Annotated in this window: 42 protein-coding genes and 1 rRNA gene (1 of these 43 running past the window's edge); 24 read left to right on the plus strand and 19 right to left on the minus strand. The window is 39.0% G+C overall.

Annotated features, from left to right (window positions below; translation table 11 throughout):
* Positions 1-279 precede the first annotated feature (279 nt).
* The 4 genes from rrf to B0169_RS16190 all read left to right on the plus strand — a co-directional run bounded on the left by rrf (position 280) and on the right by B0169_RS16190 (position 5188).
* Positions 280-394 (plus strand): 5S ribosomal RNA (gene rrf, locus B0169_RS16175).
* Positions 395-880: 486 nt separating this feature from the next.
* Positions 881-2692 (plus strand): assimilatory sulfite reductase (NADPH) flavoprotein subunit, encoded by a 1812-nt coding sequence (locus B0169_RS16180; protein WP_077287718.1) that lies wholly within the window; start codon positions 881-883, stop codon positions 2690-2692.
* Positions 2692-4434 carry an assimilatory sulfite reductase (NADPH) hemoprotein subunit gene (cysI, locus tag B0169_RS16185; RefSeq protein ID WP_077287721.1) on the plus strand — a complete coding sequence of 581 codons (1743 nt, stop codon included), beginning with the start codon at positions 2692-2694 and terminating at the stop codon, positions 4432-4434. Before B0169_RS16180 ends, cysI begins: the two co-directional genes overlap by 1 nt.
* Positions 4427-5188 carry a phosphoadenylyl-sulfate reductase gene (locus B0169_RS16190; RefSeq protein WP_077287723.1) on the plus strand — a complete coding sequence of 254 codons (762 nt, stop codon included), beginning with the start codon at positions 4427-4429 and terminating at the stop codon, positions 5186-5188. The genes cysI and B0169_RS16190 overlap by 8 nt, the downstream gene beginning before the upstream one ends.
* 47 nt (positions 5189-5235) lie before the next feature.
* Here B0169_RS16190 and B0169_RS16195 read toward each other — a convergent pair whose 3' ends face one another.
* Positions 5236-6147, minus strand: coding sequence for a TIGR03899 family protein (locus B0169_RS16195; protein ID WP_077287725.1), 912 nt, complete (start codon positions 6145-6147; stop codon positions 5236-5238).
* A 349-nt stretch (positions 6148-6496) separates the two neighbouring features.
* Here B0169_RS16195 and B0169_RS16200 point away from each other — a divergent pair, with 349 nt between their 5' ends.
* Complete coding sequence (locus B0169_RS16200) at positions 6497-8722, plus strand: bifunctional diguanylate cyclase/phosphodiesterase (RefSeq protein WP_077287727.1); 2226 nt, start codon at positions 6497-6499, stop codon at positions 8720-8722.
* 57 nt (positions 8723-8779) lie between these two features.
* On the opposite strand, the gene B0169_RS16205 is transcribed toward B0169_RS16200, so the two are convergent.
* The gene (locus B0169_RS16205; protein ID WP_077287729.1) at positions 8780-9967 is read right to left on the minus strand and encodes an MFS transporter; all 1188 of its coding nucleotides are present in this window, start codon (positions 9965-9967) and stop codon (positions 8780-8782) included.
* A gap of 97 nt (positions 9968-10064) precedes the next feature.
* Between B0169_RS16205 and B0169_RS16210 the strand changes: the two genes are divergently transcribed.
* The 3 genes from B0169_RS16210 (at position 10065) to fadA (ending at position 13978) form a co-directional block, all read left to right on the plus strand.
* Positions 10065-10349 (plus strand): MazG nucleotide pyrophosphohydrolase domain-containing protein, encoded by a 285-nt coding sequence (locus tag B0169_RS16210; protein WP_077287730.1) that lies wholly within the window; start codon positions 10065-10067, stop codon positions 10347-10349.
* 288 nt (positions 10350-10637) lie between these two features.
* Positions 10638-12800, plus strand: coding sequence for a fatty acid oxidation complex subunit alpha FadB (gene fadB / locus B0169_RS16215; protein WP_077287732.1), 2163 nt, complete (start codon positions 10638-10640; stop codon positions 12798-12800).
* Positions 12801-12814: 14 nt separating this feature from the next.
* Positions 12815-13978, plus strand: a complete 1164-nt coding sequence (gene fadA / locus B0169_RS16220; protein WP_077287734.1) for an acetyl-CoA C-acyltransferase FadA — start codon at positions 12815-12817, stop codon at positions 13976-13978.
* Positions 13979-14545: 567 nt separating this feature from the next.
* Here fadA and B0169_RS16225 read toward each other — a convergent pair.
* Positions 14546-15115, minus strand: a complete 570-nt coding sequence (locus tag B0169_RS16225) for a GNAT family N-acetyltransferase (RefSeq protein WP_077287736.1) — start codon at positions 15113-15115, stop codon at positions 14546-14548.
* A 148-nt stretch (positions 15116-15263) separates the two neighbouring features.
* Between B0169_RS16225 and B0169_RS16230 the strand changes: the two genes are divergently transcribed.
* From B0169_RS16230 to B0169_RS16245, 4 genes are all read left to right on the plus strand, one after another.
* The gene (locus tag B0169_RS16230) at positions 15264-17438 is read left to right on the plus strand and encodes a prolyl oligopeptidase family serine peptidase (protein WP_077287738.1); all 2175 of its coding nucleotides are present in this window, start codon (positions 15264-15266) and stop codon (positions 17436-17438) included.
* Positions 17439-17639: 201 nt separating this feature from the next.
* Positions 17640-18692, plus strand: a complete 1053-nt coding sequence (locus B0169_RS16235) for a hypothetical protein (protein ID WP_077287740.1) — start codon at positions 17640-17642, stop codon at positions 18690-18692.
* Positions 18693-18795: 103 nt separating this feature from the next.
* Positions 18796-19536: a response regulator gene (locus tag B0169_RS16240; RefSeq protein ID WP_077287742.1), complete on the plus strand. Its 741-nt coding sequence runs from the start codon at positions 18796-18798 to the stop codon at positions 19534-19536.
* An 81-nt stretch (positions 19537-19617) separates the two neighbouring features.
* Positions 19618-20892, plus strand: coding sequence for an ATP-binding protein (locus B0169_RS16245; protein ID WP_077287744.1), 1275 nt, complete (start codon positions 19618-19620; stop codon positions 20890-20892).
* A gap of 118 nt (positions 20893-21010) precedes the next feature.
* On the opposite strand, the gene B0169_RS16250 is transcribed toward B0169_RS16245, so the two are convergent.
* Entirely contained in the window at positions 21011-21934 is a 924-nt protein-coding gene (locus B0169_RS16250) for a manganese-dependent inorganic pyrophosphatase (protein WP_077287745.1), read from the minus strand.
* A 320-nt stretch (positions 21935-22254) separates the two neighbouring features.
* Here B0169_RS16250 and B0169_RS16255 point away from each other — a divergent pair, with 320 nt between their 5' ends.
* Positions 22255-24297, plus strand: a complete 2043-nt coding sequence (locus tag B0169_RS16255) for an alpha/beta hydrolase family protein (RefSeq protein ID WP_412842148.1) — start codon at positions 22255-22257, stop codon at positions 24295-24297.
* Positions 24298-24401: 104 nt separating this feature from the next.
* Here the strand turns inward: B0169_RS16255 and B0169_RS16260 are convergent, their stop codons facing one another.
* The 5 genes from B0169_RS16260 to B0169_RS16280 all read right to left on the minus strand — a co-directional run bounded on the left by B0169_RS16260 (position 24402) and on the right by B0169_RS16280 (position 30550).
* Entirely contained in the window at positions 24402-25403 is a 1002-nt protein-coding gene (locus B0169_RS16260) for a cytochrome d ubiquinol oxidase subunit II (protein ID WP_077287749.1), read from the minus strand.
* Positions 25400-26770 carry a cytochrome ubiquinol oxidase subunit I gene (locus tag B0169_RS16265; protein WP_077287845.1) on the minus strand — a complete coding sequence of 457 codons (1371 nt, stop codon included), beginning with the start codon at positions 26768-26770 and terminating at the stop codon, positions 25400-25402. The genes B0169_RS16260 and B0169_RS16265 overlap by 4 nt, the downstream gene beginning before the upstream one ends.
* Before the next feature lie 139 nt (positions 26771-26909).
* Entirely contained in the window at positions 26910-27452 is a 543-nt protein-coding gene (locus tag B0169_RS16270) for a GbsR/MarR family transcriptional regulator (RefSeq protein ID WP_077287751.1), read from the minus strand.
* Between the two features lie 382 nt (positions 27453-27834).
* Positions 27835-29373 (minus strand): methyl-accepting chemotaxis protein, encoded by a 1539-nt coding sequence (locus B0169_RS16275; RefSeq protein ID WP_077287753.1) that lies wholly within the window; start codon positions 29371-29373, stop codon positions 27835-27837.
* Between the two features lie 208 nt (positions 29374-29581).
* The gene (locus tag B0169_RS16280) at positions 29582-30550 is read right to left on the minus strand and encodes a class 1 fructose-bisphosphatase (protein ID WP_077287755.1); all 969 of its coding nucleotides are present in this window, start codon (positions 30548-30550) and stop codon (positions 29582-29584) included.
* Between the two features lie 229 nt (positions 30551-30779).
* On the opposite strand from B0169_RS16280, the gene B0169_RS16285 reads away from it, so the two are divergent.
* Entirely contained in the window at positions 30780-33215 is a 2436-nt protein-coding gene (locus B0169_RS16285; protein ID WP_077287757.1) for a zinc-dependent metalloprotease, read from the plus strand.
* Positions 33216-33442: 227 nt separating this feature from the next.
* On the opposite strand, the gene B0169_RS16290 is transcribed toward B0169_RS16285, so the two are convergent.
* Positions 33443-34372 carry a DMT family transporter gene (locus B0169_RS16290; protein ID WP_077287847.1) on the minus strand — a complete coding sequence of 310 codons (930 nt, stop codon included), beginning with the start codon at positions 34370-34372 and terminating at the stop codon, positions 33443-33445.
* Positions 34373-34559: 187 nt separating this feature from the next.
* Here B0169_RS16290 and B0169_RS16295 point away from each other — a divergent pair, with 187 nt between their 5' ends.
* The 3 genes from B0169_RS16295 to elbB are packed head-to-tail and all read left to right on the plus strand — an operon-like array spanning position 34560 to position 37884.
* Positions 34560-36035 (plus strand): aminotransferase-like domain-containing protein, encoded by a 1476-nt coding sequence (locus B0169_RS16295; RefSeq protein ID WP_077287759.1) that lies wholly within the window; start codon positions 34560-34562, stop codon positions 36033-36035.
* On the plus strand, positions 36035-37231 hold the full coding sequence (locus B0169_RS16300) for a multidrug effflux MFS transporter (protein ID WP_235838607.1): 1197 nt from the start codon (positions 36035-36037) through the stop codon (positions 37229-37231). Before B0169_RS16295 ends, B0169_RS16300 begins: the two co-directional genes overlap by 1 nt.
* Complete coding sequence (elbB, locus tag B0169_RS16305) at positions 37228-37884, plus strand: isoprenoid biosynthesis glyoxalase ElbB (protein WP_077287761.1); 657 nt, start codon at positions 37228-37230, stop codon at positions 37882-37884. The genes B0169_RS16300 and elbB overlap by 4 nt, the downstream gene beginning before the upstream one ends.
* Here elbB and B0169_RS16310 read toward each other — a convergent pair.
* The 4 genes from B0169_RS16310 to aroQ all read right to left on the minus strand — a co-directional run bounded on the left by B0169_RS16310 (position 37881) and on the right by aroQ (position 40522).
* The gene (locus B0169_RS16310) at positions 37881-38054 is read right to left on the minus strand and encodes an oxidoreductase-like domain-containing protein (protein WP_077287763.1); all 174 of its coding nucleotides are present in this window, start codon (positions 38052-38054) and stop codon (positions 37881-37883) included. The genes elbB and B0169_RS16310 overlap by 4 nt on opposite strands.
* 125 nt (positions 38055-38179) lie before the next feature.
* Positions 38180-39526 (minus strand): acetyl-CoA carboxylase biotin carboxylase subunit, encoded by a 1347-nt coding sequence (gene accC / locus B0169_RS16315; RefSeq protein WP_077287765.1) that lies wholly within the window; start codon positions 39524-39526, stop codon positions 38180-38182.
* 23 nt (positions 39527-39549) lie between these two features.
* On the minus strand, positions 39550-39996 hold the full coding sequence (gene accB / locus B0169_RS16320) for an acetyl-CoA carboxylase biotin carboxyl carrier protein (protein ID WP_077287767.1): 447 nt from the start codon (positions 39994-39996) through the stop codon (positions 39550-39552).
* Between the two features lie 73 nt (positions 39997-40069).
* Complete coding sequence (gene aroQ / locus B0169_RS16325; protein ID WP_077287769.1) at positions 40070-40522, minus strand: type II 3-dehydroquinate dehydratase; 453 nt, start codon at positions 40520-40522, stop codon at positions 40070-40072.
* 285 nt (positions 40523-40807) lie between these two features.
* On the opposite strand from aroQ, the gene B0169_RS16330 reads away from it, so the two are divergent.
* Genes B0169_RS16330 through B0169_RS16340 form a run of 3 tightly spaced genes read left to right on the plus strand, consistent with a single transcriptional unit; the run spans position 40808 to position 44893 of the window.
* Entirely contained in the window at positions 40808-41257 is a 450-nt protein-coding gene (locus B0169_RS16330; RefSeq protein ID WP_143323576.1) for a substrate-binding domain-containing protein, read from the plus strand.
* Positions 41229-42458, plus strand: coding sequence for a hypothetical protein (locus B0169_RS16335; protein WP_077287773.1), 1230 nt, complete (start codon positions 41229-41231; stop codon positions 42456-42458). Before B0169_RS16330 ends, B0169_RS16335 begins: the two co-directional genes overlap by 29 nt.
* Positions 42459-42460: 2 nt before the next feature.
* A complete protein-coding gene (locus B0169_RS16340; RefSeq protein WP_143323577.1) occupies positions 42461-44893 on the plus strand; it encodes a bifunctional diguanylate cyclase/phosphodiesterase in 2433 nt (810 codons plus the stop codon).
* Between the two features lie 213 nt (positions 44894-45106).
* Here B0169_RS16340 and B0169_RS16345 read toward each other — a convergent pair whose 3' ends face one another.
* Positions 45107-46951 (minus strand): protein-disulfide reductase DsbD, encoded by a 1845-nt coding sequence (locus B0169_RS16345; RefSeq protein ID WP_077287777.1) that lies wholly within the window; start codon positions 46949-46951, stop codon positions 45107-45109.
* A gap of 511 nt (positions 46952-47462) precedes the next feature.
* Here B0169_RS16345 and B0169_RS16350 point away from each other — a divergent pair.
* The 3 genes from B0169_RS16350 (at position 47463) to groL (ending at position 50099) form a co-directional block, all read left to right on the plus strand.
* Positions 47463-47972: an FxsA family protein gene (locus tag B0169_RS16350; protein WP_077287779.1), complete on the plus strand. Its 510-nt coding sequence runs from the start codon at positions 47463-47465 to the stop codon at positions 47970-47972.
* Between the two features lie 106 nt (positions 47973-48078).
* Positions 48079-48369: a co-chaperone GroES gene (locus tag B0169_RS16355; RefSeq protein WP_077287781.1), complete on the plus strand. Its 291-nt coding sequence runs from the start codon at positions 48079-48081 to the stop codon at positions 48367-48369.
* Positions 48370-48443: 74 nt separating this feature from the next.
* Positions 48444-50099 (plus strand): chaperonin GroEL, encoded by a 1656-nt coding sequence (gene groL, locus B0169_RS16360; RefSeq protein ID WP_077287783.1) that lies wholly within the window; start codon positions 48444-48446, stop codon positions 50097-50099.
* 249 nt (positions 50100-50348) lie between these two features.
* Here the strand turns inward: groL and B0169_RS16365 are convergent, their stop codons facing one another.
* Together B0169_RS16365 and B0169_RS16370 are read right to left on the minus strand one after the other, a co-directional pair.
* Positions 50349-52865 carry an EAL domain-containing protein gene (locus B0169_RS16365; RefSeq protein WP_077287784.1) on the minus strand — a complete coding sequence of 839 codons (2517 nt, stop codon included), beginning with the start codon at positions 52863-52865 and terminating at the stop codon, positions 50349-50351.
* 238 nt (positions 52866-53103) lie between these two features.
* Positions 53104-54006 (minus strand): LysR family transcriptional regulator, encoded by a 903-nt coding sequence (locus tag B0169_RS16370; RefSeq protein ID WP_077287786.1) that lies wholly within the window; start codon positions 54004-54006, stop codon positions 53104-53106.
* Between the two features lie 107 nt (positions 54007-54113).
* On the opposite strand from B0169_RS16370, the gene B0169_RS16375 reads away from it, so the two are divergent.
* The gene (locus B0169_RS16375) at positions 54114-55112 is read left to right on the plus strand and encodes a TDT family transporter (RefSeq protein ID WP_143323578.1); all 999 of its coding nucleotides are present in this window, start codon (positions 54114-54116) and stop codon (positions 55110-55112) included.
* 382 nt (positions 55113-55494) lie between these two features.
* On the opposite strand, the gene B0169_RS16380 is transcribed toward B0169_RS16375, so the two are convergent.
* Both B0169_RS16380 and B0169_RS16385 read right to left on the minus strand, forming a co-directional pair.
* On the minus strand, positions 55495-55995 hold the full coding sequence (locus tag B0169_RS16380; RefSeq protein WP_235838608.1) for a DUF6702 family protein: 501 nt from the start codon (positions 55993-55995) through the stop codon (positions 55495-55497).
* Positions 55985-57671, minus strand: partial view of a M1 family metallopeptidase gene (locus tag B0169_RS16385; protein WP_077287790.1) — the 3' portion only. It continues 773 nt past the right edge of the window; the window shows 1687 of its 2460 coding nt (coding positions 774-2460); the start codon falls outside the window, past its right edge; it ends in the stop codon at positions 55985-55987. The genes B0169_RS16380 and B0169_RS16385 overlap by 11 nt, the downstream gene beginning before the upstream one ends.

The following is a 57671-nucleotide window of genomic DNA, read 5'->3' on the forward strand; positions in this document are numbered from 1 at the left end:
TTGGGTGTGGAAGTGCTGCGAGGCATTGAGCTAACCAATACTAATTACCCGTGAGGCTTAACCATACAACACCCAAGTGGTTTTAAAGATTGTAGGTAAGTTTGACTAAACACTCGCAAGAGTGACACGTACATAAAGCATTGAATAAGAGTTCGAAACACGTATTTATATAAAGTAGAGCCTAGGTTTTACTGTAGCGTCGATAAAAACGTTCATCCATGAACATTATCGACGTTAGTGCATCCATGCACGTCGGCTTTCAAGATTGTACCTTTTTTGTCTAGCGACAATAGCGACATGGCCCCACCTGATCCCATTCCGAACTCAGAAGTGAAACGTGTTAGCGCCGATGGTAGTGTGGGAGTTCCCATGTGAGAGTAGGACATTGCTAGGCTTCTATTAAGAGAAACCCGTAGCTAACGCTACGGGTTTTTTGCTTTCTGGCGTGTAAATAATAAATTGCGCCGTAGCCCCCTTGAACACTCTGCAACTGCTCCTGCGTTGAACTGATTTCCTTCATCTTTGTCGGAAATTGACCATATACACAGATGCAGAAGTGACCGCTCTAGTGCATTCGTGCATCCAAGGCATGAGTATTCCTGTACGCCAAGCGTGTTAGCGCCGGTAGTAAAGAGGGGGGGCTTTCTGATCTTTAGCAGTAAACACTAAACTCCAACTATTCTGATGATGCAATTTGGTAATAAAAATTTTTCTTGAGGCTGTGATGAGCACACTATTTATCTCAATAAACCTCAATCTATATGTAATGGTGTTCCCTCTATATTCTATTTTAGAATAAAAAAGCCCTTTCTATTCTTTTTCTTTCGACAGAAAAGAGACTACTCTTGCATCATTAATTAGTAATGGGCGTATATTCGACATGTTGCCGGAAAAGCAAAACTTAAATCAAACTATGCTTGATACCAATCAGCTAGCATCTTTTAAACAAAGTATTAACGATCTATCTCCTTTGCAGCTAGCATGGGCTAGTGGTTACTTAGCCGCAAAAGCAGAGGGCGGTGTTAATGATGTAATCGCTTCAGAAACGGCACCTGCTGAGCAAGCCACGTTAACTATTTTATATGGTTCTCAAACAGGTAATGCCAAAGGTGTAGCAAAGAGCTTAGCGGCTAAAGCAACTGCTGAAGGCTTAACTGTTGAACTGAAAAGTATGGGTGAGATAAAGCCCAAAGCGATTAAAAATATTACACATTTATTGATCGTGACAAGTACTAATGGTGAAGGCGAAGCACCAGATGATGCTATTGCACTACATGAATTTCTTGCCTCGAAAAAGGCACCTAACCTTGAGCATATGCACTATAGCGTGCTAGCTCTCGGTGATACCAGCTATGAGTTTTTCTGCCAAACAGGTAAAGACTTTGATTTGTATTTAGAAAAATTAGGTGCAAAAAGGTTAGCTCCTCGTGTCGATTGTGATGTTGATTATGATGTTGATGCAACAACTTGGTCGACAGAGGTAATTGCAGAAGCTAAAGCAATGCTTGCAAGTGAAACAGCTTCAAGCAATGTTGTTTCATTATCTAATGTTGTCAGTACGGAATCACAATATACAAAACAAAGCCCATATGCAGCTGAGTTGCTAGTAAGTCAGAAAATTACCGGACGGGATTCAGCTAAAGATGTCAGACATATTGAAATAGACTTGGGTGAGTCGGGTTTAACCTATCAACCAGGTGATGCATTAGGTGTTTGGTTTGATAACTCAGCTTTGCTTGTTGAAGAGCTTATACTAGCGCTTAAGTTGAATTCAGCAGATAAAGTTGTCGTCGCAGACGAGAGTCTAACCTTAGCTGAAGCACTAACGACAAAGTTTGAAATAACGCAAACTTCAATAAACTTTATCGAGTACTGGGCAAATAAGTCACAATCATCAGATCTGCTTGCGCTATTGAATGATAAAGCCGCTGTACGTGAATATGCTGGTAATCATCAGGTTGTAGACGTTGTTAAATCAGCGCCATTGGCTGCTACGGCTCAATTAACGGCTCAAGAATTTGTTGATGCTTTGCGAAAAATCACCCCAAGACTTTATTCGATAGCTTCTTCACAAAGTGAAGTAGAGGAAGAAGTACACTTAACTGTTGGTCTGGTTCAATATCAGGCAGGTGACGCTCACCGTCAAGGTGGCGCCTCAGGATTTCTAGCAAATGGATTAGATGAGGGCGGTGAAGTTAAAGTGTTTATTGAACACAATGATAACTTTAGATTACCTGCAGATAGTAATACACCAGTGATTATGATCGGACCTGGTACAGGTGTCGCACCTTTTAGAGCCTTCATGCAAGAGCGAGAAGCAACAGAAGCTTCAGGTGAAAACTGGTTATTTTTTGGTGACCAAACATTTACGCAAGATTTTTTATACCAAATTGAGTGGCAGAGCTACCTTAAGTCAGGCCTATTAACTAAAATTGATTTAGCTTTCTCTCGTGATCAAGCCGATAAAATCTATGTACAAGACAGGTTACGCGAAAATGCGGCTGAAGTATTTTCATGGTTAGAGCGTGGTGCACATATCTATGTTTGTGGTGATATGAGCCGAATGGCAAAAGATGTAGAAGCAACATTGCTTGATATTATAGCAACACAAGGCAAATTGTCTGAAGAGCAAGCAACGGCTTACTTAAAAGATTTACGTAACGCGAAGCGTTATCAGAAGGATGTATACTAATGACTGATTTAACTGAACAAAATCAAGCTAATGGACCGTTAATTGTTGAAGGTAAACATGCTGATAATGAACGTTTAAAGGCAGAAAGTAACTTCTTACGCGGTACAATAGCCGAAGACTTAAAAGATAACGTTACTGGTGGTTTTACTGCCGACAACTTTCAGTTGATCAGAACGCATGGTATGTATCAACAAGATGATCGTGATATTAGAAATGAGCGTACTAAGCAAAAGTTAGAGCCGCTACATAATGTTATGCTACGTGCTCGTATGCCTGGCGGTATTATCACGCCAACACAATGGCTAGCAATTGATAAATTTGCTCAAGAAAAAACTAGCTATGGCAGTATTCGGATTACAACACGCCAAACTTTTCAATTTCACGGTGTATTGAAGCCAAATATCAAATTGATGCATCAAACCTTGAATGAATATGGCATTGATTCTATTGCAACTGCGGGTGATGTTAATCGTAATGTACTGTGTACGACTAACCCTGTTGAATCTGAACTTCATCAAGAAGCTTATGAATGGGCTAAAAAAATTAGTGAACATTTATTACCAAAAACACGTGCTTATGCAGAGATTTGGTTAGATGGGGAAAAAATTGAAGAAGGCGCAAATGGTGAAGTTGTCGAGCCTATTTTAGGCTCAAATTATTTACCTCGTAAGTTTAAAACAACAGTGGTTATTCCCCCGCAAAATGATGTTGACGTACATGCTAACGACTTAAATTTTATTGCTATAGCCGAAAACGGTAAGTTAATCGGCTTTAACGTTTTAGTTGGTGGTGGCTTAGCCATGACCCACGGTGATAAATCAACCTATCCACGTAAAGCTGATGATTTTGGTTTTGTTGAATTAGCTAAAACCTTAGATGTGGCTGCCGCTGTTGTGACGACTCAACGTGATTGGGGTAACCGTGTTAATCGTAAAAATGCTAAAACCAAGTACACGCTTGACCGAGTTGGTGTTGATACTTTTAAAGCCGAAGTAGAGCAGCGTGCAGGTATCACTTTTGCTGAAAGTCGTCCATATGAGTTTACTGGCCGTGGCGACCGAATCGGTTGGACTGAAGGTTTTGACGGTAAACATCACTTAGCGTTATTTATTGAAAATGGGCGTTTGCTTGATAAGCCTAATTTACCTTTAAAAACGGGTGTAGCAGAAATTGCTAAAATCCATAAAGGTGATTTTAGAATGACAGCCAACCAGAATTTAATTATTGCTGGTGTTGCAAGTGAAGATAAGGCTGAAATAGAGCGTATAGCTCGAGCTCATGGCTTAATTTCTGATGGTACATCAGTGCAACGTAAAAATTCAATGGCTTGTGTTGCTTTTCCAACTTGTCCTTTAGCAATGGCTGAAGCAGAAAGGTACTTACCAAGTTTAGTTACTGATGTTGAAGCAATACTTGCTAAGCATAACGTTGCTGATGAGAGCATTATCTTACGCGTAACTGGATGTCCTAATGGCTGTGGCCGAGCTATGCTTGCTGAAATAGGTTTAGTTGGTAAAGGACCTAGCAAATATAACATGCACTTAGGTGGTAACGTTGCTGGTACGCGCGTGCCTAAAATGTATAAAGAAAACCTTAATGAAGAAGATATTTTGCAAGAAATAGACACTTTAGTTGAACGCTGGGTTGCAGAACGAAACACGGCAGAAGCTTTTGGCGACTTTGTTATTCGTGTTGGTATTATCAAAGAAGTCAAAGTAAGTAAGCGAGATTTTCATGACTAATATCATTGAAGCTAGTACACCTCCGGTGATTAATAATCGATTTCCAGCATCGCTACCTGAGCCTTGGCTAAAACAGTGGAATGAATTGTTAGAAAAGCAGTCAGCGACACAGCGAGTAGAGTGGGCAATGGAAAATTTGCCATCGCAATTTGTTTTGTCGTCTAGCTTTGGTATTCAGTCAGCTGTTATGTTGCATATGTTGACACAAATAGATCCAAATATACCTGTATTAATAACCGATACTGGTCACTTGTTTCCTGAAACTTATCAATTTATTGAGCAAATGACTGACCGCTTAAAGCTAAACTTACAAGTGTACAGCGCCAAAGAAAGTGCAGCATGGCAACAAGCTAAATATGGTCAAGAGTGGGCTACAGATGAAACTGCTTTAAAAGCTTATAATCGACGTAACAAAGTTGAACCATTAGAGCGTGGCTTAAGTGAACTACAGGCAGGTACTTGGTTTTCAGGTGTTCGTCGACAACAATCTAGTCACCGTGAAGGCTTATCTGTTGTCAGTATTTTACGTGGCCGCTTTAAGGTGCATCCCATAATTGATTGGACAAATAAAGATGTGCATCAATATTTAACATCGAATAATTTACCTTATCACCCATTATGGGAAGAAGGTTATGTGTCTGTTGGCGATGTGCATAGTACAAAGCCATTAACAGCTGGAATGGATGAAAGTGATACCCGTTTTTCCGGCATGCAGCGAGAATGTGGCTTACATACAGACGGTGACGGTATTTAATAAATAGCGATAAAAAAGAATGTATTTATTACATTCTTTTTTCTTTGTTAGCCTTCAATAATAAAGTTTTCAGCTAACTGTGTTTTCATTGTTGTTAGGTAGTTATCATCTATACTATCACTAACTAGATGCGCGAGTTCAGTACCAATAGGAGTGAATTTATAGAAGGTTAAAATAGCGTCGTTTTTTTTAGCTGTAAAGCTGAGCGGTTTGCCATTGTAGTTAAACTGTATTTTCTCTCCCTTAGCAAGCGCATGGCTCTCTGCCTCTTGTTCAAATACTAAGTGATTATCTGCCAAGGTCAAAATATCAGCGTAGCTTAACCCTGCTTGATTGAGATCTAGCCGCTGTTGTCGTTGACGATTAAAAAAGTTGAAGAACTTTGGAATTTGATAGCCGCCACTGATCACTCTAATGTTTTTCTTTCGGCAATCACTAACAGCTAAGCTACAAGCTTTTGCCAACAATTTTGCTTCGGTGATACTCATGGTTCTAAACATCTGTAAAGTTTTTAAAGAATAAGACCCTGGGTGAGATATTTCACCAGCTAAAATTTTTGCCCATAAATTCTGCATAGTTTTATTACTGATACCCTCAGCAAGTCTGACAAAGTGACTAAACCAGTCTTGGTCAGCTCGGTCAGTAATCGTGGCGTCAGAACAATACTGAGCAGCACGTAACATAATTTCTTCCATATTTTTTTGTTGGCGTAACTCATCTAACTTTTTTCGACGATAAGCTCGATCTTCTAATGGTGCTTGTTTGCTTTCGGGTAAGAACTGGGCATCAAGGGAAAACTTTTTTGCAAAGCCTAACAGTTGTTGTTGTGAAGAAGCATTAGCGCTTGAGTTTGAATTACTTTTTTCAACATTTTGGGCTTGTTCATGCTCGACGATATGTGTATCCTGTTCCACAGAATGTGCAGTTATTGTATCTTCTTTAATCGAATTTGATGCCACTGTATATCCCTTAACCTATAAAGTGCTGGAAAATCCAACATAACACCGAGTGGAAACTAATTATAGCGTAAACTTAGACTTTACTCATTCTGATATATATTTATCGTGTTTTTTAAAGGGATATATATTATTCTTGTTTTACAAATGTTTATAATTTTATCTTGTGCTGTTATTTGTACAAAAATATAATTTCCCATGAAATGTAAGCTATAGGGTAAATAATATTAAAACGAAATGTTGAATAATAGTAATTCGACTTTTATTATGTATTATATAATAAGACAATTTTTAACTAAATTGATGTTCAAAAATTCTACTAGTTGAAGTTTACTAGTGCATTGAGGATGATATGCAAGTTTCAGAAAATACGAACGATGATTTTTTGTTTATCGATGATAGCGAAGAAGATGAAATACTAGATTCCGCTATAAGGGATACTTGGAAAGTTCTAATTGTCGACGACGATCCTGAGATTCACTCAGTGACTCAACTTGCTTTATCTGACCTGGTAGTTTTAGGACGTCATTTAGAGTACCTACATGCTTATTCAGGCCAAGACGCTTGTAAATTAATTGTAGAGCATGACGATATTGTTCTCGTGTTACTTGATGTTGTGATGGAAAGTGATGATGCAGGTCTTACGGTTGTTAAATATATACGCGAAGAATTAAAACGTGATGACATTCGTATTGTTTTGCGCACGGGGCAACCGGGTTATGCACCTGAAGAAAGTGTCATTAAAGATTACGATATCAACGATTACAAAACAAAAACAGAGCTAACGCGTCGTAAGTTAGTAACAACGGTTTATGCTGCGATTCGTTCATATCAACAAATTGATTCTGTTACTAAAAACAGAAAAGGTTTAGAAAAAATAATTTGTGCTGCTGCTAATCTATTAGAGCAACATACTGTTCATGATTATGCACAAGGTGTATTGACAGAATTTAAAAAGTTAGTTGATAGCACCACGAGTATTTTCTGTGCTCGCGGTCAAGGCATTGTTGAAGGTGCTGATGATTTGAGCTTATACATCCTTGGTCAAGAAGGATTAGCAGAATCTAAATTGAACCAAAAGCTTATTGCACTCGATAATCGCGATACTGCTAGTCAAATAACCAGTTGTTTTCAACAAAAGCAACATTTCTTTAATGCAAGCTCTACCTCGTTTTATTTTGCCAGTGGCGGTTTTAGAGCTGTAATTCATTTAGAGTTAGAACAAGCCTTAACAACAATTGAAATGCAGCTTATCGAAGTTTTTCTAACCAATATCGCTACGGGTTATGAAAATGTGCATTTATTTCAAAAGCTACGAAATGCCGCTTATAAAGATTGGTTAACTGAATTACCAAACAGATTAGATTTTGTTAATTTATTAGATGGTTTTTGTCAAAGCGACGATGACAACTTAGTCACTGCATTAGTTGATATTAATCACTTCAGTGACATTAACGATGGTCTAGGACAAGATATTGGTAACCAATTACTGATGGCTGTTTCTGCACGTATACGAGCATTAAGCGAAAAGAACCATTTAGCTCGAATTGGCGCTGATGTTTTTGGTATTATTGGACCAAAGGAAAGTGTTAACCCTGAAACCTTAATGGCATTATTTAACCAGCCATTTGCGGCAGGGGAGCAAAATTTACCTATTAGTGCTAGTTTTGGCTTTTGTTCAAAAAAGTCGGCTGGAACGCGTGGAGTAAAAGTTTTAAATCAAATCAATATAGCGCTTAACCTCGCCAAAAAATCCCTGCAAGAGCCGTTTGTTTATTACCATCAAGAAATGGAAGATAAAACACTTTGGCGTTTAGGTATGATAAGACAATTACGTACCGATTTCGCTGATAACCGTTTAGAGCTCTGGTATCAACCACAGCTGAGTTTAACTACCGGGAAAATAATTGGTGCAGAAGCCTTATTGCGCTGGAAAACAGCTGAAGGTAAGTTTATTTCTCCTGCAGTATTTATTCCCTTAGCGGAGTACTCTGGCTTAATTATTGAAATAGGTAACTGGGTTGTTGATCAAGCTTGCCAACAACTACAACGACTTGCTGAAAGTAAATTTGAAGATGTTAGTATTTCAGTTAATGTGTCTATCCCTCAATTTAAACGTGGTAACTTTGTTGATAAAGTTATTGAAATAACACAGCTAAATAAGGTTGATCCGAGTAAGTTGGAGTTAGAAATTACTGAAAATGTTTTAATGGATGAGCCACAAGTTATTATTGATGCTTTAGTGCAGTTAAAGGCACAAGGCATTAGTATTGCGCTTGATGATTTTGGTACCGGCTTTTCATCGTTAAGTTATCTACAGAAACTTCCTTTGGATCGATTAAAAGTAGATCGTTCTTTTGTTAATGACATTGCTGAACCTGGCGGTTCAATTATAGCTGACACTATTATTAACTTAGGCAAACAAATGAACTTAAAAGTTATTGCTGAGGGGATAGAGAGCATCGAGCAAGAAGTTGAATTAAAAGCTTTAGGTTGTGATGAGGTACAGGGCTTTTATTATGCTAAGCCTATGCCAGCAGATGAGTTCTTTATTTGTTTAGAAAAAAGAAATAGATAACCCAATATAACTTATCGACTTGAGTAAAAATGTATATCATTGCAACCTATAAGGCACTTATTTTATAAGTGCCTTTTCTTTTGTGCGAAATTCAACATTCAATTGCGGTGAGTAAGGCATGAACAAGGTTAATATTAATGAGCAACAAGCAAACCCAGCACCAATATAAAACACCCATGAAGCATTCACTATCCACACCATACCGAGTAAAGCCGGTATAACTACGGCAGCGATATGGTTAATAGAAAAGCTAATACCGGCACTGGCAGCAATATCTTCTGGCTGTGCAATTTTTTGAAAATAGGTTTTTATTGCGATGGCTAAGGCGAAAAATAAGTGGTCAACAACATAAAGCACAGCAGCGATATTGGCATTTTCGACTAAGCCGTAAAGAATAAAAAGGATGGTTAAGCCAATATATTCAAAACGTAGCACATTACGTTCACTGACCCGACCAATAAATTGGCCAATTTTAGCGGCAAATAACCAATTAAATACATAGTTAATGAGGAATAATGCGCTAACATCTGCAACGCTATAGTGGAATTTTTCTACCATTAAAAAACCGGCAAATACGACAAAAATCTGTCTACGAGCACCACTGAAAAATGTTAACGCGTAAAATAGTAAATAACGTTTACGTAAGATTAACTTGCGAGATTGTTCGGTTGGCTGTGGGAAGTGAGGAAACAATAAAGCTAGAGCAATGGTAAACACTAATGCAATACCACCGAATAACACGTAAGTTGATTTATAGCTCCACGAAAACTGTTCCATTAACAGCCAAATACTGGAAAATGCCATTAATGAGGCAATAGATTTTACCGACAAAGCACGGCCTAGAAAGTGAGCGGTTTTAGTTTTATCAACCCATTGTAAGGTCAGAGACTGATTAACAGTCTCAAAGTAATGGAAACCTACAGACATAATAATCGTCGTAAGATAAAGGCCAATCGCCGAGGGGAAAAAGCCAGTTGCCGCAACGCCTAAACTTGTTAAGCCTAAAGCAACTAACGCTAATTTTTGCTCTTTAATAAATAACAAAACGTAAATAACAGTAAAAGCAAGAAAACCAGGAACTTCTCTTAAACTTTGTAATATACCTATTTCAACACCGGTAAAATTGGCTTGTTCAACTACGAAATTATTCAATAAAGCCATCCAAACTGAAAAAACTAACGGCATAATAAACGCCATGGCAAGTAGTAAGTTTTCTGGGGTACGCAATTTAGCGGGTAATGACATTATAAATCCAGCAGTGTTGTGTTGACAGCGACACACCATTGTAAGTTAATTGTCTGTAAAATACACGACGAACGAAATCACTACTTTTGAGGTATTTATGAATATTAATCAACTAGCCAAGCAAAATTATGACTGGGTTGAGCGAATGGGCTGGCATAACAAAACTACCTTAGAGGCGCTTGCTTTAGTCGCCTCGGAAGTTGGAGAAGCGATTAACGAATGTCGCGGTGAAAGCCCAACAGATAATTTTGCAGAAGAGTTAGCAGATATTGTTTTAAGGGTTTTGGATATTGCCCACTGGCAGGGGATAGATATTGAGCAGGAATTGTTGAATAAAATGAAAAAAAATGAACAAAGAGGTACTCGTGGTCGTCTTAAGTAAGTTTGATGTAAGTGTTGCTAAGGCTTGCTTTTAAAGACCTGCGGACTAATGATTCAATGGCGGGTATTTGTTGTATGACAACTTTAATACAGTTAATTAAAACACCTGTTTAAAAAAATTTGCTTTCCCTTTCCTTTCAAGGCAAACTCATTGGCACTTTATTTCTTTTACTTATTTCTTGTATTTGATGAGTAAACTAAATATTCACACGCTTGGTAGTAATCTATGATTACGTATTTACCAGTCAATCGATCTAGATAAGATCCATTAAAAGTCAGGAGAGTAGGCATGTTATTTCAAGGCAAAAGCCTTTCTGCCCAGTTGTTAGATGACGGCATTGTCGAATTTAAATTCGATGCGCAAGGCTCAGTTAACAAGTTTGATCAGGCAACGTTTAAAGAGTATATCGCTGTAGTTGATGCGATTAATAATTGCAGTGAAGCAAAAGGGGTACTGGTTACTTCAGGTAAGTCTTCTTTCATCGTTGGTGCTGATATCACCGAATTTTTAGAGATATTTAAAAAGCCAGAAGCTGAATTAATACCTTGGATCAAAGAAGGATCAGATGTTTTTGATTCGTTTGAAGATATTAAGCTACCAACTGTAGTTGCCATTAATGGCTTTGCGTTAGGCGGCGGTTGTGAAATGAGTTTAGCTTGTGACTACCGTATTGCTGATACAACATGTTCAATTGGTTTACCTGAGGTTAAATTAGGCTTAATACCAGGTTTTGGTGGCACCGTGCGTTTACCACGTGTTATTGGTGCTGATAACGCTGTTGAGTGGATGTCAACAGGTAAAGCGTTTAAAGCTGAGCAAGCAATGGCTGTAGGTTTACTTGATGCCGTAGTTGCGCCTGAGCATTTACGTGAAGCGGCTTTAAAAATGCTGAATCAAGCAATTGCGGGCAAACTAGACTGGCGTGCTAAACGTCAACCTAAGCTAGAAGCGTTAAAGCTTTCTCCAGTAGAAACTATTATGACCTTCAATACCTGTAAAGGTATGATCGCTGCTAAAGCTGGTAAACATTACCCAGCGCCAATGGCGATGGTTAAAACCATTGAAGCAGCTGCAGGCTTAGACCGTGCTGGCGCAATGGCATTAGAAAACGCAGGTTTTGCAAAATTAGCAAAAACTGATTCAGCTACGGCGCAAATTGGCCTATTTATGGCTGATCAAGTAGTTAAAAGTAAAGCTAAAAAAGCGGGTAAGCAAGCAACTAAAGCCGTTAATAAAGCGGCCGTATTGGGTGCGGGTATTATGGGCGGCGGTATTGCATACCAGTCTGCTTATAAAGGCACGCCAATCATCATGAAAGATATTAACGACCAAGCGCTTGACCTAGGTTTAACAACAGCTGCCGGTATTTTAAGTAAGCAAGTTGAACGTGGCCGTATGAATGCCAAGAAAATGGCTGGTGTGTTAAATAACATCACACCATCATTAAGCTACGACAGCGTTAAAGATGTAGATATTGTTGTTGAAGCTGTAGTAGAAAATCCAAAAGTTAAAGCCATGGTTTTAGCTGAAGTTGAAAGCTACGTTAGCGATGATGCTATTGTTACTTCAAATACTTCAACTATTTCTATTGATTTACTGGCAGAAAGCGTAAAACGTAAAGACAAATTTTGTGGCATGCATTTCTTCAACCCGGTAAACAAAATGCCACTAGTTGAAGTTATTCGTGGTAAAGAAACCTCAGATGAAACCGTTGCTGCTGTTGTAGCCTACGCGGCGAAAATGGGTAAATCACCTATCGTTGTTAACGACTGTCCTGGTTTTTATATCAACCGTGTTTTATTCCCATACTTTGCCGGCTTTAGCCAATTAGTGTTAGAAGGTGCTGATTTCGTTGCTGTTGATAAAGTCATGGAAAAACAATTTGGCTGGCCTATGGGCCCAGCATACTTACTTGATGTTGTCGGTATTGATACGGCAGATCACTGTACGGGTGTTATGTCTGCTGGTTTCCCAACACGTATGACTAAAATTGATAATGACCCAGTAAGCGCTTTATATAACGAAAAACGTTTAGGCCAGAAAAATGGTAAAGGCTTCTACGATTACGGTAAAGATAAGCGCGGTCGCCCAACAAAAGTTGCAGCACAAGCAGCTTATGACTTATTTACTGGCGTAGATAAAAAAGACTTCACTCAAGACGAAACTATTGCTCGCTTGATGATTCCTATGGTAAATGAAGTGGTTCGTTGTTTAGAAGAAGGTGTAGTTGATACTGCAGCTGAAGCTGACATGGGCTTAATTTACGGTTTAGGTTTCCCGCCATTTAGAGGGGGTCCAATTCGTTATTTAGAAACCTTAGGTTTAGATAACTTTATTGCAATGGCAGATAAATACGCGCACTTAGGCGAAATTTATCAAGTTACTGACGGCATGCGCGCAATGGCAAAATCTGGTCAGTCATATTTTACAACCGACGTTAAAACAGCTTAGGCGAGGAGAAAATCATGAAAGAAGTCGTTATTGTCGATTGCATCCGTACCCCGATGGGGCGCTCAAAAGCTGGTGTTTTTCGTAATGTTCGTGCTGAAACTTTATCAGCACACTTAATGCAACAATTATTGGTTAGAAACCCTAATCTTGATCCAGCATTAATTGAAGATATTATCTGGGGTAACGTTAAGCAAACTAAAGAGCAAGGTTTCAATATTGCTCGTAATGCGCAGCTATTAACTGATATTCCAAAGTCTACCGGTGCTGTTACTGTGAACCGCTTATGTGGCTCATCAATGCAAGCATTACATGACGCCACTACTAATATCATGGCCGGTCAAGGTGATGTGTTTATGGTTGGTGGTGTTGAGCACATGGGTCATGTACCTATGATGTATGATGTAGATTTTGATCCTGCATTGAGCAAACATATCTCGCGTGCTGCTGGTAACATGGGCTTAACCGCTGAGTTATTAGGTATGCAACATGGTATTACTCGTGCTGAACAAGATGCTTTTGGTGCTCGTTCTCATCAACGTGCTCATCAAGCCACGCTTGAAGGCCGTTGGGCTAACGAAATCGTACCAACATTAGGTCATGATGCGATGGGCGCTTTAACGCTGATTGAGCATGATGAAGTTATTCGTCCTGAAACTACCGTTGAAAGCTTAGCGGGCTTACGTCCGGTATTCGATCCGGTAAATGGTACGGTAACAGCGGGTACTTCTTCAGCACTTTCTGATGGCGCTTCAGCAATGTTAGTGATGTCAGCTGAACGTGCTAAAGCGATGGGCTTAACACCGCGTGTTAAAATTCGTGGTATGGCTATCGCAGGTTGCGATCCATCAACAATGGGCTTTGGCCCAGTGCCAGCAACGAAGAAAGCGCTACAACGTGCAGGTTTAACGTTAGCTGATATCGAATTAGCTGAATTTAACGAAGCATTTGCTGCCCAAGCGTTGTCATGTGTACGTTCATTAGGTTTAGAAGACAAAATGGATGACATGATCAACTTGAACGGTGGCGCTATTGCATTAGGCCACCCTCTAGGCTGTTCAGGCACACGTATTTCAGGTACTTTGATAAACTTAATGGAAGCACAAGATGTTAACATTGGTTTAGCGACTATGTGTATTGGTTTAGGCCAAGGTATCGCGACTGTATTTGAAAAAGTGTAGTTGTACTTCCCACTTTTAATGATAAAATTTAGCTAACTTTCTAGTAGTTAAATTAGATAAAAGCCCAACTTTTGTTGGGTTTTTTTGTTTTTCTTTCCCTGCAAACAATGCCTAGTATAAAGGTATTATCGACAGGAAAAATTTATCTTTTTAAGTCGAGCGGGTATAAAACGCAAAAAAGCCAACTACTGGAGAATAGTTGGCTTTTTATTTCAAATAACGCTATCAAGTTATTTTTTGTTAAGTACGTTACTTAATTGAAACACGTCCCAATTCATAACAACTAAGCTCCGTACTTGTATCAACATTAGCCTAAGTAGTAGTGCGCCCACTTCGACCAAGAAGATAAGCAAATGATAATCATTATCATTTGTGTTGTCAATGGTTTATTAAAAATCACCTGTATTTGTGTTCGTGAGTACGCTCATGAGGACTTATCGATGGCCATCAACCATTTAAAAGTCTCTGATTCATAGAGGTTGTCGTTAATGGTAGCAACGCGAATAAGGTTAATTTTAGCGAATGGCAATAAGCAGGTTTGGTAATTCGTTAAGTTATTTGTCTACATTACCGATCAGCATATTTTCTAGATATTGAGGTATTTTCCATGCTATATAACACCACATCTAAATCCCCCAGTTGTGAGTCAGAATGAGTATAGGACTTAACATATTCCATGCCCACTTTTTTCATTACTGCAATCGAGCCAGCGTTGTCATGCATAGCGATCGCACTAAATATTTTATTTTCAGGCTGTTTAGCTAGTGCTTGCTGAATATGAATTGCGGCTTCTGATGCATAGCCTTTGCCCCACGTTGATTGTAGAAAGCGCCAGCCTAATTCAATATCGTGCCAAATGGGCCTATCGGAGAAAAAGTCCATTGGGCGCACTAAAATCCAGCCAATACTTTCTTTCGTTGCTGTAATTGTTACTTTCCATAAGCCCCAGCCTTTGTTGGGATTTTTATAAGCGTTATGGCGAGGTATAAACTTATTAACGATATCTTCACGTGTGGTCTCAACGCCGCCATTGATATAGCGCATGACTTCAGGATTTTGGTCAAGTTGGTAGAGAAACTCACTATCGCTTTCATCAATAAGCTTATAACTTAGCCGGTTTGAGCTGGTAATGTTCATATTTCTTTACTTTATCTCGTATCTTAGTTAATTGATTCTATTATATGTTTGCCGCTTTGGCCTAATTACTTTTCCTGACATAGACATCAATCTGATACTGCCATATGATATCTGGCAAAGAAAAACAATCTCACTTATTTGGTAAATTATGAATTCTAAAAAAATAGTATTACGTTCGGCAATTCTACTGGCATTGTTTGGCTTAAGTGCCTGTGGTCAAGACACCGCACCTAGCGCGGCAACTGAACAAGTTGCGAATATCAGCAGTGAAAGTACCAGTTTGGTTTATCCAACAACTAAAAAAGTTGCTGTTGTGGATGATTATTTTGGCACTAAAGTGGCCGACCCATACCGTTGGTTAGAAGATGATATGAGTGCTGAAACTGCAGATTGGGTAAGCGCCCAAAACAAAACGACTCAGGGCTATTTAGCACAAATTCCTTTCCGCGATAAAATTAAAACCCGCCTTGCAACATTGTTAGATTATGAAAAAGTAGGCATGCCTTTTATTGAAGGTGACTATAACTATTTTTATAAAAATGACGGCTTACAAAATCAATATGTTTTATATCGCCAAAAAGGCGATGCCCCTGCAGAAGTTTTCCTAAATCCCAATGAGTTTAGCGAAGACGGTACGGTGTCGTTAGCGAGCATTGAATTTAGTGAAGATGGTTCACTCGCCGTGTACTTGATCTCTGAAGGCGGAAGTGACTGGCGTAAAGCACGAGTAATCGATACCAAAACTAAAGAAGTGATAGAGACTGAGTTAGTCGATATTAAATTCAGTGGTTTGTCTTGGGTAGGTAATGAAGGCTTTTATTATTCAAGCTACGACAAACCTAAAGGCAGTGAACTATCGGCTAAAACCGATCAACACAAACTTTATTACCATAAGCTAGGCACTCCACAGTCAGAAGATGCATTAGTTTTCGGCGGAACTGAGGCTGAAAAACATCGCTATGTTGGCGGTGAAGTGACTAAAGATGGTAACTATTTATTGGTCTCTGCCGCGGTTTCAACTTCAGGCAATAAATTATTTATTAAAGACTTAACAAAGGCAGACTCGCCATTGGTTACTGTTGTCGGTAATACCAACTCAGACACTAGCTTAGTGAGCAGTAAAGGTAATGATTTACTATTTATTACTAACATGGACGCGCCTAATAAACGTGTCGTGAAGGTAAATGCTCAACAGCCAACGGCTGAAAACTGGGTAGATGTTATTCCTGAAACTGAAAATGTATTGTCAGTTTCTACGGGCGGCGGCTTCTTATTTGCTAAGTATATGAAAGATGCCACGTCGTTTATTCAACAGTACGAACTTAATGGTAAAAAAGTACGTGATATTGCTTTGCCTGAAGTAGGAACGGCTGGTGGCTTTAGTGGTAAAAAATCTCAAACTAAACTTTACTATTCGTTTAGTAACCAGAAAACGCCTTCAACGACCTTTAGCTTAGATCTTCAATCTGGCGAATCTAGTGTGCATATGAAATCGAAAGTTAAGTTTAATAGCGATAACTTCGAATCAAAGCAAGTTTTCTATACCTCTAAAGACGGCACTAAAGTGCCAATGATTATTACCCACAAGAAAGGTTTAGTGCTTGATGGTACTAACCCAACCATTCTTTATGGTTACGGTGGTTTTAATATCAGCTTACAGCCACAATTTAGTTCAACACGTGCTGCATGGTTAGAGTTAGGAGGTGTTTACGCTGTTGCTAATTTACGTGGTGGTGGTGAATACGGTAAAAAATGGCACGACGCAGGCACACAGCTGAAAAAGCAAAATGTTTTTGATGATTTTATTGCTGCTGCAGAATACTTAATTGCCGAAAAAGTAACGTCTTCAGATAAGCTGGCAGTAATGGGCGGCTCTAATGGCGGTTTGCTTGTTGGCGCAGTTATGACGCAACGTCCTGAACTATTTAAAGTGGCATTACCTGCGGTTGGTGTACTTGATATGCTTCGTTACCATACCTTTACCTCAGGAGCTGGTTGGGCATACGACTATGGTAAGTCGGATGATAACGCTGAAATGTTTAACTATTTACTTGGCTATTCACCGGTACATAATGTTAAAGCAGGTACGCATTATCCAGCTACTATGGTGACAACCGGTGATCATGATGATCGCGTAGTGCCGGCGCATTCATTTAAGTTTGCTGCCGAGTTACAAGCGAAACAAGCGGGCACAAACCCAACCTTAATTCGCATTGAAACGGATGCCGGTCATGGCGCAGGTACACCAATCAGTAAAACCATTGATCAGTACGCCGATATTTACGGTTTTACCTTGTTTAATATGGGTATTAAAGATATTTAAGCCTAACTAAATAAACATAAGTAACATAAGCCCTGTAACTACAGGGCTTTTTTAATTCACCTTAACGAAAGTAGAATAGTTAACTATTTCGTTTTAGCAAATGTAAGTGCTTTACATACATTTGCACGACAATTTGATGCTATTGTATTTGATGTCTTATCCGCATAATGCGCTCAATTAATAGAGACACAGGATTAGATAATGAAAAACTTAGTACTTATAACCTCAATACTAATTATCGTACTTGCATTGCAAGCTTGCGGTAGTAGTTCAAAAAAATCGCCTACACCAACTACACCAACTACACCAACAACTCCGACTACGCCTCCAACAACACCAACGCTTCCTGAGGCTGTACACCATATACAGCCAGAAGATGTTGCGCGGTATGTAGAAAATTATCAAAGTCAGCAAGCCGCAGTTGAGCTACAAATTGATGGTGCTATTTACAAAGTGACATTTGTAGATATGAGTCAAAGTGATAATTTAATTTTTGCTCAATATGATAAAGGCTTTTTGTTTTTTGGCTTTGATTTTGAAAATAACCAGCCTGTTGATTTTATCCGAGTAGTGGAAACTGAACTGGAAGATATTAATGAGGCACTGGCTGATGCAGATAATTACTTTTTTGGCAAAGACATTTCACTATCACAAGATGATAACGAAAATGCAACCTATGAAGGTAGTATTAGCCACCCTGTAAAAGGTGATTTTTCAATAAAGTTGACTGTTAATGAATCTTTAATCGAAGGTGGTACTAGTACGGTTGAAGTATCTGGCACTATAGCAATGGTTAATGGCGACCTTGGTACAAAAACATACGTACAAATAACCGATCTGATTAATAACCACCCTGAAGTTGATACATTATTACTACAAGAAATCAGTGGTTCAGTTAACGATGCAATTAATATGCATACAGGTAGACTAGTGCGTAATGCACAATTGACAACAATGGTTGAAGCAACTTCAGACGTTAACTCTGGCGGTGTTGATTTATACACTTCGGGCTTTAAAAGAGTGTATACCGAAGGTGCAAAACTTGGCGTTCACTCATGGTGTTGTACTGAAGGCAAGCCAGCTGACGAACTAGGTAGAGATCATGAAGGTCACGGTGCGCAACTCACTTTCTTTAGAGAAATGTTAGGTGCTGAGTTGGGACCAGAGTTTTACTTTTTTACTATTGAAGCTGCGCCTCACAACACAGTACATGTGATGACAAAAGCTGAATTAGATAAGTATTTGTTACAGTAATTTAGGCACTTGAAGTGACTGAGAAGAGGCATTATTAGTGCCTCTTTTGTTTTATTTTGCTATATTGGGCTTAATATTCTATTAAGTGATCTATATATCTAAAATGTCGAATATCCAAACTATTATGCTGGTTGAGGATGATGATAAATTAGCCTCTTTATTGAAAAATTATCTCTCAAATTTTGGTTTCGATGTTGTAGTTGTTCATTCGGGTATTGACGCGGTTGAAAAAATAGCCGCTATTGAGCCCTCGCTGGTTGTGCTTGATTTAATGCTACCAGGCCTCGATGGTTTATCTGTATGCCGTAAAGTTAGAAATCAATTTTCTGGTCAAATATTGATGCTGACGGCGAGTGGTGATGATATGGATCAAGTAGCAGCACTGGAAATTGGTGCTGACGATTTTGTTCAAAAACCGATTCAACCTCGCGTACTGCTAGCACGTATTAAAAACTTGTTACGAAGAAATCAAGGTGCTGCTGAAATAATTAACTCAGCTGGTTTAAACCAAGTAAACCCATCTCCCCATTCAAATAAAGAAAAAATTTTTGGCGCTTTGTGGTTGAACGAGCCACTACAGCGTTGCAAACTAAACGATGAACTAGTGCCACTAACGCCTTCAGAGTTTTCACTACTGTGGCACTTAGCTAAACATGCTGAGCAGGTGCTAAGCCGTGAGGAGCTATTGCAGTCGTTGAGAAGTATTGAATATGACGGCTTAGATCGCTCGGTCGATAATAAAATAGCGCAAATACGAAAAAAACTTAAAGATGATGCTAATCGCCCACAAGGTATAATAACAGTGCGGGGTAAAGGTTATATGTTTATACCTGATTATTGGTAATCAATATTCATACAAACGCATACAGAATAAGAGCATAATTAACGCTAAACTATTTGCATAACATTTAATTGTGCGAACTTTATGACCAGACTATTTATTTCTTTATATTTAGGGCTATTAGCAACACTGTTTATTTTTATGGTTGCTGCCCATTTAATTAATACTTACCTCTATGTTGATATTGAAAACATCATAAAAGCTGAAAATTTTGCTGCAGAAATAACATTACTTCAAGAGCTTGATAGCCATGTAACTTTGCAACGCAGGCAAGAGCTTATTGATGTTATTGCTGATAAAAACCAAGTTATTATCAGCCCCGTTGCATTTGATAGTATTCCAAGCCATATTCAAAAAGCTTTAGAGAACCAGCTAACCTGGTTTGATGATGATGAATACGATTACTTCACAGCTTTTTCACCAGCGCAGTACTATCAAATCGAAGAAAATGAAGCACATCAGTTATTAAAAATTGATGAAACAGTGGGAGATGCTATTTTTATTGCGCTCATTTGTTTTGTTGCATCAGGCTGCTTTATTTGGTTATTTGGTCTACATCGAAAATTAAAACGGCTTGAGTCTACCCTTGTTGATATTAGCCAAGGTAATTTGTCTGCACGAGCATCAACCCTAAAACGTTTTCAGGTGGGGCGATTGAATGTATGTTTAAATACTATGGCAGAGCAAATGGAAAGCTTATTAGGCAGTCACAAACAGCTCACCCATGTTATTGCTCATGAGTTTCGTTCACCTTTATTTCGTATGCAAATGATATTGGAAATGCTGGTTACAGCCAAGCGTGACAATATGATGGCTCATGTACAAGGCCTAGAGGATGAAATTTTCTGTTTAGAGGATTTAGTGGAGGAGTTATTAAGTTATGCAAAAATGGAACGAGCAGAGCTTAAGCTGCAGCTTGAACAAGTTAATATTGCTGACTTTTCACATAACTTACAGGAAAAACTGTTAATTGAATGTAAGGCAAGCCTTCAGTGGCATAATCATCTTGATAATGAAAGTAACATTTTACTTGATAAGTCGTTAACAGAGCGAGCTATTACTAACTTGGTTAAAAATGCAGATAAGTACGGTGAATCTGAAATTTATGTTTGCATAAATAAAATTGATGATTCCATTGTGGTTTGTGTTGAAGATAACGGATCGGGGATCCCTGCTTCGCAGCAAAAAGCTATATTTGAAGCTTTTCATCAAGTAAGTGGTGTCAGTCAAAATACCGGCTTTGGTCTTGGGCTTACTATTGTTAAAGAAATAGCACAGTTACATGGTGGTACCATTATTGTTACTGATAGTGAATATGGGGGAGCTAAATTCGTTTTAATGTTGCCATTAAAGCATTAAGGTCTTCGAAGTTTTTTTAGTTACAGACTTGATTTCAGTAATGGTTTTGAGATGAAATAAAGGAAAGTAGTTTAGATTCAATCCGATGGATTTATCTAAACTACTCAGCCAAAAGTATTTACGCGAACGTATCTTGTAATGGTGGTACCACTTGCTTTTTACGACTCATTACACCCGGTAACCATGCTTTGCCGTCAACTAGCGTTATACCGTAAGCTTTTTCAACAATACTGATATCGTCGCTTACCACTAATAGTTCAGAGCCTTCTTGCATAATGTCAGTTAGCAATAACATGACCGTGTGACGATTACCTTCTTCTTTAACCGCTTGTAAATCAGCGTGTAAATCTGCTTTCATCTCGTCAAACAAGGCAAGGTCAATAACTTCTAGTTGACCAATGCCAACAATGTTATCGCTCATATTGAAATCTTTAAAATCACGCAATACTAAGTCACGAACCGGTGTACCTTGAACTGATGATTTAACTGTGAACATCTCCATACCCAAGGCTTTATAATCTTCAATGCCAGCAATTTGTGCTAATGCTTCAACACATTTTATATCGGCAGTGGTGCAGGTTGGCGACTTGAAAATAACCGTATCCGACAAAATTGCACACATCATAGCGCCGGCGATATTTTTTGGAATTTCAACACCGTGAAAGTCATACATCATTTTAATAATCGTATTAGTGCAGCCAACTGGGCGTACCCAAATTTCTAATGGCGTTGACGTGGTAATATCACCTAATTTGTGGTGATCGATAATACCCAATACCGTGCTGTCATCAATATCATCAGGGCCTTGAATACGGTCTGAGTGATCAACAACATAAATACCATCGGTATCAGCAAAGTTCAATTTAAGCTCTGGCTGTTCAAAGCCGAACTTGTCTAAAATGAATAAAGTTTCAGGTGAAAGCTCGCCCAAACGAGCCGGTTTTACATCTTCACCAATTGTTGTTTTTAAGTATGAAAGTGCAATTGCTGAACAAATTGAATCTGAATCAGGAACCTTGTGTCCTACTGCATAAGCCGACATAAATCGTTATCTCCAAGCGCCATTGACCGAATAACGACTCAGCCGTTAAAGGTATTATCAAAATATGGCGCGTATTCTAACAAAAACATAGGCAGTTCGCCTAGTACACCTTGGCGCTATTTTTATACAACTTTTGTCTGAATAGACCAACAAAAGCGTGAGCTGCTAACCGTTACTAGCCTAACGCTTTAAGCTTGGTTGGTATTGCGTTAGTATTGCGGGGCAATTTTTATATTTTTGTACAAAATAATAGCTGTTACTGATAAGCAGCTTTTTCAATTGAGGAACTTATGTCGAAATTTAAATCATTAGTGGCATTAATGTCATTGGCGAGTGCGGGGACAATGGCAAGCGATGTCATTAGCATCGAAGATATCCCAAAAATAAAATCAGTGAGAAGTAGTGTTATTAGCCCAAGTGGCGATCAAGTAGCGTTTACTCGCAGTTTACCTCGAGAGCTGTACGTTGATAAAAATGGCGGCAGCTATAGCGGGCTTTTTATTGCCGACACTAAAGGCAATACAAGACCTTTTATTACCGGAAAAGTCAATGTTGGCGCTTTAGAGTGGTCAGCAGATGGCAAGTTTGTTTACTTTTTAGCGAAATTTAAAGGTGAAAAGTATACTCAACTTTATCGTATCCCTGTTGACGGTGGTGAGCGTGAAAAAGTATTGGCATTAAAAGACACTTCAATTAGTCGTTACGATATCAGTCCTGATGGTAAACAAGTTGCGCTGTTAGCAATGCCAGCAAAAGACAAGTCAGAGAAAAAACTAAAAGAACTTGGCTTTCAAGCTGAAGTTTATGAAATGGGACTGAAAAACAAACAGTTATTCATTACAGATTTAGCTGTGCAAGCAAAAGCGCTTAGTCTAACTGCCGTTGATATTAATGGTTATGTTAGTGACATGAATTGGGCTGCTGATAACGCGCAATTACTTGTTAAAACGCAACCAACAGCATTGATTGATGACTCGTACACCAAAGCACAATGGCATGTGATGAATCTTGCAGATCAAAAAATTACCATGTCGATTGCCACTGAAGGTAAGTTAGGCACAGCGGAATTTTCTGCTAATGGTAAGCATATCGCAGTTATTGGCGCAGAAGATAAACATGATCCAGCCACCGGCCGTTTATATTTAGCTGATGTTAACACCGGCGAAATACAAGATTGGTTACCAAAATTTGCTGGCCATGTTACAGATATTGAGTGGTCGCATAAAAGCAATAAGCTTAACTTTATTGCCAATGTAGGCACAGAAAGTATTGTTGCTAACATTAAACCTGGTAGCAATAAGTATAAAACCCAACTTAAAGCCGGAAAAATTATTGCCTCGGGCTTATCGCTGTCAAACTCAGACAAAACAATTGGTGTGAAAGGCCATAGTGCGCAACATCCTAATGAGAGTTTTATGCTGCGCGGCAAAAAATTGAGTAAATTAACCGATTCTAACCCTTGGTTAAATGAAAAACGCCTCGCTAAGCAAGAATCTATTACCATGAAAGCACGTGATGGCGTGGAAGTGGGCGGGATTCTAGTTTATCCATTAGATTATAAAGAAGGCCAACGTTACCCATTAATTATGCAAGTACATGGCGGACCAGAAAGCCATGAAAAAAATGGTTGGGTAACGGCTTACTCTAAACCTGGTCAAATGGGAGCGGCACGTGGTTATGCGGTATTTTATCCTAACTACCGTGGCTCAACTGGTAAAGGGGTAGCGTACTCTAAATTAGGCCAAAATGACTATGCTGGCGCAGAGTTTGATGACTTAGTTGATATGAAAAACTACCTAGTTGAAACGGGTTTAGTCGATGCTAAGCGCGTAGGTATTACTGGTGGCTCATACGGTGGTTATGCTTCGGCATGGGCGGCAACTAAGCTGACTGAACATTTTGCTGCTAGTGTAATGTTTGTTGGTATTTCAAATCAGTTATCTAAGTTTGGTACTACCGATATTTCTAATGAAATGCATTTAGTACATGCGCGCTCTTACCCTTGGGATAAATGGCAATATTATTTAGAACGTAGTCCTATTTACTGGGCACATCAGTCAAAAACACCATTATTAATTATGCACGGTAAAGACGATCCGCGTGTACACCCAGCACAATCAATGGAAATGTACCGTTACATGAAAGTACAAGGTAAAGATGTACGTTTAGTTTATTACCCAGGTGAAGGCCACGGCAACCGCAAAGCGGCGGCACAGTACGATTACAGCTTACGTTTAATGCGCTGGATGGATAACTACTTAATGGAAGGCAAGAAAGATATGCCTGACTACAAGTTAGATCACAAAGCCAAGTTAGAAGCAATAAAAGCACAAGCTAAAAAAGACAGCCAAGATAAGGCGTAAAGTGTTTTACTTGTAAATGTGCTAATAGAATGAAAAAGCCCGATATTACTGGTTAATATCGGGCTTTTATATATTGGAGTGCATGAGTTATGTAGCAAAACTCTTTAGTAGTTTAGCTTACTGGTTTTACCCCAAAAGACCTTATAAGAAAATATCGTATAACCAATAATCATCGGTAAAACCACAGCGGCGCCAACAAAGATAAACCATAAAGACTCGCGAGCACTTGCGGCCTCAAATATCGTCATTTTAAACGGTACTATATAAGGATAAAAACTATAGGCTAAGCCACAGAAGCACATGATAAATAGTATGATTGCTGCTAAAAATGGAAACCAACAGCCAAGATCATTTTCCATGGGGACCTTATCTAAATATAAGTGAACTGTGATAAATGTAAAAGCCAGCAGTAAGGTTATTGGAATTAAAATTAACACTTGCATACCACCTAACCATTTATCCATGATCTGCTGGTCAATGAGCAGGTTCGTTAAACATACTGCGATAATGCCTACTGCCATTAATACATTGGTGATTTTTGCCCAATTGGCCGCTCTGCGTTGCAACTCGCCTTCTGTTTTCATGACTAACCAAGCGGCACCTATAAAGCAATAACCAGCCGTAACACAAATAGCTGACAAGGCAGAAAAACCAATACTTAACCATGAGTCTTCAAATGAAGTGATATAGCGCCCCAACATGTAACCTTGGGTTAATGTCGCCAACAAAGAGCCGAATTTAAAAGCGTAATCCCATTTATGCTTATCAGTACTGGGTGCTTTAGTGCGAAAGTCGAATGATACGCCACGTAAAATTAACCCTGCTAGCATCAATGCTGTTGGCAAGTATAATGCTTGAAATATAATCGAGTGGGCTTTTGGAAAAGCAATTAACAATAGGCCAATGGCCATGACTAGCCAAGTTTCATTAGCATCCCAAAATGGCCCAATAGAATAAATCATAGTATCGCGCTGTTGTGGCTTATCTAGTGGCAGTAATACTCCAACACCTAAATCATAGCCATCAAGTATCGCGTAAATTAAAAATGACAGCCCCATCAAGCCGATAAAAACGCTTGGTAGCCAATCTACTGATGTAACATTCATGATGTTACTCCTTCATTGGTTGTTACTGGTTTACTTGCATCAGACACAAGAACCTTACCTGTTAATGAAGCATTACTTTCTTCGAGTATTACCGCTCGATTAGCCATAACAAATAAAGTACGGATATAGGCAATTAGCAAAAAGCCATAAATAACTAGATATAACGTCAGTGATAGCGCAATATCAGCAGGTGGTGTAGTGGTTACGGCATCTTTAGTTCGCAGAATACCGGTAACTAAGTAAGGTTGACGACCAATTTCAGTAACATACCAGCCCGCTAAGGTAGCTAACCAACCTGAGAAGGTCATGGCAATGCCAGCTTTTAATAGCCACGGCGGATATTGTTTCTTAAGCACAAATTGATAAGTAGCAAGCCAAGAAAATAGTAGCATTAACACGCCCATACCGATCATAATTCTAAAACTGAAAAATACTGGCGCAACGGGCGGGTGCTTATCAATAAACTCATTCAAGCCTTTTATTTCACCTTTTGGGTCATGAGTTAAAATAATACTGGCCATATTAGGGACTTTTATTTCGAAGCTATTTTCGCGTTTTTCTTGATCAGGTAAAGCAAATAATAAAAGCGGAACTTCGGTAGCCGTTTCCCAAACCCCTTCCATTGCTGCGACTTTTGCTGGTTGATGTTTAAAGGTATTTAAACCGTGTAAGTCACCAACGAAAATTTGTAATGGAATTAATATCGCAGCTAAGGTCACTGAAAAATTGAGTGCTTGCTTAACCGATTTCTTGTTGTCGCCTTTGATGAGTCGATAAGCTGATATACCACAAATCAAAAATGCTGAAGTTAGCCCCGATGCTAATAACATGTGCATTAAACGGTAAGGCATAGATGGATTGAAAATAACCTCCATCCAACTAGTAACATGGGCAACACCATCGATCATCTCGAAGCCTGCGGGTGTCTGCATCCATGAGTCGAGCGATAAAATCCAGAAAGCTGATAGCGTCGTACCAAAAGATACCAGCACAGTCGCGATGGTATGAACACGGTTAGATACCCGATCCATGCCAAATAGCATAATAGAGAGGAATGATGCCTCTAAAAAGAAGGCGGTCATCACTTCATAACCGAGCAATGGTCCAGCAATATTACCGACGGTTTCCATATAGCCAGGCCAGTTCGTACCAAACTGGAATGACATGGTTATGCCGCTAACAACGCCAATGGCGAAGGTTAAAGCGAATATTCGAACCCAAAAACGATAAACGCGTAGCCAACTTTCATCTTGGGTTTGGTTATAGCGCACTTTAAAAAACAGCAATATCCAGCATAAGGCGATATTAATGGTGGGAAATAAAATATGAAAACTAATATTGGCAGCAAATTGTATGCGTGAAAGCATGAAACTTGTGTCATTGGCAATAACTGCAGCATCTAACACGTGATGTACTCCACTTTAGTAAGGTAAATAATGTAAGCTGGTAGCGCAAGCTATTCAGTAAAACGGGGCCTATTACCCCAGTAGGAAGCGACGGTTATCGCTACCTTAATAATAATTTGTCTTTGACGTCTAAAATCTTACTGATGCCTTCACCCAGTTTGAGTAGCGCAGACAACTTCTCTGATGACATGCCTTGCATTTCGTTAGACCATAACGTGACCATCTCCATCAGATCATGCATTTGCTTAACGCGCATTTGCGCATATTCATCAGACTCGTTACTCGGTTGTTCCATCAAGGCGTCACGTAAGGTAGATAACGTAGGATCAAGCTCACGCTTTCTGCGCTCAACCACTAATGTACGTGCTATTTCCCAAATATCGCTCGGCGCAGAAAAATACTCTTTTCTGTCACCTGGAATATGGTGTAATTTGATCAGATTCCATGACTTCAGTTCTTTTAACCCCATACTGACATTGGAGCGAGAAATCTGTAATGCTTCGCTGATTTGATCGGCATTAAGTGGGGCTTCAGTTAGTACGATAACGGCATACATTTGTCCAAGTGTTCGGTTTAACCCCCAGCGTGAGCCCATTTCACCAAAGTGAAGGACTAGCGATTGTGTCATAGGTGTTATCTTCATATTGATAGCCTTTTGTTGTTTCTGAATTTTCAGTAATTTGTGAAAATTGTAATCCTTTTTTGATCTAAGTCAAGTCTTTGTGACTTTTGTCACTTTAAATAAAGGTTAAGTTAATCAGTGAAAGAGGGGATTGTGTCGTTACTTCTTGCTTAGCTTTTAGCTCTATTTTGACTTTGCTTGCGACTTTATTGAAAAACGTGGAGGAGAGGGTAATTACTCGGAGACTTTTGAATATTGATAAATTTTTTGCAGTTAAACTTTACTGACTTTGTTGTAAGTTAGTTGTTTGCTACATTATGGCGTGTTGTGAATGAACATGACTTCGTTAGTCGTCATTTTCTCTATCGGTAAATTTTCAAACGCTATAGCATGAATTTAAGCACTAGCTAAAGTTTGTACTAAGTTCTTCTATCGCTTCAGCATTTGTACTCACCTCATTACTTTTATCTGATACTTGTGCCGCGAGTGAGGTATTACGTTGCGATATGTTGTCAATATTGTGAATACCTTGAGTAATCTGTTCGGCAACAACGCTTTGCTGTTCTGATGCCGTGGCAATTTGCGCGGTCATGTCATTAACATTTTGAATGTTTTCAATAATATTTTTCATTGCTTGTTTAATGGTTTTTGATTCGGCAGAGCACGCTTCAGCATTGCTTTTATTATGTAACATAACTTGATTCCACGATTTTAAAGTACCTTGTAACTCATTGACCGACAATTGAATTTGCTCGGTAGCATTTTGTGTTCTGCTGGCTAAAGCTCTTACTTCATCAGCAACAACAGCAAAGCCTCGTCCTTGCTCACCCGCTCTTGCAGCTTCAATTGCTGCGTTCAATGCAAGTAAATTGGTTTGATCAGCAATACCTTGAATTTCACTCATAACGGTTGATATTTTATCAACGTCAGCAACTAACTCCGTGGCATTTTTTGCGGCATTGTCGACATCACAAGCAAGCTGATTGATTTTATTTTCACTACTTTCGATGGTGGCTATGTTTTGTACGCATTCACGGTGCACTTGTTCAACTCTATCGTGGGCTGTGGTGGTGCTTTGGCTAACCTCGCTAATGGTTGCGCTCATTTGTGTGATCGCCGTAGCAAACTGTCCTATATGATCGTTTTCTTCTTGGATACTGATGAACATGTCGTTTGAGGTTTGAGCGAGTTCATCAGCTAGCTTTGCTAATCTTTTACCGGAATCATTGCTACGCCCTAAAACAGTTTTTATTCTGGCTTTATAAAGTTCAATGGGGTAATTAATGATACTAATAATACCTTTACCTAAATATATATGACGAGATGGGCTATCAAACGCTAATTTAGTTTTTGTAAGCTGGTGGGGGATTTTTATAAGCTCTTCTGAAAAAATCAGTATTAGAATAAATAAGCAAGTGAGGAAAACTACTGCTGACATTATTGTGCCAGACAACAGCCAATTGAATGAGGCCGCCGCCGCAACAACGATTAGCGCCATGATACGCTTTAGGAGAATATTCGCATGTAAGTCGATAATGGGTTTGTTTTGATTCAACTTGTTATATAACGCTTGTGCCTGAGATTTTTGCTTCGCGCTTGGGTATGCTCTAACAGATTGATAGCCAGTGATTTTACCATTAGTAAGTAAGGGAGTTACATAAGCATCAACCCAGTAGTAATCACCATTTTTACAGCGATTTTTAACCATGCCTCGCCATGAGTCACCACGCTTTAGTTTTCCCCAGAGATCTTTGAAGGCTGCCTTAGGCATATCAGGATGACGGACAATGTTGTGATGTTGGCTGATAAGTTCATCTAAACTATAACCTGCTATTTTACAGAACTCAGCATTGGCATAGGTAATAGTACCGTTCAAGTCTGTGGTAGAAACAAGTTGTTCTTTTTCGGTGAATGTTCGTTCAACTGTTGTGATATGGCTCATAATCTCATCGTCCTTGATAAATTACGTTACTAGTCGTTATAAGTTTTTGTGTATTAAAATCCACACGTGATAATTTAAGTCTGCAGGATAAAAGCGATTATTTCAACCTTTAGGTTTTTTTGTGTGTTTGAGTTAATTTTAGAGGTGTGGTTAAGATTAAAAAAGCACTCGAAAAGTTTCAAGTGCTTTTTTGTTCGAGATGAGTATATTACTTGTAGTAGCTTAAGCAAGCCTCTACTTCATTTTTTGAACCCATGATCACCTCAACACGTTGATGAATATCTGTTGGTTCAATATCCATAATACGCCCTTCGCTAGTCATGGCTAATCCGCCAGCTTGTTCAAGTAAAAAACTCATTGGGTTAGCTTCATACATTAAACGTAATTTATAAGGCTTGTCTGGATTTCTATTATCGCTTGGGTAAGTGAATAAGCCACCACGACACAATACCCGATGAATATCACCGACCATAGCGGCAATCCAGCGCATATTGAAGTTTTTACCACGTGGGCCAGTATCACCAGCAAGTAAATCATTGATGTAATTTTGCATTGGTTTTTGCCAAAAACGCTGGTTTGACATATTAACGGCAAACTCTTGAGTATCTTGTGGTACTTGCACGTTGCGCTCAACTAATAAGTAACCACCGTGTGTACGGTCTAACACATAAAAGTGTGTACCACTGCCAGTTGTCATCACTAGCATAGTTGACGGGCCATATAGTACATAGCCAGCACAAACTTGTTTGTTACCTGCTTGCTTAAACATCTCTGGATCGCTTGCGTCCATATCTGTTGGCGCTTGATGGATCGAAAAAATAGTGCCAATTAGCGAGTTAATGTCAATATTTGAACTGCCATCTAAAGGGTCGAATGAAACAATAAACTTGCCATTTTCGTCACCAGCAACCGACGTATCTTCTTCTTCTGATGATATTGCCTTAACAAAACCAGACTCTAATAAAATATCTTTAAATAACTCGTTGGCGACAACATCAAGTTTTTTTTGTACTTCACCTTGAATATTTTCATCTAAGGTTGATCCCATAGTGTCACCTAAATGACCCTGGCTGACACGAAATGATATTTCTTTGGTGGCAGCTAAAATGGTTTTTATTAATGAAATCAAATCTAATGGGACATTATCTTCACGTAAAGCGGGAGCTAGTCGTTGCATCGGGTTACCTAATTACTTTAGTGTGTTACTCTTAATTTTAAGAGGAGATTGTATATTGTATTTAATTTTTGGTGTAATGATGTACTATCAAGACATTAAAAATTTGCTTTAATTAAGCGATAAAGTAATTTGAAAAAATTTCAAGCTTACTTTTAAATCGATTATAACAAGAATATGAGTATTTTCAGCACTTCTCATTATTTAATTTTACAGACGGCAAGGATATAGAATGAATTTTTTCATTAGGGTAATAGCTTTATTTTTTTGTTGCGTACTATCAGCACAAGCGCTGGCGAAAACAGAACCAACATACGCTGAATTTATTAAAGATAAGCAACACCATCAAGGTTACTTTTCTTTTTATCTTGATGATAAAACAGGTAAAGTTTTTTTAGAACTAACGAGTTTTGAGCAAAACTTTTTATTTCAAAGTGCTTTGCCGCAAGGGGTCGGCTCTAATGACATTGGTTTAGACCGAGGCCAACTTGGTGATACGCGTTTAGTGCGCTTTGAAAAAGTGGGTAATAAAGTGTTTTTGCGCCAACTTAATACCTACTACCGTGCTAATACTAGTAATATGCTTGAGAAACAAGCTGTTGATGAGGCTTTTGCTAGCTCAATAATTTGGGGCTTTAAGGTCAGTAAGCGCTCAAAAGACAACAGTAAAATTCTAATAGACTACACGCCATTCTTGTTGTCAGATATCCATAACTTGTCAGCACAATTGAAGCGAACTAAGCAGGGGGATTATAAAATTGATGCCTCACGTAGTGGTGTTTATAAAAAACGTAGTAAAGCCTTTCCAAACAATACTGAACTAGAAGCAACGGTGACTTATAGAGGCAGCAAAGCTGGTACACATTTGCGCTCTGTTACACCTGATGCCTCTGCTGTTACGGTAAATTTGCATCATTCATTAATTAAGTTACCTGATGATGGTTATCAAACGCGTCAATTTCATCCATATAGCGGCTTTTGGCAGCACGCTTATGCCGATTATGCGAGTGCCATTGATGAGCCATTAATAAAACGCAATATTCCTCGTCACCGTTTACAAAAGAAAAACCCTGAAGCGAAAATAAGTGAAGCGGTTGAACCTATTGTTTATTATCTTGATGCTGGCGTGCCTGAGCCTGTTAAAAGTGCATTACTCGATGGTGCTCGTTGGTGGGACCAAGCATTTTCGGCTATTGGTTATAAAAATGCTTTTCAAGTTAAGATGCTGCCAAGTGATGCCGATCCGATGGATGTGCGCTATAACGTTATTCAATGGGTACACCGTGCAACTCGTGGTTGGTCTTATGGTGCGTCGGTTATTGACCCACGCACAGGTGAAATTATTAAAGGTCATGTCACGCTAGGCTCTTTACGCGTGCGCCAAGACTACTTAATTGCGCTTGGCTTAACTTCGCCTTTTAAAACGACAGAAACGGATACCCGTACGATGAAAGCAATGGCATTAGCTCGTATTCGTCAACTGTCAGCACATGAGGTAGGGCATACCTTAGGTATTGCGCATAACTTTGCTGCCAGTGTTAACGATCGCGCATCGGTGATGGATTATCCACATCCGTTAATCACCATTGAAAATGATGAAATTAGCTTAGAAAATGCTTACGCAACCGATATTGGCATTTGGGACAAATATGTTGTTGCCTATGGGTATAGCGATGTCAATAAAGCGCAAGAAGCACAGTATTTATCTGAATTAGTTAACTCAGCTCAGCAACAAGGCTTAGCTTATGTGTCTGATCCTGACGCAAGACCTAAATCTGGCGCGCATGCGACAGGGCACTTATGGGACAACGGCAAAGATGCGGCGGCGGAATTAACCCGGGTATTAAAAGTACGAAAACTGGCTTTAGCTAACTTTGGCTTAAACAGTATTCCTGTTGGCACGCCGATGTCAGAGCTCGAACAAGTACTGGTGCCAATTTATAATTTTCATCGTTTTCAAGTTGAAGCGACTGCCAAACTTATTGCCGGTGTTGATTACGGTTATCAGTTGCGTAGTGAACAATTTAGCAATCAACAAAAGTTGGTATCAGGTACTTCACAAAATGCGGCCTTGAATGCGCTATTGCTAACGTTATCAGTTGAAACACTGACGGTTCCTGCTGAAGTTACAGCGCTAATTCCACCGAAAGCTTATGGTTACAGTCGAAACAGAGAAAGCTTTACCAGTAACACGGGATTAACTTTTGACCCCATCAGTGCTGCAGAGGCAAGTGCTAAGCATACCTTGTCATTACTACTTAATGCTGAACGTTTAGCAAGATTACAACAGCAAAGTATGCTTGATAGCGATATACCCTCAGTAGGGGAGCTGTTAACTAAACTTGTTGGCACTACTTTTCAGTCAGTCCCTAAAAAATCTACAGCCTTGCTAATACAACAACGTGTGAATCAACAACTTGTCGAGCATTTGTTAGGGTTATGGCACAGTGAGCACCTGGTTACTGAAGTTAAGGCGGAAGTTTATCTTACCTTAATGGATTTATCTCAGTGGTTAATGAATAAGCGCAGTACTAAAAAATACAAAGGCTCACGAGCGCAGTTTGCTTTATTAGCCAAGCAAATTAATTACAGTTTGAGCCATGACAAGACGGCAACGCCAGTGTCTAAAATAACCTTACCGCCAGGCTCACCTATTGGCAGCTATTAAGCACAAAGAGCCTGATAAGCAAGTGTTTTTTCGAAAAGTAACAACATTGACACTTGCCGTCACTGGGTTAAAGAAGTAAGAAAAAACGGCGCTGAAAAGGAAGGTATCCAGCGCCGTTGTGCAATCGGCACTTAGTGTTAAGTGAACTGCGCACAAAAAACTGACGATATGGCATTAAATTGATTATAAAGTTTCTACTTTTAAATTATTTTGATTCACATTCGGTTTTAGCGGCTTAGCGGCTTAGCGGTATGCGGTGCTAAAGGTGCCGCTATCGCAACGGGCTTTTTAGTACGCATTAACACCACTAGGTTGCCTGCCAAAATAAATAATAAGCCGATCACGGTATAGCCTGTCCAAGAAAAGCCCTCAACCAGTGTTGAAATAACGACGGCAACAGCTGGAAACATAATGGATGCATATGACGCACGATGTGCACCAATACGGTTGAGTAATGTTAGGTAACTACCAAAGGCAATAACCGAACCAAAAATAGCGAGATAAAGCAGTGAGCTTATATAAGAAAAACTGTAATCGAAGTTAAATGTTCTGCCGCGTATCATGGCAATAATTGCCATAAAAATAGCACCATATGCCATACCCCAAGCGTTAGCAGACATCAGGGGTAAATTGAGCCTTTGATTTTTCATTGATAACATATTACCAGTTGACGCAAATAGAGTGCCCGTTAAGCAAAAACCTAAGCCCAATAAGGTCTCAGCGCCTAACTGCGTATCACTAATTTGTGGCCAAAATAGTGTAATAATACCGAATAGACCTAATATTCCACCTAAATAAACTTGCTGAGTAATTTTAGTGCCATACCAGATACGAGCATTAAAGACATTGAGAAACATAATCATTGAAAAGGCGATACAGGTTAATGCAGAGTTGATGTGCTGTTGCGCAGAATACAGTAGATAATAGTTAACGCTAAATAAAGTGGCGCCAAAAAAGAAAAACTGTAGATGATGGCGTAATGAAAAACGTAAAGGTAAACCTTTAAGTTTGCAATAAGCAAATAGCACAATAGCTGCTAAGCCAAAACGATAAACGATAGAAACCTCTGAAGCGACCTCACCTAATTGGTAATTAATTGCAATCCAAGTTGATCCCCAAATCAACACAGTAATGATATATAAAAATGTATTATTCATAACGATCTCTTGAATAAGTACCACAAGCTTTTGCTTGTAGAGCAAAAAGATAAACCAAGCGAATAGCTTTTAAATCAGCTAAATACTCAGGAGTATCAAGTAGGCAGTGTTAGTAACGAATAGACATTTTACGGCTTTTTTGTTTTAATAACATACACAAAAAAATGAAAATGCAACCTATACAGTTATGCGACTCGTCGATAAATCAGCGTCAGAATTTTTATATCAACAAGTGATCGATTTTGTTGAGCATCAACAACGTAGTGGCGCCATACGCCCTGGCGATAAGTTGCCCAGTTTACGTAAGCTCAGTCGGCAGTTTGATATCAGTGTGCCCACCGTAAAGCAGGCTTATGTTGAGCTTGAGCGCCAAGGTACTATTTCTGCTCGACCTCAGTCGGGTTATTACTTAAAAGCAACACAGGCGCGTACTTTATTGCCTATGCGAGCAAAATGGTCAGGGGGGCAGCCAACTGAAATTTCTTGTCGTAGTTTAATCGAACAGGTCTATGAAGCTGTTCATATGCCTGACTCTGTCGCACTGGGTATTTCTAATCCGGTAAATGCTCATCCACCAGATAAAACGCTTGCTCGATTAATGCGCTCTGTCCTAAGTCGAGTCTCAGAAAAAGCGGTAAGTTACGGGCCGGTAAATGGCGATGCTAAATTACGTTTAAATCTGGCTTTTCGCTATCAAGAGTGCGGCGCTTTGGTAAATCACGACGATCTTATTATCACTAATGGCGCACAAGAGGCGTTATCTATCGCTTTACAGTGTGTTGCCGAGCGCGGCGACATTATTGCGGTTGAATCTCCTTGCTATTTTGGCATTATTGAGTTAATTGAAAGCTTAGGTATGAAAGCGCTAGAAGTTTATACCTGTACTGAAGAAGGGGTTTGTGTTGCTGAGCTGGCTAAGGTTATTGAGCAACACGCGGTGAAAGCGTGCTTATTTTCATCGGCCATTAGCAATCCATCGGGCTCTATGATGACAGATAAACAACGACAAGCCATGGTGAGGCTATTAGAACAAAACGACATTGTCCTGATTGAAGACGAAGTATATAGCGATTTGTACTTTTCTGAGAGCCGTCCATTACCAGCACAACTATATTCAGAAAAAGGTTTAGTATTAACTTGTTCATCTTTTTCCAAAACTGCCGCGCCAGGTTATCGTGTTGGCTGGTTGTTACCGGGCAAGTTTGAAGAAAAAGCTAAGCGCATCAAAAGAGCGCAGTCGTGCTCTACGTCAATGCTACAGCAATGGACCTTAAGTGATTATTTAATGAGTGGGGAATATGACCGGCACTTACAAGTGTTGAGAAAAACCCTACGTTATAATTGTGAACGTATGCGCGCATTAATTGCTGAATATTTTCCCGAACAAGTTTGTATTTCAAAACCGCAAGGGGGCAGCGTGTTATGGATACGTTGCCGTTCACATGTTGATACCAGCCAGTTTTTTAAACAAGCTGTTGCACAGGGCGTTAACTTTGCTCCAGGCGAAATTTTTTCGCCATCAGGAAAATATAAAAACTATATGCGGATCAGTTATGGTGTGCAATGGAGTGAGCGGATAGATAATGCCATTCAAATTATTGGGAAACTTGTTCATGACTATCCTGAGCCTAGTCCTGAGACTAGTAATATAGGAGTTAAGTAATGATGAATCAGCCAAAAGTTAAAGTCTCCTTGACATTAATGTTGCCATTACTTGCTGCCATAATCGCCGTGTCGCCACTCGCCATTGATATGTACCTTCCAGGCATGCCAGAAATAGCAGGTTACTTTTCAGCCCAAATGCCTTTGGTACAAAATAGTTTAAGTATTTATTTATTTGGCTATGCAATGGGCTTGCTATTTTTTGGCCCCATGGCAGATAAATACTCTCGCAGAGCCATGGTAATGTTGGGGTTGTCGGGCTTTTTATTAACAACCTTGGGGTTAACATTAGTTGAAAATATTGAGCAATTTATTGCTTTACGTTTTTGCCAAGCATTTATTAGCAGTGCCGCGACTGTGGTTGTGCCAGGCATTATTCGACAGCTTTATGGCCAAAACACCGCCAAAGGTTTGTCTTATGTCAGTATGATCATGATGCTGGCACCAATGATAGCGCCAAGTATTGGCAGTTTATTGCTGCTGCATAGCTGGCAGATGATATTTTATGTTTTAGCAACCTATGCTTTTATTGTATTTATCTGCAGTGCTATGTTTTTACCTGACATATCTATGACTAAACCGGCAAAAACTTATCGGGTAATTGAACGTTATAAGCTTGTTTTTAGTAACCGTGCAGCACGGTTTGATTTATTGAGTGTGATGATGGTGTCGTTGGCTTTTTTTGCTTACATAACCGCGATCCCATTTGTCTATTTGACGGTATTTAAGGTTTCTGAATTCGAGTTTAGTTTATTATTTGGTTTAAATGTTTTTGCGTTGATGATTGCACACTTTATTAACACGCGTTTTGTGGCCAGTGTTGGCTCTAGAAAAATGCTCTATTTTGGTCTTTCGTTGGCTATTATTATGTCGACGAGTTTACTGTTAGCCAATGTTTTTACCTTACCTTTACTGTATCACGCCATGGTAATTTTGCCTTTGATGGGGAGCTTATCAATGATTTCAGTGAATGCTGACGCCTTAATTTTACAAGAGTTTGCTGAGCATGCAGGAACCGTGACGGCAGTAAATGGCACTTTACGATTTGGTATTGGTGCCTTAGCGGGTCCTATTTTAGCTGTATTTTATGACGGCAGTGCCTTACCATTTGCACTCTTAATGGTAGTGTCGGTATATATTGTTGTGATCTGCCAATTGATACGTAATAAGCTGAATATAGCTACGGAGGAAGTGTGAAAAATATAGCGATAATTTTATCGGGGTGTGGTGTTTATGATGGTAGTGAAATTCATGAAGCGGTACTAACCTTGTTAGCTATTGAACAGGCTGGCGCAAAGTATCGTTGTTTTGCACCAAATATTAATCAGCATCACGTGATAAATCATGTCAGCGGAGAGGTGATGCAAGATGAGCAACGGAATGTTTTGGTTGAGTCTGCTCGTATTGCCCGTGGTGATGTTGAAGATTTAAGTGAATTTTATATTGATGAATTTGACGCTTTAATCGTACCGGGTGGTTTTGGTGCGGCAAAAAACTTATCTGATTTTGCCATTAACGGTGAAGACATTAGCATAAATGAGCAAGTGTTATCGGTATGCCAAGCATTTGCCAAGGCTAATAAGCCTGCAGGTTATATGTGTATTGCTCCCGTTATGATCCCGCTGGTTTATGGGGAAGGCGCGCAAGGGACGATTGGTCAAGATATTGCCATTGCGGCTTCTTTAACTAATATTGGCCTTGATCATAAAGCATGTGCTGTTGATGATATTGTTGTTGATGAAGCTCGACAATTAGTCTCAACACCGGCTTATATGTTGGCAACGTCATTGGTAGAAGCGGCAAGTGGTATTAACAAGCTGGTTGCAAAAGTGCTCAAGATGACTAATTAATCGTCAGTTGCTTTAGCTGCTTGCTCTGCGGCAGCTTTTAACTCTACTTGCTGTAAGCGCCATTTTTTTCGCTCAGCGTAGTAATGGTCCCAAACACAAGGGTTGCATGCACCACCACCACAGCAGTCATCATCGGCGGGTGGTAAAGGTTTTTCTAGTAATTTAGTCATTGTTTCTAGCCAAAATCATGGATAATAAGTCGTGCTTTATCATCTATGATATCACGACATAAGGTTTACGCTGAATATAAAAAAAGCTCTGCATGCAGAGCTTTTTATTAGTAGCGCTTTTGGGTTTATTCTAATTCAGAAAGCTTCTTCTCAAGGTAATGAATATTTGCACCACCATTAACAAAGCCTTGATCATTTAAAATATCTAAATGTAGCGCTATATTGGTTCTAATTCCGTCAATAACCAACTCACTTAATGCATTACGCATACGTGCAATCGCCACATCGCGGCTATCACCCCAAGTGATCAGCTTACCGATCATGGAATCATAATGCGGAGGTACTGAGTAATCTGCATAAATATGAGAGTCCCAACGTACACCTAAGCCACCCGGAGAATGAAAGCGGGTAATTTTTCCAGGCGATGGAATGAAAGAGCGTGGATCTTCAGCGTTTATACGACATTCAATTGAATGACCTGACACTTTTATATCATCTTGGGTATAAGATAAAGGTTGGCCAGCAGCAATGCGAAGTTGCTCTTTAATCAAGTCAACACCGGTGATCATTTCTGTTACCGGATGTTCTACTTGAATACGGGTATTCATTTCAATGAAATAGAACTCGCCATTTTCATACAAAAACTCAAAAGTACCGGCACCGCGATAATTAATTTTTATACAAGCATTACAGCAGCGCTCACCAATTTTAGCTCGCATTTCAGGTGTAATTCCTGGTGCAGGTGCTTCTTCCACAACTTTTTGATGACGGCGTTGCATTGAACAATCACGTTCACCTAAATGAATCGCACCACCTTGACCATCAGCCATAATTTGAATTTCAACGTGACGTGGGTTTTCTAGGAATTTTTCCATGTAAACCATGTCATTATTAAACGTTGAGCGTGCTTCAGACTTCGTTAGTTGGATAGACTCAATTAAGTCTTCTTCACTACGCACAACACGCATACCACGGCCACCACCGCCACCAGAAGCTTTGATGATAACAGGGTAACCAATGCGCTTACCATGCGCCAAATTGGCTGCATCATCGTCAGTTAATGGCCCATCAGAGCCTGGTACACAAGGTACACCTGCAGCTTTCATCGCTTTAATTGCTGATACTTTATCACCCATCAAGCGAATACTTTCAGCTTTAGGCCCGATAAAGGCAAAACCTGATTTTTCTACTTGTTCAGCAAAGTCAGCGTTCTCAGCAAGGAAGCCATAGCCTGGATGTATTGCTACAGCATCCGTAACCTCTGCAGCGGTAATAATCGCTGGAATATTTAAGTAACTATCCATAGCTGAAGGCTTACCAATACAGATGGTTTCATCAGCTAATAATACATGCTTAAGGTTTTTATCGGCCGTTGAGTGCACAGCCACCGTTTTAATGCCAAGCTCTTTACAAGCGCGCAATATTCTTAAGGCAATTTCGCCGCGATTGGCGATAACAACTTTATCTAACATGAAAATACCCTTATTGGTTGGGCTTATTCAATGATGAATAGCGGTTGATCAAATTCAATAGCATCTTCGTTTTCAGCTAAAATTTGTTTGATTACACCTGATTTATCAGCTTCTATTTGGTTCATCATCTTCATTGCTTCTAGGATACATAATGTATCGCCGGCGTTGACATGTTGACCTACTTCAACAAATGCTGGCGCATCAGGTGAGCCTGCGGCGTAAAATGTACCTACCATAGGAGAGCGAACAACATGGCCTGTGATTACTGGGGCTGCGGTTTCTGTTGCTGGTACTGGCGCAGCTGCTACAGGTGCTGCAGCCGCAGGTGCTGCTTGCATCATAGGTGCTGCTTGCATAATTGTGCCGCCACGACTGATACGTACCGATTCTTCGCCTTCAGAAATTTCTAATTCGTTGATTCCTGACTCTTCAACTAGCTCAATCAATTTTTTAATCTTGCGAATATCCATGTGAATACCTTTTAATAATTATTAATTTTATATTTATGAAAACTTAAGTGAGTTATATCACCTAAGTAAGTGTCTATTTGTTCTGTGTTAGCCAATTTCTTGCAAAATCTAAAGCATATTCATAACCACCGGTTCCTAAACCACTGATAACGCCTATAGCAATATCAGATAAATATGAATGCTGCCTAAACGACTCACGTGTATGGACGTTAGATAAGTGCACTTCAACAAATGGAATATTAACCGATAATAAAGCATCTCTAAGCGCAACGCTGGTATGCGTAAAAGCAGCAGGGTTGATAATAATAAAATCTACTTTTTCAAAGCTGGCATGAATTTCATCAATCAATACATGCTCTGCATTTGATTGTTTATGACTCAGCTCTAGATTCATTTTATCGGCAATGCTGGTTAGTCTTGCTATAATCTCATTTAATGACGATGAGCCATAAATAGTAGGCTCACGTTTGCCCAACATGTTTAAATTGGGACCATTTAAAACTAAAATGTTAAACTTTGTAGTCATCTTCGGTAAAAACACCCTAACTATTGAGTAATACTCGCATCATGTCATATTTAACCATATGTTTGAAATAAATTTGACTGAAATGTCGTAATTAATCTCATTTGACGATTATTATAGTGTTTTCGCAGAATATAGCAGCAAAATACTGGTCTAATCACTTTGGAGAGAAAAATAAAGCTATTAATGTTAGGTAAGTTATAATAAATTTACTAAACTAAACGTTGTAGGAATTTTAATTAATTCATTGATTTAACTTATTGTGTGGGTTGTTTTGTTCGATATGTTTTGCCTTATGTTAATTACAAGGATGAAATTATTAAAGTCACATTATTAAATATTGCTATTATTATTTTACTTTTTAGTTCACCAGTATATGCAATTAATATTATTTCAAATGCAACGGCTGATACGTCATCGTTATCGGTTAGTCAATTGCGTCGTATATATTCTATGCGGCAAGTCTATTGGAAAAACGGTACGCCTATTGTGGTATATGTTTTAGCCAGTAAATCCCCCCTTCATCAACAGTTTTGTAAAGAGCAGCTACGTTTATTTCCCTATCAGCTTGACCGCATATGGAACAAGTTAACATTTTCGGGGTACGGTGTAGCCCCAATTGAAGTGACTAGTGAAAGTGAGCTTATTAAAGCGGTACAATCAACTAAAGGTGCTATCGGCTATGTGGAAAATTTATCGGAGGCCAAAGATGTTAACGTCATTGAAGTTACTGATTAAACCGTTTGTTTTGATGCAGTTTTATATCAGTGTATTGTGTAGCTTTTTTGTGGTTTTTAATCTCAGTGCGGCTGAAGTTAAAGGTGAGTCATTACAAGTACATGGTTTTGTGGCACAAGGGATTATTGATGCTAATAAAAGTAACTTTATTAATGATGATGAAAGCATCTCATTTGAGTTGACCGAAGTTGGCATTAATGCTTCATATCAAATTAATGATAATTTCCGTGTTGCAGGACAGGCTGTTTATCTCAATGGTGGCAATCGTTATCATCCGGGCGCGCGTATTGATTACTTGTTACTAGAATGGGACGCTTTTCATAGTGAAGCTTGGCAAGCAAGCTTATATTTTGGCCGAGTTAAAAATAATCATTGGTTATATTCAAGTACACGAGATATTCCTTTTGCTCGTCCTTCTATTATTAATCCACAAGTCACCTATTTTGACGGCTTTCGTGATCTTGCTGTTGGCGGTGATGGTGCCGCCATCAAACTAAAATATAGCGACGATCACTTGGGAGAAGTCGACTTTAATTTCAGTAGAGGAAAAAGTACCTTTTCAGATCAACAAACTCGTGTCGTTATTGGGCAGTCGGGTGGGGGGAAGTTAGAGCATGACTTAGATGCGCAGGCGAGTATTTATTGGCGACCACTGTTTTCACAATGGCGTTTTGGTATTTCAGCTAACGATGCTTCGTTTAGTTATTCTCCGGCAGAAGTAGATAACTTTTTCGATGCTGATTTTATTTTTCAATTCTATACCTTAAATGCTATTTTTGAAGGGCAGTATTGGCAGTTTAGCGCGGAACTGGTGCAAGAAAGACTCGCTACAGAAGGTTTCTATATACCAGGCTTTAATCGTGATGAGATTGGCCAAGGTTATTACCTACAAACAAGTTACCAATTAACAAAAGATTTGTCGGTTATGCTGAGAAATGAACGTTTTTACGCTAATAAGGATGATAAAAATGGCTCTAAATTAGCAGCAAGTTCTGGCGGGTTGATACCATCATATTTTGGTTTTCACAATGACACTATGATTGGGCTTTCCTATGATTTTAGCAGTAATTTACGTTTGAATGCTGAGTATCATTGGATGGAAGGAGGAGCAAGGTTATCTCCTATTGTACAACCTGATCCCATTGCCAATGCTAGCAAAGACTGGCAAGTTTGGGCTATTCAGCTGATGTATTGGTTTTAATCATGAAGGTCAGTTTTGTCAGTGTCTCAGTCAAATTATTTATACTGGTTGTCGGTGCTTTATTACTGTTAAGTTTGTCCATTTCAGTGCTGTCTGTCACCAGGTTAGAGCAAGAGTTCTCTCAATACCAGAGCACTAAATTACGACAAGGTAATGCGCAGTTTAACATGCAAAGTCGTATTGTTAGAGAACAAGCGCGGATTTGGCTAGAGTCATTTACCGACCTTATACAACTAAAAGAACAGCCAAACTTTAACCATGCAGCTAAGGCATTAGAGCAGCAGTTTGATGCCTTGCAAATTAACCATAATGTCGAAGCCTTATGGTTAGCTTCTGATGATTTTAAGCCCATTTACCAATCTACGCCCTTGTCAAAGCAAGTACTTGCAAGTATGCAGCGAGTGAGTCAGAGCTTTGCTCCTGATGATTACTTAAGTTGTGTTCAACAATGTCAACAACTTGTCTCAATACCTATCTTGAATGCTAGAGGTGAAATGGCTATTGTGACGATGGCGATATCATTTGTTGATGTTATCTATGCAATTAATCAAGCATTAGAAAACCAAGTTGCCATTGTTGCCTTTGATAAAACTCAAGCTGCGACATTAGCCCAAGCAAATATTATTACTTCATCTGCTACACAGCTAATGAAAACACTTTTCACTGAGGACAATCCGGCAAAGCTATTGTCAGATGTGAAAGCTGGTGGTTTACAAGTTGAGCATAAAAAAAATAGCTATTTGATTAACTTACTGCCACTAGCGTCTTCAGCTACACAAGATTTTTATATGGCGCAGGTTGATGATGTCAGCTCATTCACTGATAAGTATCAAGCTTATCGCATGCAGTTCATATTATCAGCCCTCGGCATCTTTATTGTTTTAGCTTTTATGGTGCACTTTGTTGCAGGACCATTCACGAAAAGGTTATTGGTGCTTTCGGATATTTTACCTTTACTCGCTCGAAAAGAATTTGAGCAGTTCCGCGAAACAAAAATACCGCAGTCTAAAGTGTTTCCTGATGAGATTGATGTGCTGATTAATGCCACAACAGAGCTGAGCTATGAACTAGAAAAACTCAATATAGAAATAACACAAAAAACCAAAGAACTTGAAAATATTGCCATGTATGACCTATTAACCGGCTTACCTAATCGCAATATGCTGAACTATCAGCTACGTAAGTACTTACAAAATGGCACGCGCAATAATTGTAATATCGGTATTTTGTTTCTTGATTTAGATGATTTTAAAAAAGTAAATGACAGTCATGGTCATGGTGAAGGCGATAAGTTACTTATTGAGGCAGCAAATAGAATCAACCTAAGTGTTGGTAGCGCCGGTATGGTCTGTCGTTTCGGTGGTGATGAATTTGTTATTTTATTAGAAAGTAATACTTCACATGAAAATGCACAACGTATAGCTAAAGCAATTATTAAAAGCTTTCAGCAGCCAATAAAAATCAATACAGGTTTGTTTTATGTCACAAGTAGTATTGGTATTGCGATGTCTGATGGAAGTGTGATTCAAGCCAGTGAGCTAGTTAGTCATGCCGACATTGCTATGTATGAAGCAAAAAATAATGGTGGCGACCAATACTTTACCTATCATGGTGATATGCTGCAACGCGTTGCGCATCGAGTGATGATGGAGGGAGAAGTAAAACAGGCGCTTGCCAAAGGGCAGTTCAGTTTAAGTTTACAGCCACAACTTGTAGCAAAAACCAATAAAGTACATGGTTTTGAAGCTTTACTGCGCTGGCAGCATCCTGAACGCGGCATGGTTTCTCCAGATGACTTTATCCCAATTTTAGAAAATTCAGAACATATGATTGAATTGGGCTATTGGGTTATTCGCCGCTGTTTTGAACTGTATTGTAGTATGAAAAATATTGGCGTTAGTGATGTTATCATAGCGATTAATCTATCGGCCGCACAGTTTGCCGATGTTAATTTGCCTGATTATTTACAAGAATTACTGAAAGAATTCGATGTCAGTGCGCATAACTTTGAACTTGAGTTAACTGAGCAAACATTAGTTAAAGATATTGATAAAGCCATAGAAACTATGGACGCATTACGTGCGTTAGGCTTTAGCTTTGCTATCGATGATTTTGGTACTGGCTATTCATCACTAGCCTACTTAAAACGTATGCCTGTGGATGTTATTAAAATAGATAAGAGCTTTGTTTTTGGTATGTTAGAAAACCATGCTGATTTTCAAATTATTATGTCAACCATTGCTATGGTGAAAAATTTAGGTTTAACCGTTATTGCTGAAGGGGTAGAAACACAAGCACAATTACGTAGTTTAACCGAAAATGACTGTGATCTCATTCAAGGTTATTATTTTTCCAAACCCATTCCTGACACTGAAGTATTAGATTTCATTCATCGCGAAATGGTTGATGGTAAATGGAAGGTTTTAGTAAATTAACTTAAATAGATACCAAACAATTAACAGTTTATGGAGCCTGCGGTGGCAATGCGATTAGGCCGACTCTACTTTATCGCTCTTTTAAAAGCGATGTAACCTGTGCAGAAGTTAGTGCATCATATTTACGTTAATTTTAACCGTTCATACAAACAAAAAGCGCCCTTTGGCGCTTTTTGTTCAATGACTGTCAGCTTGACGTATACAGAATGAAAGTTAGAGTGAAAATGTGTTATCTACATGAGCTGAAAATTCATCAGCGCCCATAAACCCTGTAACTCTTCGTTGTGATAATTCATTACCTTGCTTGTCAAAAAATAAAATTGACGGTAAACCAAAAATATCAAAGTGAGACATTAGTTCAACACTGTCTGTTGAGCCCGTATCAGTTAAATCTATTTGTAACAATACGGTATCCGATAGAGATTTTTGTACGTTGGCTTCAAAGAATGTGTACTCTTCAAACTCTTTACAAGCAACACACCAGTCAGCATAAAGGTCAACCATAACTGTTTTACCTTGTGCGTTAGCTTTAGCAATTGCTTGATTCATCTCTGCTAAGTTCTTTACATGCACAAAACCATGTTGTTGACTTTGCTGTGATACGGAAACTTGGCTGTTAGGATAAACCAACTGGTAAGCCTTATTGGCGCCAACAAAGAATAATAAAAATATTAATACACTGCGTAGACCAAAGCCAAAAGTTTTATTTGAGTCTTGATTGACAGTGTAGAAGTAACCGGCCGCAGATAAAATAAGGATAACCCACATAATTTCAATCACGACAACAGGTAAGAAACGCTCAAGTAAGAAAATAGGTACGGCCAGTAACAATAAGCCAAATATATTTTTAATAACGTTCATCCAGTTACCAGCTTTAGGTAATAATTTACCTCCCGAACTACCGAGTACTAATAAAGGTAACCCCATACCTAAACTTAATGCGTATAAAGCTGATGCTCCGAGTAAAATATCTCCAGATTGAGAAATATACAAAAGTGCACCAGTTAATGGGGCCGTGGTGCATGGCGAAGCGACTAAACCAGAAATTGCTCCCATCACTAATACACCAACATAAGAGCCACCTTTTTGATTGCTGCTTAATTGATTGAGTTTATTTTGCCAACTGCTTGGTAAGGCTAAGTTAAATATGCCAAACATAGATAGCGCTAAGAAAATGAATAAAACACTTAACGCAATTAGCACGATCGGGTGTTGAAACATCGCTTGAAATTGTGCACCGGCAATAGCTACCACAATACCGAGTAAGGTATAGGTAACAGCCATACCTTGAACATAAGCAAATGATAATGCAAAGGCTCTTTTTGTTGAAAGCTTATCGCCTTGTCCAACAATGATACCGGTTAAAATAGGATACATAGGGAAAACGCAAGGAGTAAACGATAACAGTAAACCGCCAACAAAAAATGCGATCAGTGTTACCCAAATATTGTCACCTTTAAGCATGTCTGCGAGTTGATGCTGCTCGCTGCTGTTACTGGCGATGGTTGGTGCTGTGCTATTAGTTTTTTGCGCACTCTCACTATTTAACGCTGAAAGCACGTTTTGCGTGTTGTTATTTGTATTCGTGCTTAAGTCAACTTTACTTAAATCTATGGTCTTTTTGGTTGGTGGATAACACAAACCTTTATATGCACAGCCTTGATAACGCACGGTAATACTAGCATCGCGATCAGCTTGTTCAATATCAACCGTGAAGGCTAATTGTCCGGTAAATATTTGCTGAACACCAAAAAACTCATCTTCATGATGCTCACCTTCGGGTAAGTTTACCGGTACGACAACGGCATTTTCAGTAGAAAACTTAAACTGATGACGATACAAATAATACCCATCAGCAATATTAAAGCTAATTTGTAGTTTATTTTTTTGTTGATGAAAATCAAAAAGGAAAGCTTCATCTACTTTTAAGAATTCATTATCATTACTAAATAACGAAGCAGAAGAGCTAAAAATAGATTCTTGTGCGTTTGCTACAGGTGAAATAACAAAAGATAAGCTGGCAAGAATTAACCAAAAAACAGCAACAACTTTTTTCATAACCGTTATTTTAAATACTCATTGATCCAGTTTAAATATTGATAATCACCTTGCTGGATGTTCAAAGTGACAACCTCGTCTATGACCATTGCTTAATAGCACTATCAGGGCAATAAAATGCGCTAATTGACTGCTAGTAAGGTTTGAAGTTTTTGTACTACTAACGATATACTTTCGTGAACGATACCGCGAAAGTATATTAGCCAAAATATCTATACAAGCCATTGACTGCCTCGGCCAATAACACACTTCAATCGTACTAATAAAGTGGCAAAAGCATAATGTTATTTACTAGCTTATCAAAAATACCTTAATAAAAACTTAACTTATTACAAGATACTAGTACTGGTTACATTTGTTTAAATATTATCAGCGCACTATAAGCGTTAACCAGCTATCAGACGTAATTTTACTTAATACAAGCTAATAACAAATGGCTAAAAAGCTTACTTGCTTGAAAAAGACCCGTTAACCCCCATATTAGTTTCATCAAAGATGATTAGGAGCGACTATGTTTCGCCTGTTATTTGTATTTTTTATTATTATTCCGATTATTGAAATATCTGTTTTAATGCAAGTCGGTGCAATTTTTGGCATTTGGCCAACGATCGCTATTGTTATATTTACCGCATGGTTAGGCGCAAAATATGTACGTCAGCAAGGGCTGGCAACCTTAAACTCGGTACAAACAAAAATGGCGCAAGGGCAAATGCCTTCTGATGAAATTGTGACTGGGCTTATGTTGCTGGTAGCAGGAGTATTGCTTGTAACACCTGGTTTTGTGACTGACTTTTTTGGTTTGAGTTTGTTAATTCCGGGGGTTCGTCATGCTATTGCCGGTAGTGTTAAGTCACATATTACAACTAATAGTGCTAGCCAACAAAGCTTCCAATTTCACAGTCATAACCCTGGTCAGAGTCAAGATGATTTTTCTGCTCACCAGGATAGCCCATTTCAAGACCATATTCAGTCACCGCATAAAGGCCAAACCTTAGATGGTGAATATGAGCGTAAAGATTAAAAAAATATCGAGATGGACTTGTGAAGTTTCATTTAATCCCCATCTCTGAATCAACAAAATTAAAATCCTTAATTTTTTATTAAATTGAACATCTCAGGAGAACAAAATGAGTATTCGTCCATTACACGATCGTGTGATCATTAAGCGTAAAGAAGTTGAGTCAAAATCTGCTGGCGGTATCGTATTAACAGGTAGTGCTGCTGAGAAATCAACACGTGGTGAAGTTGTAGCAGTAGGCAAGGGCCGAATGTTAGAAAACGGTGACGTACGTGCGTTAGATGTAAAAATTGGCGACCAGGTGATCTTCAGTGAAGGTTACGGCGTGAAAACTGAAAAAATTGACGGCGAAGAAGTACTAATCTTGTCAGAGTCTGACATTTTAGCCATCGTTGAATAAATTAATAACTTTCCACTCATTTTATTGTACGGATTAAGTTCGGTACAAAGCACAGTTTATAAGGAACCATAAAAATGGCAGCAAAAGACGTATTATTTGGTAATGACGCACGCGCTAAAATGCTTAAAGGCGTTAACGTATTAGCAGATGCAGTAAAAGTTACATTAGGTCCTAAAGGCCGTAACGTAGTATTAGATAAATCATTTGGCGGCCCTACGATCACTAAAGATGGTGTATCAGTAGCGAAAGAAATCGAATTAGAAGATAAATTCGAAAACATGGGCGCTCAAATGGTGAAAGAAGTTGCCTCTAAAGCTAACGATGAAGCGGGTGACGGTACAACAACTGCGACAGTATTAGCACAAGCGATTGTAAACGAAGGCTTAAAATCAATTGCTGCTGGCATGAACCCAATGGATCTTAAGCGTGGTATCGACAAAGCTGTTGTTGCCGCTGTAGAAGCGCTTAAAGGTTTATCGCAAGAATGTAGCGACAACAAAGCGATTGAACAAGTAGGTACTATTTCTGCTAACTCTGATCAAACAGTAGGTCAAATCATTGCAACAGCAATGGACAAAGTAGGCACTGAAGGTGTAATTACTGTTGAGGAAGGTCAGGCACTTACTGATGAACTTGACGTTGTTGAAGGTATGCAGTTTGATCGCGGTTACCTTTCTCCTTACTTCATTAACAACCAAGAAAGTGGTAGCGTTGAACTAGAAAACCCATTCATCTTATTAGTAGATAAAAAAGTTTCTAATATTCGTGAGTTATTAACAACATTAGAAGGTGTTGCTAAAGCCGGTAAGCCATTATTAATTATTGCTGAAGACGTTGAAGGCGAAGCACTTGCTACTCTTGTTGTTAACAATATGCGTGGTATCGTGAAAGTTGCTGCTGTTAAAGCACCAGGTTTTGGTGACCGTCGTAAAGCGATGTTACAAGATATCGCAACATTAACTAAAGCGACTGTGATCTCTGAAGAAATCGGCATGGAGCTTGAAAAAGCAACTTTAGAAGACTTAGGTCAAGCTAAGCGTGTTGTTATCTCTAAAGATAATACGACTATCATTGACGGTATTGGTGAAGAAGATGAAATTCAGGCACGTGTTGCACAAATTCGCGGCCAAATTGAAGACTCTTCTTCAGACTACGACAAAGAAAAATTACAAGAACGCCTAGCTAAATTAGCTGGCGGTGTTGCTGTTATCAAAATTGGCGCAGCAACAGAAATGGAAATGAAAGAGAAAAAAGCCCGAGTTGAAGATGCATTACACGCAACTCGTGCAGCGGTTGAAGAGGGCGTAGTTGCTGGTGGTGGTGTTGCACTTGTTCGTGTTGCCGCTGCAATTAAAGACCTTGAAGGTATCAATGAAGACCAAACTCACGGTATTAACGTTGCTATTCGTGCTATGTCAGCTCCTTTACGTCAAATCGCAACTAACTCAGGTGACGAAGCCTCAGTTGTGCTAAATGAAGTGCGTAACGGCGGTACAGGTAATTACGGTTACAATGCTGGTAACAGTACTTACGGCGATATGTTAGAAATGGGTATTCTTGACCCAACTAAAGTAACGCGTAGCGCATTACAATTTGCTGCCTCAGTTGCTGGTTTAATGCTAACGACAGAAGCTATGATCACCGACGCTCCAGTGAAAGATGCTGGCGCACCTGCAATGCCTGATATGGGCGGCATGGGTGGTATGGGCGGCATGGGTGGCATGATGTAATTTATGCTTGATTAAATTGCTAACTTCTTCGTTGCTTCATCACTCGTTTAGAAACACTAAACGTCGTAATGAAGCGTCTTGAATTGAACAATTTACTCGGCGCATAAATAGCATTAGCTACTTAACGCTTTTGAATAAAAAAACCTGCTTCGGCAGGTTTTTTTACGGTTATTTATTGCTGAAGATGATGGCTGTTTAGATTTACTTAAGTAAAAAGTAAATGCTTACTTACTTCACCCTTCATATTCATTAGGTTGTTAATAATTGTTGCTCTGCGAGGCGTTCAGTAACACTTTTAGCATTTTCAGGTACTGAATATAAATATCCTTGTATTACATCGCAGCCGTTAACTGTTAAAAAATGAGTTTGTGCAGTTGTTTCAACACCCTCTCCAACTAACGTTAAGTCTAAGCCTTTAGCCATGGCAATAATCGATTTTACGATCTGGCATTGTTTGAGGTCGCCAGGCAGCTTTGATATGAAGCTTGCATCAATTTTTAAAGTATCGAAGGGCAATTGAGTCAAATAGCTCAAAGATGAAAAGCCTGTACCAAAATCGTCAATTGAGTTTTTAATGCCTAGCTGTCGAATTTTTTGTAATGTAGCACTGGCATGTTTGATGTTTTCAATAAAGCAGTTTTCGGTAACTTCTATTTCAAGTAAAGCGGGTGATAAGCCACTTTCTTTCAGAGCGAAATTAATAGAATCAATCAAATTGTGCTTAAAGTGCTGAGAGGAAATGTTAATGGCAATACGTCCGCAGTCAAAATGCTGCTGTTGCCATATTTTTCTTTGCTTGCAGGCTTGTGTCAAAACCCATTTATCAATTTCAACAATTAAGCCTATCTCTTCTGCCATCGGTATAAAGTGGGCCGGGGAAACAGGACCAAGGTCCGGATGATTCCAGCGTAATAAGGCTTCAATACCGACCACTTCTTCAGTAATACTATTTACCTGAAGTTGGTAATAAAGTTCAAATTCATTTTTTTTCAATGCACTGCGAAGGTAATTTTCTGTCATCAATCGTTCCATCGAAATGGTATTCATTTCTGATGAATACAGTTGGTATGAATTTCTTCCTTCATCTTTGGCTTTATACATGGCGGTGTCTGCATGTTTGAGTAAGGCTTCAGAGTCGAGACCATCTTCAGGATAAACAGAGGCGCCAATAGAAGAGGTGATCTGGAGTTCAAGTGTATCGAGTTGATGAGGCTGATTTAATACTGTCGCTATTCGCTCGATAACCCCAACAATATCTTTTAAAGATGTCATTTCTGTTAAGAGAATAACAAACTCATCACCGCCAAATCGAGAGACGGTATCACCTTCTTTTATACTGCTTTGTATTCTTTTAGCCGTGGCGATTAATATCTCATCGCCAATGTTATGCCCTAAACTATCATTAATTTGTTTAAATCGGTCCAGATCTAAAAATAGCACAGCTACTAATTGCTGATTTCTATGGGCAGTTGACAGTGCAATCTCAAACCTATCATTGAAAAGGCGTCGGTTGGGCAAGCCGGTTAGTTCATCATAAAAGGCAAGGGCATGAATTCGTTGCTCTGCGAGTTTTCTCTGTGTAATATCACTAAAAATTGCAGCATAAATTGCTTCAGGGCTATCACTGTCATTAATTTGCACTATGGTTAGCCACTCGGGGTAAAGCGTGCCACATTTTTTTTTGTTCCAAATTTCTCCTTGCCATTTCTTGTCTTCTAAAAGGCCTTGCCACATTTTCTGATAAAACGTCTTGTCATGTTTGCCTGAGCTTAAAATATTGGATGATTTACCAATGACTTCTTCCTCTGTATAACCTGTTAAACGAGTAAACGCGGCATTGACTGACAATATAATACTCTTGCCGTTAGTTACCATGATGCTATCAAGCGATGACTCTATAATTTTTTCGGCAAACACTAAGTTTTTTTTAGATTGCGCCAGTGCATTATCTCGCTCAACTAAAACGCTTTCTAATTTCTGAAAGTATGCAATTTCAATATCAGATAAAATATGCTCTATCGAGAGGACGCCAACGACTTCTTGTTGCACGTTTTGGACGACTAAATGTCGAATTTTATGTTCTTGAAGGCAAAAGTAAGCTTGATAGAGCGTGCTTTCCTCATTAATAGTAATTAGCGGATGTGCTGAAGAAGACCAGGCATCACTATTATTGTATTTATCGGCGACGAGCCTTAATAAGTCTCGCTCTGTGATGATGCCAAACTCATTTGTTTGATGGTGACGAATAAGAGCTGATGAACAATTATATTCAGACATTGCATTAGCTACAGCACTTACCGGCAAGTTCCCTAGTACTATAGGTACTTTGGGATTATAGTTATCTTTAATTTTTCGCAAACGAAGATAATGCTCAACACCTTGTTTTTTTATGACATCACTCTGACTGACAATTCCTATCATTTGCTTTTCTGAATTAACCACTAATAAATGACGTACACGATGGCGATGAAATGTCATGATAATTTCTTGCAAAGGCATTTGTTCATTTATGGTTATAACAGGTGTACTCATAAACTTATGAATAGGGGTGTCATAATAATTTATAGCGTCAAAGTTTAATTTTTTACTATCTGCTTCAGTCCAAATGCCGATTACTTTCTCATTACTCATAATAAGAATAGAGCTGGTGTTTTTCTCTCTTATCTTTATTGCCGCTTGATAAATAGTGGTCATTTTTGAACAAGACAATAAACTTCTTTGTACTAAATCTATTGCGGTTATGTTTTGTTTACTATTTGAAATCATAAGTACTCAAGTTCGGCCGAATAACTAAACGAGCTTTATAGCATTAATTAGGTTTTTCATATAGATGTGAATACAAAATAAACATAAATTTATTAATGTTTTTAATTAGATAGCTGTGATCTCATGTCACATTTCTTTATCAGCCGTGAACTTTTAAAGGTTGTTTGACAGTCAATTGTAGATATAGAGCAGACGAGTATATGCCATTAGCACAATTTAGTTGCAGCTTGATACTTTATTAACTTGATTGCAAAAAATTACCTTGGTGGCAAAAATTGATAAATTGCCGCAATAATGGGGTTTGATATTTATCTTTGTGTAATACTAACCAAAATTGACGGTGCATTGTTGCAGGCAGTTTAAGTTGATTTACTCTGCCATCTTTTAATGCATATTGCGCCGCTAGGGCCGAAAGGCAACCAAACCCTAAGCCGGCGGCAACACAGTTTATCAGCGATTCCGTGGTATTAAGCTCGAAGCTTTCTTGCCAGTTTTCAATTTGTTGCGCCAAGTGGTGCATGAAAAAAGTACGAGAACCTGAGCCTGATTCTCTAAGCACCCATTCGCTATTTTCCAAGTCAACAATGTTTACACAGTCTTGCTGCACTAATGGGTGTGAAGGTGCGGCAATAATACACATTTCATCTTGATTAAAAACTGTCGATGTTAAATCTTTATACTGTGCTTGCCCCTCAATTAGGGCAATGTCGAGTTCGAAGTCTAATAATTTTTGGCAGATAAGTGCGGAGTTGGAAATAAATATTTGCTGAGAATAATGTTGGTGCTGCAACCTGAAGCTACTTAACATTGCTGGTAGTAAGTGATTGCCGATAGTGTCACTTGCGCCTATTTTTAATGTACCGACTGCTGGCGAGTTTTGATCGAATAATGCGGTTATATTACTAGCCCTATTAAGAATTTCGTCAGCTAAGGGTAAAAGTTTTATCCCTTCTTGATTCAAAATAAGGCGATGATTGACTCGGTCGAATAATGGGTTACCTAGCTGCTTTTCTAATTCGCTTAATGCCATGCTAACCGCTGCTTTTGATAAAAACATAGCTTCTGCAGCCGTTGTTAGTGTGCGGTGCTGAGTAATACCGACAAATACTCGCAATTGTTTCAGTGAAATATTATTACTCATATTGTGTTTAGTTTATCTGAACGTATGTTTTATATAATTAGATTTATCTTAACGTATTGCAAGCATAAACTTATACTAAATATGATAAATAGTTAGGATAAATGATGCTGCTCAGGTTTGTTAAAGAAAAAATTATGATTTTACCAACACCTATCGGTGGACTAGCGCTCGCTATCGCGAGTTTGGGGTGGGCATGGGAAAATATTTTTAATTTAAATGGCTATGGGCAGTTAGTCGGGGCTGGTTTAGCCAGTATGCTAATTCTTTTGCTTGCTGCTAAGTTCTTACTACATCCACAATTGCTAAAAGCGGATTTAGCACACCCTATTGTTGGCAGTGTTGTGCCTACCTTTGCTATGACTGTTATGGTTGTTTCTAACTCAATTGGGCAGTTTAATGCACGAATAGGGGATAGTCTCTGGCTGTTAGCTCTTCTATTGCATTTGTATTTTTTAATCAACTTTTTATATTATCGTAGTCGCAGCTTTAACATCGAGCATATGGTACCAAGCTGGTTTATTCCTCCTGTGGGTATTATTGTCGCTGATGTTGCTTTTTCAGGCAACCCAGCGTTAATGTGGCTTGCTCATGGGGTTTTAGTCTTGGGAATGGCGGTTTATGTACTGATGTTACCGTTAATGATTTACCGTATTATATTTGTTAAAAAAATACCTGATGAGGCGCAGCCAACATTAGCTATTTTGGCGGCACCGGCGAGCTTGTCGCTAGCAGGTTATTTTAGTGTTGTAGCTGAGCCTGATATCGTCATTGTTAGCTTATTTTTGGTGTTAGCGATATTGATGACTTGTATTATTTATATTGCTTTTTTTAAACTGTTACGTCGGTCATTTTGCCCCGGATATGCTGCGTTTACTTTTCCAATGGTTATTGGTGCAACGGCTTTATTTAAATTTTCTGATTGGATGGTTAGCAGCAATATAGACGTAGAATATATTAACCCAATACAAAGCTTAGCCGTATTTGAACTTATGGTTGCTACTTTGGTGGTTAGTTATGTCGCATTACGTTATTTTGCACACTTCACACCGCTGCAAATGAACTTTAGAAGCAATAAAATGGTGTCAGGTATTGTTAATGATGAATAGAGTAAATAGCTATTCATCAGATTAATGTTAGATTTTTGAGCCATATCCAGTTGTAAGCCACTTATCAGTTGTAATATTGCCGTAAGCTCCAGCCAGAGCTCATCGATAATCGTTTATTGTTAAATAATAAAAAGACTTTCAAGGGCAAAGGCAGGTGAATTTAGGTCGTACATCTAAAGAACAAACGTTTAATGAATCAGAAATATTGCTTTGCATTACTGACTTCGTGAATCACTTATCTTTATTAAGTGTTAAAGATTTTTCATCGGCCCTTAATGGCTAACGTTGTGGTTGTTTGTTGAACATATTCTGATAAAGGGCGTGGTATTCATAACCGTTAGGTAATAAATATACGCCCATCAAATTAGGTTATATAAGAGTGCTAAAACGTCACTTCAAGTAACTCTACAGAGTCATCAAAAATCATCGTTTGTAGTTTTCCTTTGCCTTCAATATTGACGGTATTTACTTGGCTAGGCCATATTTCTTGCAGTGCATTGTGGCGAATGCTGAGCGTTTTCAATGCTGGTGGCTGGGCTGCCTCTTGGTACACCCAAAAAAATTGTCCATTGTTTTCATAGCCAATAGCAGTTAACTGTAAAGCGCTACCATCAGCAAATATTGCGAAGTGTTTGTTTATATAATTGTTAAACTGATCTTGAGTTTTTTTTGAGCCGATAATATCGGCATTTTTACCAAAAATATGTTTAACCGCATGTTCAGCGTCATGAATGCTAAAACGATGCATAACCTCGATGTTATGTGTGTTGGGGTTGAATGACACTGTGCTAATAGCCGATTTTTGCTGATGAGCAATAGCGTGTGGAGCTGCTAAAAGCAGCCCCACTATCAGCATAATAATGAAATGATTACTACTCTTCATTGTTACCTTTAGTATCCTTTTCGTCTTTCTTTAATTCTGTTTTTATATCTTGCATGATGTCTCGAGATACCTTTTGTGTAGATTTCTTCTTTTTATATGCTTGGATACGTGACGGAATAATTTGACGTGGGTAGTGGTTGTTATGCACATCTACATCTGCGGTTTCCCAACGAGGATCAACCGTGACACTGGCGAGTTCTTTATCTTTGTCAGTAATAATCAACTTGCTAACAGCCTTGGGCGTACGGCGCCAGATTTCAGCAGGAATATATTGAGTTTCTTTGCTGCCATCGGTAAATGTTAGTTCTAAAATAATCGGCATCACTAAACCGCCTTTATTAGAGAAATCTAACACGTAGTAGTTTTTGTCTTCTTTAATCGCGCGATCTAGTGTTTTACGTTCCCAAGGCTTTAGTTTCTTAAGAAATTTTTGATAGCTATTTCGCTCTTTATTCGTCACGGTAAAACGGTCGTTTTCGTCATAAAAATCAGTGATGTCTGAAAAGCGATCAACCCATAACTCTTTACCTTCAGCTTTGTTGCGCTCATCAGTTTTAGACAGTGGCTTATCCAACTCTTCTTGGCGCAGGCGGTTAAAATCAATGTCAGGGTTTTTGGTGTCTAAGCGCAATTTAGATACTTTATCTAATGAGATATCAACGTGATCTGTGCTGTAAAACCAACCGCGCCAGAACCAGTCTAAATCAACGCCAGAAGCCTCTTCCATAGTGCGGAAAAAGTCTGATGGTGTAGGGCGTTTATACTTCCAGCGCGTGGCGTATTCTTTAAATGCAAAGTCGAAAAGCTCGCGACCTAAAATGGTTTCACGCAAGATATTCAGCGCTGCAGCGGGTTTTGTGTAACCATTTGGGCCTAAACGTAAAACACTGTCTGACTGTGTCATAATAGGCACTTGAATTGACGATTTCATGTAGCCTACGATATCGCGAGGCTCTACTCCCCATGGAATGGTTGGATCCCACTCACGCCCAGCTACACCATCTAAAAAGCTGTTTAAGCCTTCATCCATCCATGTCCATTGACGTTCGTCAGAGTTAACGATCATAGGGAAATATATATGCCCAACTTCATGTATAACTACACCAATTAAAAAGCGTTTTTCTGCTTGGCTATAAGTGCGACTACCATCTTCTTGTAATTCAGTACGTGGTCCGTTAAATGTGATCATTGGATACTCCATACCGCCAACAGGGCCATTGACTGATTGCGCAACAGGGTATGGGTAATCAAATGAGAAACGCGAATAAACTTCTAAGGTATGTATGATTGATTCAGTGGAATATTTCTTCCATAAATCACCGCCTTCTTTTGGATAAAACGACATGGCCATTACCAAAGGTTGTTCTTCACCACCTTGTTGGTGGCCGCGCGCATCCCACATAAATTTACGCGATGATGCCCAGGCAAAGTCGCGAACATTTTCAGCACTAAATTTCCATGTTTTGGTTTTATTGGTACCTGCTTTTTCGTTTTCTAAGGCTTCTTCTTCGCTAACAATAAATACAATGCGCTCAGATTTTTCAGCGGCTTTTAAACGTTTACGTTGCTCAGAAGTCAGCACTTTTTTAGCATTGGTTAGCTCACCTGTAGCGCTAACAATATGATCTGCTGGTACGGTGAGTTCAACATCATAATTACCAAACTCTAGGGTAAAC

Source organism: Cognaticolwellia aestuarii (assembly GCF_002000025.1).
GTDB classification, from domain to species: domain Bacteria; phylum Pseudomonadota; class Gammaproteobacteria; order Enterobacterales; family Alteromonadaceae; genus Cognaticolwellia; species Cognaticolwellia aestuarii.

Excerpts from the sequence above, each read along its gene's own strand:
- B0169_RS16250 (WP_077287745.1), bottom strand. The coding sequence starts at position 21,934 with ATGTCGGCTTATGCAGTAGGACACAAGGTTCCTGATTCAGATTCAATT.
- B0169_RS16210 (WP_077287730.1), top strand. The coding sequence starts at position 10,065 with ATGAATATTAATCAACTAGCCAAGCAAAATTATGACTGGGTTGAGCGA.
- cysI (WP_077287721.1), top strand. The coding sequence starts at position 2,692 with ATGACTGATTTAACTGAACAAAATCAAGCTAATGGACCGTTAATTGTT.
- B0169_RS16245 (WP_077287744.1), top strand. The coding sequence starts at position 19,618 with ATGACCAGACTATTTATTTCTTTATATTTAGGGCTATTAGCAACACTG.
- B0169_RS16200 (WP_077287727.1), top strand. The coding sequence starts at position 6,497 with ATGCAAGTTTCAGAAAATACGAACGATGATTTTTTGTTTATCGATGAT.
- B0169_RS16300 (WP_235838607.1), top strand. The coding sequence starts at position 36,035 with ATGATGAATCAGCCAAAAGTTAAAGTCTCCTTGACATTAATGTTGCCA.
- B0169_RS16285 (WP_077287757.1), top strand. The coding sequence starts at position 30,780 with ATGAATTTTTTCATTAGGGTAATAGCTTTATTTTTTTGTTGCGTACTA.
- B0169_RS16365 (WP_077287784.1), bottom strand. The coding sequence starts at position 52,865 with ATGATTTCAAATAGTAAACAAAACATAACCGCAATAGATTTAGTACAA.
- accB (WP_077287767.1), bottom strand. The coding sequence starts at position 39,996 with ATGGATATTCGCAAGATTAAAAAATTGATTGAGCTAGTTGAAGAGTCA.
- B0169_RS16235 (WP_077287740.1), top strand. The coding sequence starts at position 17,640 with ATGAAAAACTTAGTACTTATAACCTCAATACTAATTATCGTACTTGCA.
- B0169_RS16180 (WP_077287718.1), top strand. The coding sequence starts at position 881 with ATGTTGCCGGAAAAGCAAAACTTAAATCAAACTATGCTTGATACCAAT.
- B0169_RS16345 (WP_077287777.1), bottom strand. The coding sequence starts at position 46,951 with ATGAAAAAAGTTGTTGCTGTTTTTTGGTTAATTCTTGCCAGCTTATCT.
- B0169_RS16225 (WP_077287736.1), bottom strand. The coding sequence starts at position 15,115 with ATGAACATTACCAGCTCAAACCGGCTAAGTTATAAGCTTATTGATGAA.
- B0169_RS16335 (WP_077287773.1), top strand. The coding sequence starts at position 41,229 with ATGTTAACGTCATTGAAGTTACTGATTAAACCGTTTGTTTTGATGCAG.
- B0169_RS16275 (WP_077287753.1), bottom strand. The coding sequence starts at position 29,373 with ATGAGCCATATCACAACAGTTGAACGAACATTCACCGAAAAAGAACAA.
- B0169_RS16350 (WP_077287779.1), top strand. The coding sequence starts at position 47,463 with ATGTTTCGCCTGTTATTTGTATTTTTTATTATTATTCCGATTATTGAA.
- B0169_RS16340 (WP_143323577.1), top strand. The coding sequence starts at position 42,461 with ATGAAGGTCAGTTTTGTCAGTGTCTCAGTCAAATTATTTATACTGGTT.
- B0169_RS16310 (WP_077287763.1), bottom strand. The coding sequence starts at position 38,054 with ATGACTAAATTACTAGAAAAACCTTTACCACCCGCCGATGATGACTGC.
- aroQ (WP_077287769.1), bottom strand. The coding sequence starts at position 40,522 with ATGACTACAAAGTTTAACATTTTAGTTTTAAATGGTCCCAATTTAAAC.
- fadA (WP_077287734.1), top strand. The coding sequence starts at position 12,815 with ATGAAAGAAGTCGTTATTGTCGATTGCATCCGTACCCCGATGGGGCGC.
- fadB (WP_077287732.1), top strand. The coding sequence starts at position 10,638 with ATGTTATTTCAAGGCAAAAGCCTTTCTGCCCAGTTGTTAGATGACGGC.
- B0169_RS16265 (WP_077287845.1), bottom strand. The coding sequence starts at position 26,770 with ATGCTTTCACGCATACAATTTGCTGCCAATATTAGTTTTCATATTTTA.
- B0169_RS16380 (WP_235838608.1), bottom strand. The coding sequence starts at position 55,995 with ATGAAGAGTAGTAATCATTTCATTATTATGCTGATAGTGGGGCTGCTT.
- B0169_RS16230 (WP_077287738.1), top strand. The coding sequence starts at position 15,264 with ATGAATTCTAAAAAAATAGTATTACGTTCGGCAATTCTACTGGCATTG.
- groL (WP_077287783.1), top strand. The coding sequence starts at position 48,444 with ATGGCAGCAAAAGACGTATTATTTGGTAATGACGCACGCGCTAAAATG.
- B0169_RS16205 (WP_077287729.1), bottom strand. The coding sequence starts at position 9,967 with ATGTCATTACCCGCTAAATTGCGTACCCCAGAAAACTTACTACTTGCC.
- B0169_RS16255 (WP_412842148.1), top strand. The coding sequence starts at position 22,255 with ATGTCATTGGCGAGTGCGGGGACAATGGCAAGCGATGTCATTAGCATC.
- B0169_RS16190 (WP_077287723.1), top strand. The coding sequence starts at position 4,427 with ATGACTAATATCATTGAAGCTAGTACACCTCCGGTGATTAATAATCGA.
- accC (WP_077287765.1), bottom strand. The coding sequence starts at position 39,526 with ATGTTAGATAAAGTTGTTATCGCCAATCGCGGCGAAATTGCCTTAAGA.
- B0169_RS16280 (WP_077287755.1), bottom strand. The coding sequence starts at position 30,550 with ATGCAACGACTAGCTCCCGCTTTACGTGAAGATAATGTCCCATTAGAT.
- B0169_RS16260 (WP_077287749.1), bottom strand. The coding sequence starts at position 25,403 with ATGAATGTTACATCAGTAGATTGGCTACCAAGCGTTTTTATCGGCTTG.
- B0169_RS16240 (WP_077287742.1), top strand. The coding sequence starts at position 18,796 with ATGTCGAATATCCAAACTATTATGCTGGTTGAGGATGATGATAAATTA.
- B0169_RS16270 (WP_077287751.1), bottom strand. The coding sequence starts at position 27,452 with ATGAAGATAACACCTATGACACAATCGCTAGTCCTTCACTTTGGTGAA.
- B0169_RS16355 (WP_077287781.1), top strand. The coding sequence starts at position 48,079 with ATGAGTATTCGTCCATTACACGATCGTGTGATCATTAAGCGTAAAGAA.
- B0169_RS16290 (WP_077287847.1), bottom strand. The coding sequence starts at position 34,372 with ATGAATAATACATTTTTATATATCATTACTGTGTTGATTTGGGGATCA.
- B0169_RS16370 (WP_077287786.1), bottom strand. The coding sequence starts at position 54,006 with ATGAGTAATAATATTTCACTGAAACAATTGCGAGTATTTGTCGGTATT.
- B0169_RS16295 (WP_077287759.1), top strand. The coding sequence starts at position 34,560 with ATGCGACTCGTCGATAAATCAGCGTCAGAATTTTTATATCAACAAGTG.